Origin of the sequence: Tateyamaria sp., from assembly GCF_039940735.1 — a bacterium.
GTDB lineage: Bacteria > Pseudomonadota > Alphaproteobacteria > Rhodobacterales > Rhodobacteraceae > Tateyamaria.
Genome location: NZ_JBDVGB010000031.1, coordinates 1 through 47,357, shown reverse-complemented (window position 1 = coordinate 47,357; position 47,357 = coordinate 1). Strand labels below are relative to the sequence as shown.

Here is a 47,357-nt window from a genome sequence, read left to right as displayed (position 1 = left end):
CGGGTATACTCCCAGAATATCCAAACGATTGGTAAAAAACTTTAACTCGTCCAATGCGCGCGCAAGGGCTGGGTCGTCTGGGTGCCCTTCGACGTCAGCGTAAAACTGCGTGGCGGTGAAAACGCCGCCTACCATGTAGCTTTCCAGTTTGGTCATATTCACGCCATTGGTCGCGAATCCCCCCATCGCCTTGTACAGGGCGGCGGGAATGTTGCGCACTTCGAAAACGAAGGTTGTGATCATGGTTTCGCCGCGTCGCGTGGTGTCGGCCTGCGGTGACATCAATAAAAAACGCGTTGTGTTGTGACCTTGATCTTCGATGTCTTGGGCAAGGACGTGCAGCCCGTGAATGTCCGCAGCCACAGAAGAGGCCAGCGCGCCGACACCCATTTCACCGGCTTTGGCGATCGCTGCTGCGGCACCTGCACTGTCAACGGCAGCTTCGGCAGTGATGCCGTTGGCGTCCAGAAACGCACGGGCTTGCGGAATGAGCACCGGGTGGGCGCGGATGTGCTTGATGTCGGCTAATGTTTGGCCTGCGACGGCCATCAACGCGATGCGCACGCGTACAAATGCTTCTTCGACGATGTGCATGCCGCTGTCGGGTAGCAGCCGATGCATGTCGGCGACGCGGCCGTATGTGGTGTTTTCAACCGGCAGCATTGCCTTGTCGGCGCGGCCTGCGCGGACGGCAGAAAGCGCATCCTCAAAAGAGGTACAAGGGACAGGCACAGCATCAGGACGGGCCTTGACGCAAGCCTCGTGGCTGTAGGCGCCCAATTCGCCCTGAAACGCGATCCGTTCTGACATTTCGTTGTCCTTTTGACGGCCCAACACCCGGGTTGTGCGGGGCAGGGCGATTGGTCGCGGTTTCTATACCTTGCCAGAGCTAAGGGGAAGCCGTAGATACGCGCCGATACGACACTTTGCGGCACGAGGTACCGAATCCAAATGTTCGACACGATGACCCTTACCAAAATTGTGGGCAGCCTGTGCGCCGCCCTTCTTATTCTGTTGCTCGGCAAATGGGCTGCGGAAACACTCTACCACCCTGGTGGCCATGGCGGCGGCGAGCAGGCCTATGTGATCGACACCGGCGAAGAAGAAGTTGCCGAAGAAGTGGACGAAGTTCCGTTTGAAACGGTTCTGGCGTCTGCGGACGTCGGCGAAGGTGCCAAAGTGTTCCGCAAGTGCAGCTCATGCCACAAAGCGTCCGAGGGCGACAACGCTGTCGGACCTTACCTTTACGGCGTCGTTGGGCGTGCAACAGATTCTGCTGATGGGTTCGGTTCTTATTCCGGTGCTCTTAGTCAGGTGGTTGAAGCATGGACCCCTGAGTCCCTGAACGCCTTCTTGGAAAATCCAAAAGGATACGCACCCGGCACGTCAATGAGCTTTAACGGCCTTCCCAAGATCGAAGATCGGGCAAACGTCATCGCTTATCTCGACAGCCTCGACAACTAATCGAAAAAACACTGAACGCCGAAAAGCCGTTTGCTCCGTGCAAGCGGCTTTTTTTGTGCCAAATGTTACGATCAGCACACGAAGACGCGCACGACTTTTCCAATTCTCAAGTTGCATATTGGCGCGACAGCCTTTTAGCTTATATTTCAGATACAAACCGGCTCTGCCCACCCCGACGGAGGATCACCCATGCGCAAGACCCAAACCCGCGATCAAGCACAGGCACGCGTCAAAGCAGCGCGCGACCGATACGCAATCTGGAGCGCTTTGGGAGTTTTGGGTCTGATCATCACAATGGCGCTGTCCTCAATGGCGCGTGCCGAAGGCGGGGAAACCATAACCGCCCACGGTGTTTCGACATTTGGTGACCTGAAATATGACGCTGATTTTACCCATTGGGATTACGTGAACCCAGACGCACCCAAGGGTGGCGAATTCAGCACGTGGGCCTTTGGCACCTTTGACAGCGTGACGCCCTATATCTTGAAAGGGAATGCGGCTGCTGGCGCGACGGTCTTTTTTGACACGCTGATGACGGGCAATCTGGAAGAACCGGATGCGCAATACGGGCTGTTGGCGCAAAGCATCGAATACCCTGAAAACCGCGAATGGGTGATTTATACTTTGCGACCCGAGGCAAAGTTCAGCGACGGCACACCCGTCACGGCCGAAGACGTTGTGTTTTCATACGACATACTTGTCAGCGAAGGCCGCCCATCTTTTAAAAACACTTTCCGTGATTTTAAGAACGTCGAGGCCCTTGATGCAGGTCGGGTGAAATTCACCTTCAACCCAGAAGGGCCCCTGCGCGAATTGATCCTGACGGCTGGCGGCATCCCCGTTTTTTCCAAAGCGTACTACGATGGGCGTGACTTTGGCGAAAGTTCGTTGGAAGCGCCAATTGGTTCGGGGCCATATGTGCTTGGCGACATCGATTCGGGGCGCAGCGTGACCTACCTGCGTCGCGATGATTATTGGGGCAAAGACCTGCCCGTGAACGTTGGTCAGAACAACTTTGACGAACTGACGTTTGAATATTACTCGGATTACACCGTCGCTTTTGAAGCTTTCAAAGGCGGGGCGTATTTGTACCGCGAAGAGTTTTCGTCGAGCGTTTGGGCGACAGGATATAATTTCCCGGCCATCGATGATGGCCATGTCGCGGTGGAAACGCTGCCCGATGGGCGGCCTGCGGGTACGCAAGGGTTCTGGTTTAACCTGCGCCTTGAAAAGTTCTCTGACCCCGATGTGCGCGAGGCGATCGGGATGGCCTTCAACTTTGAATGGTCCAACGACTCGCTGTTTTACGGGCTATATGAGCGTACCGATAGTTTCTGGGAAAACTCGGCAACCCTTCAAGCCGGTGATTTGCCAAGCGAGGCAGAATTGGCCCTGTTAGAACCCCTCAGCCAGCATTTCCCAGACACTTTGTTGACGGAATCCGCCTTTTCACCGCGCGAGTCGGACGCCACCAACCTTGGTGACCGCCGCGCGTTGCGCCGCGCAAGCGGTCTGCTTGAAAACGCGGGCTGGATCGTTGGCGATGATGGTTTCCGTTACAAAGACGGCGAAAAATTCACGCTCGAGTTCTTGAACGACTCGCCGACCTTTGATCGGGTGATTTCCCCGTTCGTGGCCAATCTGGAACGGCTTGGCATTGACGCTAAAATGAACCGTGTTGACCCGGCCGAGGCGCAAGAACGAGAAAAGAACTTTGACTTTGACGTGGTCACACAACGCTTTTCCATGAGCCAGACACCCGGCAACGAGTTGGAGCAGATCTTTGGCTCTCAGTCAGCGAATGTGCCGGGGGCGTCGAACATGGCGGGCCTAAGCAACGAAGGCGTGGATTCGCTGATCCGCACCATCTCGAATGCGACGTCGCGCGAAGAACTGGATGTCGCGGTCAAAGCTTTGGATCGGGCGTTGCGTTCATTGCACATTTGGGTGCCGCAATGGTACAAAGGCTCGCATAACATTTCGTATCGGGACGTGTTTGGGCGCCCCTACTCAGAGAACCCTCCGCCTTTGTCACTGGGTGTTGAGTCGATCTGGTGGTGGGATCAAGCAAGGGCTGATGAACTCAAAGCGTCCGGCGCACTAAGGTAGAATAATGGGCCCCTATATCCTGCGAAGGTTGCTGCTGGTCATTCCGACTCTGCTTGGCATCCTTTTGGTCAACTTCACTTTGACGCAATTTGTGCCCGGTGGTCCGGTGGAACAAGCCATTGCCCGCGCTCAGGGCGGCGGAGACGTGTTTGGCGGCTTTGCCGGTGGCGGCGACGGCGAGCAAGAGGCACAAGGGGCAACCGAAGGTTATGCCGGTTCGCGCGGTTTACCACCGGAATTCATCGCCGAACTCGAAAAGGAATTCGGCTTTGATAAGCCTCCGGTTCAGCGGTTTTTGAACATGGTGTGGAACTATGCCCGCTTTGATTTCGGCGAAAGTTATTTCCGATCTATCGGGGTGATTGATCTGGTGATCGAAAAGCTGCCGGTGTCGATCACGCTGGGGCTTTGGTCGACGATCATCGCTTATGCGGTGTCGATCCCGCTGGGCATCCGCAAGGCGGTCAGGGACGGCACGCCGTTTGACACATGGACGTCCGGCGCAATCATTGCCGCATATGCGATCCCTGGATTCCTTTTTGCTATTCTGCTGCTGGTGCTGTTTGCAGGCGGCAGTTATTGGCAAATTTTCCCGCTACGCGGTCTGACCTCTGACAATTTTGACGAACTCAGCGCGCTCGGCAAAGTGGGCGATTATTTGTGGCACATCACGCTGCCGGTTCTGGCCGGGACCATCGGGGCCTTTGCCACGTTGACCCTGTTGACCAAGAATAGCTTTTTGGATGAAATCAAAAAGCTTTACGTTATGACCGCTCGGGCCAAGGGCCTGTCCGAACGCAGCGTTCTTTATGGTCACGTCTTTCGGAACGCGATGCTGATCGTGATCGCCGGTTTCCCGGCTGTGTTCATCAGCGTCTTCTTTGGCGGATCGCTGATCATTGAGACGATTTTTTCTCTCGACGGTTTGGGGCGCCTTGGCTTTGAAGCTGCGGTGGCGCGGGATTACCCAATTGTATTTGGCACGCTTTACATCTTTGGCTTGATGGGGCTGGTGGTCGGCATCATTTCAGATTTGATGTACGTGCTGGTCGACCCGCGCATTGATTTCGAGCGGAGGGAAGGCTGATGACGACGCAAGACACTGACCCCAGCATTGCCGTGGTTGTTCCCAATGCGAAACGCGCGTTCTTTTCCCTATCGCCGTTGAACCAACGCCGCTGGCGAACCTTCAGAAAAAACGGTCGCGCGTTTTGGTCAATGTGGATTTTTGGGATCCTGTTTGGGTTATCGCTTTTTGCGGAGTTTATTGCCTACGACAAGCCGATCCTCGTGCGCTATCAAAGTGAATTTTACACTCCGATCTGGAGCTTTTATGCCGAAACCGACTTTGGCGGCGACTTCCGGACCGAGGCGGCCTATCGCGATCCCGAGGTGCAATGCCTGATCGTGTCCGGTGGGCTCGAATCCTGTTTTGATGACCCCGAAGGCGTGATCGTGGACGCCGAAGACGGCATTGTCGATGGCGAGAAAATCACCAAAGGCTGGACCATCTGGCCGCTTATTCCCTATTCCTTTGACACCGCGGTTGATCGACCCGGCGCCGCCCCGTTGCCGCCTAATGGCGAAAACCTGCTGGGTACAGATGGCACCAAACGCGATGTGCTTGCGCGCGTCATCCATGGCTTCCGCTTGTCTGTGTTGTTCACGTTGATCGTGACGGGGGCCTCTGCTGTCATCGGGATTGTTGCGGGTGCCGTACAGGGCTATTTTGGCGGGCGTACCGACCTGATTTTCCAGCGTGTCATTGAAATCTGGTCTTCGACGCCCAGCCTTTATGTCATCATCATCATGTTTGCGATTTTAGGGCGTAGTTTCTGGCTGCTTGTGTTCTTACTGATCTTATTCGGTTGGACCGGCCTTGTGGGCGTCGTGCGCGCTGAGTTCCTGCGCGCCCGCAACCTTGAATATGTGCGCGCCGCCCGCGCACTTGGGGTCGGGAACCTGACCATTATGTTCCGTCACATGCTGCCCAATGCGATGGTGGCGACATTGACGATGCTGCCGTTCATCATCACGGGCACGATTTCGTCGCTTGCGGTGCTTGATTTCCTTGGCTTTGGCCTGCCGTCTTCGGCCCCGTCCTTGGGTGAACTCACACTTCAGGCCAAGCAGAACCTGCAAGCGCCATGGATCGCCTTTACCGCGTTTACGGTATTTGCGGTGATGCTAAGCCTGCTGATCTTTATCTTTGAGGGCATTCGCGATGCCTTCGATCCTAGAAAGACGTTTTCCTAATGGCCCTGCTAGAAGTGAAAGACCTGACTGTCGGTTTCCGTCAGGATGGACAGCTAAGCCAAGCGGTCAAAGGCGTGTCATTCCACGTCGAACGCGGCGAAACGGTGGCCTTGGTCGGTGAATCCGGGTCGGGTAAATCTGTGTCCGCGCTGTCGACCGTGTCCCTGTTGGGCGATAGCGCCGAAGTTGCGGGGTCGGTCACTTATGACGGCCAAGAGATGATCGGAGCGGATGACAAGCTTCTGCGCAAAGTGCGCGGCAACGACATTTCGTTTATCTTTCAAGAACCAATGACTTCGCTTAACCCGTTGCACACGATTGAAAAGCAATTGGGCGAAAGCCTCGCATTGCACCAAGGGATCATTGGCGAGGACGCGCGTGGTCGTATCCTTGAGTTGATGGACAAGGTCGGTATTCGCGACGCAGAAAGCCGTTTGGGCGCTTACCCGCACCAACTGTCAGGCGGGCAACGGCAGCGTGTTATGATCGCGATGGCGTTGGCGAATAAACCCGACATTCTGATAGCGGACGAACCGACCACTGCACTGGATGTGACCATTCAGGCGCAAATCCTTGATTTGCTGCTAGACCTAAAACAGGCCGAAGGCATGGGGCTGCTGTTTATCACGCATGACCTTGGTATCGTGCGGCGCATTGCCGACCGTGTCTGCGTTATGCAAAATGGCGAGATTGTTGAAACTGGTCCGACGGCCGAAATCTTCGATAACCCGCAACATCCCTACACGCAAAAGCTGCTAAGCGCCGAAGCCACGGGCCAACCCGCCCCGGTGCCCAAAGACGCGCCTCTGATCGCAGAGACGCAGAACCTTAAGGTTTGGTTTCCAATCACAGCGGGTTTGCTGCGGCGCACGGTGGGGCATGTGAAGGCTGTCAACGACGCGACCTTGCAAGTGCATGCGGGTGAAACCGTGGGGATTGTGGGCGAATCTGGCTCCGGCAAGACGACACTGGCGCTGGCGATCATGCGTTTGATCCCGTCCGAGGGCGGCATCGTCTATATGGGGCAAGACATTCGCAGCTGGTCGGTGCGCGAATTGCGCCGTCTGCGCAAAGACATGCAAATCGTGTTTCAGGACCCCTTTGGCTCGCTTTCGCCGCGCATGACGGCAGCGCAGATCATTGCCGAAGGCCTAAGCATCCACGGCATCGACGGTGATCGCCCCGAACGCGAAGTGGTCGCCGAGGTCATGGCCGAAGTGGGCCTAGATCCGTTGACGATGGATCGCTATCCGCACGAATTTTCTGGCGGCCAACGTCAGCGTATTGCGATTGCACGCGCCATGGTGCTGCGCCCTAAATTGGTGGTTCTGGACGAACCGACCTCGGCGCTTGATATGACGGTGCAGGTGCAGATCGTCGACTTGTTGCGCGGGTTGCAACAGAAGTACGGGCTGGCCTTTCTGTTCATCAGCCACGACCTGAAAGTGGTGCGTGCGATGTCGCACAAAGTGCTGGTGATGAAGCAAGGCGATGTCGTCGAACAAGGCACAACAGACGATCTGTTTGAACGTCCTCAAACGGAATACACCCGGTTGTTGTTGCAAGCCACGCACTAAGACCGCGCGCGACGGACGCCACCCATTTGATCGCGTCCGCTCTGGCGGGCAACTTTGAAGGCTGCATTACAATTCGGTCAGATCAATGCAACGGCTGCGCTTAAGTTGCCAACGTTTGCGTTTTGTCATGTCGATGACATGTGTGCCCTTTGGGGTGTTTCGAGTCGCCATCATGAAAGTATGAGCATAAATGTTTAGCATCGTGAACCTCTTGATTTAACCTATCTACGCCATTGAATATTGATCAATTGGTGATTTCGTGCGAGTCAAAGGAAATGCATTTATGTAAGTTTAGGTAACATATGGATTGGAGAGACCTTCCCCCACTCGCCGCATTGCGCGCTTTTGCAGCCTATGTGGAAACCGGCAGTGTTGTTGCTGCGGGTGCTGCGCTGTCCGTCAGCCACGCTGCTGTCAGCCAGCAATTGCGCAGTTTGGAAACCCACTTGGGGGTGGCGCTGTTGGATCGATCGGGGCGGGCGCTGAAGTTGAACGGCGAAGGCGAAATCCTCGCTCAGGGCTGTGCCGAGGGGTTTGCAAGCATCGCCCGCGCCGTGGCGTTGATCACTGGTGCAGAAGCGAACCGCCCGCTTCATATTTCGCCCACGCCAAGCTTTGCTGCTGCGTGGTTGATGCCGCGCCTGCCGGAATTCCGCGCCGCGCATCCCGGAATATCGATAACGCTAGACCCCACACCCGAAAAGGTCGCCCTTGCCCCCGGTGGGGTCGATTTATCGATCCGCTATGGCAAAGGGGATTGGGCCGGGGTTGAGAGCGAATTGCTGCTGGAATCGTCGATGGTTGTGGTCGCGGCCCCTTCGTTGATTGAAGGTCGGGATGTGTCGGATGCAGCGGCGTTAAGCGTGTTGCCGTGGCTTGAGGAAGCAGGGACCTCTGAAAGTACCAATTGGTTGGACGCACGCGGCGTTGCGCGCGGGATGCGTGGCAGCCTGATGCAAGCGCCGGGCAATCTGCTGTTGGATGGTGCCCGGGATGGGCAAGGGATAGCTGTCACCGTCCGCCTGTTTCTAGAGGCGGATATTCGCGCGGGACGGTTATGTGTGTTGCACGAGGATACCTCGCCCGGGACGGGATATCACCTCGTCACGCGTCCGGGGGTGCAGCGCCCGCCGCTGAAGGCTTTTCTGCGTTGGATTAGGAAGGCTGCAAAATCATAGCGGGTAAGGTGCACATATGTGCACCTTACGGTTTTGGATTTAGGGTCCGATCATAAAGCACGTCACATTGCGTGCTTGCAGGCGTCGACAGGCAAGATCGGCGCTGTCGCGCGTCATACCCATAAAGTTCGCGTCAAACCCGGTGGGGCGGCGCACAACTTTGCGCAACGACCCGTCTAACGTCGTCATCTCGGCCAGTGCGGTTTGTAGCAACACTTTTTCCGCCTTGTAACGACTGCCATAGCGCCCGATGTTCACACCCCAGTGTCGTCCACCAGATGTCGAGACACGCGTGACGACTTCGGGGGCAACAGGTGCTTTCACGCTGGCCAGAACAACATCGTTTGACCGCGCAGTTGGTGGGCGTTGGACTGCGGCATCAGGCGTGGCGGTAGTGGCCACCCCGGCTGTGACCTGCGCAGCTTGCAATGCGTTTTGAATGTCGTCGGGCAGTACTGAGGCGGCCGCGTTGGCCACCAGCACAGGCGCAGCTGCGCCGGGCCGCATTTTGGGGCGGAACGATGTTTTGACGGCTCCGGTTAGGCGGATGACCTTACCAGCCCCTTTAGGCGCGTCGTTGTTGCCAGCCACGATGATCGGTTCATCTGCAGGCACGTATCCGGGTTTGCCGGGTTTGCGCAAAGGTGCGTGACTGGGTGCACGGCGAAAGCCCATATCAAGCAGCTCAGCGATGCGCGCGTTACGGTTTGCCGTTGATGTGCCGCCAAAGACGGTGGCGATGATGCGTTCATTGCCACGTTCGGCCGAAGACACGAGGTTAAAGCCTGCGGCATTGGTAAAACCTGTCTTGATCCCGTCCGCGCCTTTATATGCGCCCAAAAAGCGGCGATTGGTGTTTGCCACTTCGCGAACGCCGGCATCGGTGGTTCTGCGCGAAAACAGATTATAATACTGCGGATAGTCATAGATCATGTGGCGCCCCATGATCGACATGTCGCGGGCGGTCGACATGTGACCCGTTTGGGTTAGCCCGTGCGCGTTTTTGAAAGTCGTCCGTGTCATCCCAAGCGAGGCCGCCGTGCGTGTCATACGCCGTGCAAAGGCCGCTTCAGATCCCGAGATTGCTTCGCCCAAAGCTGTGGCCGCATCATTGGCTGATTTCACAGCGGCGGCGCGCACCAGATAGCGCAGTTTGATCTTTTGACCTTTGCGAAGGCCCAATTTCGACGGGGGTTCAGCAGAAGCGTTGCCCGAGATGGTGATGACCGTATCCATCGTTATCTCGCCACGCTCGACCGCTTGAAAGACGACATAAAGCGTCATCATCTTTGTTAGCGATGCGGGATGCAATCGGGTGTCGGCGTTGCGTGAATGCAGCACCTCTCCGGTGCGTGCATCCATAACGAATGCCGCATAAGGGGCCGCCCAAGCGGATATGGGTGAAATCACCAACATCCAGACTGCCAAAAATACAAATAGCCCTGACCGGGCCGGCTGTGTGCGCCGAACCTTCACGATGAACCTGCCTATGTCTGCCTCATGGCCGCCGATTATTCGACTGACCTTTATTTTTGAGATCAAGCTAACACAGGTTCGATTTTCGATAAAGTGTTGATGCCGATCACGTTTTGGTTTTTCTGACAGATCAGATTGCTACATCTGGGGGACGTGGCAGATGACACCGCAACAGAAGCGATTGTGGCTGAAATGTGGCGGCGAGGTCCCGCCACTTGTGTCGTAATGCGACAGGGAAAATTAAATAACTTCCCAAAGTAAAAACCGTCTTCTAACCTCTAAGCACTTTTTTCGACGAATGATTCGAACGCCGAGTGGGCAATTTGAGACCCGCGATAACGGTGTCGGAACTTTAAACGCTATTATTTATGAGGATCCTAATATGGCTGCCAAACTAACCAAAACGTTCATCGCAAATTTCGCCTACGAGCTCGTAAAAAACGATTCTAGCATCAAGAACTACAGCGGCATAGACAGCCCCGCTGCACTTGCAAAAAAGTGGACGCCCAAAGCGGAAAAAGTCGTTTACCGGGCTGTTGGCGATTTTCTTCAAAAAGACGATTTCTTTCGTATAATCGGGGATAAGCCGATGCCCAGCGTGACACCGCAAAGTTTTAGCAGCGTGGTCAAGATGCTGGTCACTGCTAAAGGAGCGCCGGCAAAGGAAGCAGAAGTGCTCAAGCGGCTGCAAAGCAATGTATTGCTCAAGTGGGCTATGGGGAAAACCTATGGTCGCGAAATCGCAAACAGTATCAAGACTTAGGGGATCAAGCCCAAAACCACGCCGCCTGGACGCGCGCGCCGCGCGCCCGTCTTGGTGGTGTGCCTATAGGGATACGCTCGGATTTAGAGTACGCGCGTGCCAAGGCATCTGCGACGCATGCGCCTAAACGGGTTTTGCGTGCGCGCATCTGTGTTGAATTGTATCGGACATAACCCAATGGGCCTCTTTTCTAACGGCCACGTCACGCTATATACAGGCCCAAGCAACCCACTACAGGATTCTTAGGTTTGATGACGACGCAGATGCATCCATACGTGCAGATGATGGCCGAAGGGCAGGATGATGATAACGACACATCCGTCATCACTGACGTCAAACCCAAAACCAAGCGCCCGCCGCTGTATAAGGTGATGCTGCTGAATGACGACTACACCCCGATGGAATTTGTGGTGCACGTGCTTGAACGGTTCTTTGGCCTTAATAATGCGCAGGCATTCGAAATCATGTTGGTCGTGCACAAAAAAGGTCTTGCTGTTGTGGGGGTCTTTAGTCACGAAATCGCCGAGACAAAGGTGGCACAAGTGATGGACTTTGCCCGCCGTCATCAGCACCCGTTGCAGTGCACCATGGAAAAAGAAGAATAAGTGTTAGGCGCGCGTTTGCCCCTTGCGCTTCAAGCGGTCGCGCTTGAGGACGACGGCCTTGTTGCCGTATTGCACCCGGCACTTGATGCGGATTTTTCCGCCTTACCAAAGGACCGCGTTTTTGTTGTGTCACCCATGGCCACGGTCTGTGCTGGTTTTGAGGCGCGTGGCTATAAAGTTGCGGCAGAAGTTCCCAAAGACATACGATTTTCCGCCAGCGTTCTGTGTTTGACACGCGCCCGGGCTGAGGCGCACGCACTTGTCGCCGCTGCCATGGCGCAGACGGATGGGCTGATCATCGTGGATGGTCAAAAGACCGATGGCGCAGATTCCATGCTGAAGGCGTTGCGGGCGCGCACGGACGTTAGTGCGCCGATCTCAAAGGCGCATGGCAAGATATACTGGACGCAAGGGGGCGCGGATTTCGCCGATTGGGCCGCTGGGCCGCAGATGCACCCCGGTGGTTTCTGGACGGCTCCGGGTGTGTTTTCGGCTGACGGGGTCGATCCGGCATCTGAGATGTTAGCGCAGGCTTTGCCAGACGCAATGGTGGGCACTGTTGCTGATCTGGGTGCCGGATGGGGGTACTTGTCTGCTCACATCCTGACGCGTGATGTTAAGGCCGTGCATCTGGTCGAAGCGCACGACATGGCGCTGCAATGCGCGCGCCACAACGTCACGGACGCGCGCGCGCAGTTTCATTGGGCGGATGCTGTGGGCTGGAAGCCGCCGGAATTGGTAGATGCCGTTGTAATGAACCCGCCGTTTCATATGGGACGCAGTGCCGACCCGTCACTGGGGCGGGCTTTCATTGCGGCGGCTGCGCGCATCCTGAAACCACATGGGGCGTTGTGGATGGTGGCCAATCGGCACCTGCCCTATGAAGAGGCGCTGACAAACGCTTTTGTCAAAGTGGTTGATCTGGACGGCGATGCGCGGTTCAAACTGGTGCGGGCAGAACGGCCCAAACGAAAACGGGGATAGCCGATGTCATTTTCCATCAGCGGTAAGACTGCCATTGTGACAGGCGCGGCCAACGGAATCGGTCTGGCCATCGCGCGCCACTTTGCCGATCGTGGCGCCAATGTGATGTGTGCCGATATGGACGAAAAGCGTTTGGCAGATGAATTGGGCGATATGCCCGATGACGCCAATATCCGCTATTTCGCTGGCGATCTGCGCCAACGGTTGACGATTGCCAATTTGATTTCAGCGACCATCGACGCTTTTGATCAGATCGACATTTTGGTCAACGCGTCGCGGCAGGTTATGGAAACGGATGCGCTGGACCCCGAAGATACATCTGTGAACGATTTGTTTCAGCAAAACGTCATGACTCCGCTGCGCCTAAGCCAACAAGTCGCGCGCCGGATGGCAAAGCAGAACGAAGAAGCGGGCGAGGATGCAAGCAGGGGCTCTATTGTTAATTTAAGCTCGATTGCGGCGCACCAAACGCGCCCCGAATTGTTGGGCTATTCCATCGCCTCGGCAGGGTTGGAACAAATGACGCGCTCGATGGCTTTGGCATTGGCGCCTCAGGGGATTCGTGTGAACGCGGTTGCCTTTGGATCAGTGATGTCTGCGTCATTGCAGTCTTCGATTGGTTCAAATCCTGAATGGCGTGATGATATCGAAGCTCATACGCCTTTGCACCGGATCGCTAGCCCGACTGAGTTGGTCGATGCGGTGCAGTTTCTTGCCTCTGAAGGGGCGGGATTTGTCACTGGCGAAGTCATGACTGTGGATGGCGGTCGCAGTTTGCTAGACCCGGTTCACGTCCCGGCTCACTAAACTGGGCTTGCCCCACAACATCGTCAATCCGACAGGAAATTGCCCATGACTGAAGATTTTGACACTGAGAAAACCCGCGCCTCTGCTTGGTTTCGTACATTGCGCGACGATATCGTGTCTGCATTTGAGGGGCTAGAGGCCAATCATGATACAGGCCCGATGGCCGACGCCACGCCCGGCGCATTTGAGGTCAGCGAGACCAAACGCACGTCAGATGACGGATCAGATGCGGGTGGTGGTTTAATGAGCGTGATGCGCGGTGGACGCGTGTTTGAAAAGGTTGGGGTCAATATCTCGACTGTTTATGGCACTTTGGGTGAACGCGCACAGATGGCGATGGCCGCACGCAAAGGCATTCCCGGAATGAAGGACGACCCCCGCTTTTGGGCGTCGGGCATTTCGTTGGTCGCGCATATGCAGAACCCGCACGCGCCTGCGGTTCACATGAACACGCGGATGTTTTGGACACCGCATGCGTGGTGGTTTGGCGGCGGGTCAGATTTGAACCCGTGTATCGAATATGCCGAGGACACTGCGCATTTTCATGACCAACAGCGCGTGCATTTGGATCCACATGGTGAGGATCTGTATCCGAAGCTGAAGGCGTGGGCGGATGAATATTTCTATATCCCACATCGGCATCGTGCCCGCGGTGTGGGTGGCATTTTTATGGATGATCGCTGTACCGGTGATTGGGAAGCCGATTTTGCTTTGACCCAAGACATTGGCCGCGCGTTCTTGCCGGCGTATTTACCATTGGTCGAGAAGCGGCGTGTCCAAGATTGGGATGAAGCTGACAAGGATGCGCAGTTGGTGCACCGAGGGCTGTATGCGGAATACAACCTTGTTTACGACCGTGGCACCAAGTTTGGCCTAGAAACCGGCCATGATGCCAATGCGGTATTGATGAGTTTGCCACCTTTGGCAAAATGGGTGTAGCGGCGGTGGCCTGTCTGTTTTCCGCCCTGTAGGGCCGAAAAAGGCGCCCACCCACCGACCCTTTTGTCTAGCGCCAGCCTGCTTCGCTTAAAGCGGCGCGGTAGCTCGGCGCGACGTTCATTTTATCGCCAAGGCCTTGTGCAATCAGCATGGTGTGCAGCTGTGGCAAGCGCCAGCAGGGCACATGCATAACCATGTGGTGTTCGAGGTGGTAATTCACCCAGTAGGGCGCGATGAAGGTTTTCGCGATTGGCCCGGCGCGTGTGGTACGCACGTTTCTGAGCGGGTCTTGTGACATTTCCGTAGCGCCGTGTTCGGCGATATTGCGGACCCTGAGCACAAGCTGGAACCATGTGAGGTAGGGCACGATCCAAAAGGCGATGCCGTACCACCAATTTCCGATTAGACTGATTGCGAGCGCGATTCCGAAAAAGACCGGGAATGCTGTGTGGATGGTGTTGGATTTGAACGCTTGTGCTGCGTCATCTTTGGCCGCTTCGATCGCGTCTTTGTCGCCGGCAAGGGTGATGAACATGGCGATTTGGCTACGCAATTGTTTAATGCCCGTTTGCCCGGTGAGGTCGCGGATGAATTTGCGTTTGAGTGATGTCCGTGAGGTAGGGAAACCTTGGCTGAGTGCTAGGTCGGGGTCTTTATCCGTTTGCGTGTGCCGGTGATGTGTCAGGTGGTAATGGCGGTAAGCGGCGAGGTCGGCCATGATCGGCCAACCGCACATCCATGTGCCGACCCATTCGTTTGCGCGGCGCGATTTGAACAGGGCATTGTGGGCAGCGTCATGCATGAGGATCGCAAGCCCGAGTTGGCGTGATCCGATTAGAATGATTGCAAGAAGTGCTGTGAGGAGGTTGGGCCAAAGGGCGAATAGTGTAATGGCAGCCACGATCACGCCCCAGCAGTGCAGGATCAATAGCACCCCCGCGAGGTCGGAACGCGCGGCGAGTGGGCGAATGTCAGTTGTGTCCAAATACGTTTTCCCGGGTGCCATGCTCTATCCCTTCCCCCGCAATGTGTGAGGTGGTTTGCGGCGCGTCAAGCAAGACGCAACGTTCTATTGGGGCTCTGCCCCCGGCGCTGCGCGCCGCCCCCGGAGTTTATTTTGCAAGATGAAGTCTGGATCAGTGCCAGTCGAAGAAGCCGGTGCCTGCGCGTTTGATGAGCGTTTTTGCAAGGGAAGCGCCCAGTTCTGGGCCGTCTTCTATGGGGCCGGATACTGTGTCGGATAACGCGTCTGATCCATCTGGGCGCAGGACTTCGCCTGTGAGTGTCAGCGTGGTTCCGTTAAGTGTGGCCAAGCCCGCAATTGGGGTTTCGCAAGACCCGTCCAAGGTGAACAAGAATTGCCGTTCAGCGGCGAGCCGTTGTCCGGTTTCAGTATGGTGGATCGCTGACAGCATTTCTGCTGTGTTGTTGTCATCCATACGGCGTTCGATGCCGATCGCACCTTGGGCGATGGCGGGCAGCATTTCGGCTGTAGCGATGGGTGCGGCTGGCACATCTGCCATTTCCAGCCGGTTCAGCCCTGCGCAGGCAAGGAACGTTGCTGCCGCCACACCATCGCTGAGTTTTTTGAGCCGCGTTTGTACGTTGCCGCGGAATTCGATCACGTTGAGGTCGGGACGTTTGTTCAACAACTGTGCACGACGGCGCAGGGAGGACGTGCCGACCACGGCGCCTTCGGGCAGATCCGTGATTTGTGAAAAGTTGGACGAGAGGAAAGCATCACGCACGTCTTCGCGCGGCAGGTATGTGTCAAGGACCAGCCCATTCGGTTGCACCGTCGGCATGTCCTTCATGGAATGGACGGCCACATCGATTTTGCCCGCGGCAAGGTCTTCTTCGATCTCGCGGGTGAACAGTCCTTTGTTGCCGATTTCCTTGAGAGGGCGATCCGCGGCAACCATGGAACGATCGTCCCCGGTTACTTTGATCACGATGATGTCAAATGCCTCAAGCGGCAGGTCAAAGGCCGTGGCCAGACGTGTGCGCGTTTCATAGGCTTGCGCCAACGCAAGCGGTGAACCACGGGTGCCGATCTTGAGAGGGGCAGAGGAATTTGGAAGTCGTAATGTCATGGTTTATCTTTTAGGTGTATCACCTTATCCCCACAACTGGAAACGACAGGTCAAAGGCAGAGCGCAATGAATAACGGGCTTCACAGCAAAACGATTTTGAGAGCTTTGGCGGGCGAGACGTTGCCAACGCCGCCGATTTGGATGATGCGCCAAGCGGGTCGGTATTTGCCCGAGTACAAGGCGACGCGGGCGCAGGCGGGGGACTTTTTGTCTTTGTGCTACAACCCGGAATTGGCGACCGAAGTCACTTTGCAACCCATTCGTCGTTATGGCTTTGATGCCGCGATTCTTTTTGCTGACATTTTGTTGGTGCCACAGGCGTTGGGCGCGGATTTGTGGTTTGTGACAGGCGAAGGACCGCGGTTGTCCACTATCACTGCACAGTCGGATTTTGATGCTTTGAAACCTGTCGATGCGATTCACGACACGCTGAACCCAATTTACGAGACGGTGAAGCTTTTGCGCCAAGAATTGCCAGATGAGACCACGCTGATTGGTTTTGCTGGCGCGCCGTGGACAGTTGCCACCTATATGATCGCGGGGCAGGGCACACCAGATCAAGGGCCCGCGCATGCCTTGATGCAAGGCAATGTTGCCCTGTTCGAAGCCCTTTTGGCCCGTATCACGGCGGCGACCATCGAATACTTATCTGCCCAGATCGAGGCCGGTGCCGAAGCTGTTAAACTGTTCGACAGCTGGGCTGGGTCGCTGAGTGATGATGCCTTCCAGAAGTACGCTGTCGCACCCTGTGCTGAAATCACAGCGGCCATAAAGGCACGCCATCCCGGCATTCCGGTCATTGGTTTTCCGCGCGAGGCAGGGAATGGGTATGTAGGGTTCCATGGTCAAACTGGTGTGGATTGCGTGGCGCTTGATAACTCGATTTCGGCTGACTGGGCGGCAACCCATGTGCAGGTCGATGGGTGTGTGCAAGGCAACCTTGCGTCTCGTCACATGGTGACGGGCGGTCAGGCCTTGGTCGATGATGCGCGCGCGATCGTCAAAGCGTTCTCTAAGGGGCCGCATATCTTTAATCTTGGTCATGGAATCACGCCGGATGCGGACCCTGAAAACGTCAGCTTGATGATAGAAACGGTGCGCGGGGGCTAAGGGGGCGATTTCGGCCTTGACGATTCTTAGGGGCTGACATAGTTGACGCCTCCAGTGGCGCGGTAGCTCAGTTGGTTAGAGCGATCGACTCATAATCGATAGGTCGGGAGTTCAAGTCTCCCCCACGCCACCATTTCTCACCACATGCTCTTGATTGACGGGATGCGTTTATTTGATGGCCCGACTTACGCGCATCGCCTTCGGCGTTACGCTGAGTTCGGGAGTTCAAGTCTCCCCCACGCCACCATTTCTCACCACATGCTCTTGATTGACGAGATGCGTTTATTTGATGGCTCGACTTACGCGCAACGCCTTTGGCGTTACGCGGAGAATAGTAGTTCAAGCTTGTTCAAACATCTGCGAACGAGAGCTGGGCACGTCATTCCGCAGCTTTTTGCGCCATCATCAGGACCTCGATCGCCCGTTCTGAGTCTGCTTCCGGCACAAGTACGTGGTCATGGTGAAACGCGGCAACGACGTTGCACGAGATCGCAGCATCAGTAAGCGCCTGCGCCACGGCGGCAGTCAATCCGACGCCTTCTAAATCGGAAAAGACGTCCAACGTGATCCGGCGCATCCTTAGACTGCAATCGTACCGATGTGCTGCGGCGACGTCATAGGGTAGAATCAGCGTCATACCTTCGGCTTCGTGGATCATGGCAAAAGCATCGTGCACGCGGGCCTTGGCTTTGGCCGTATCCATTTCGCAGCAATAGATCCACACGCCGTCCGTCAGCCGAGGTGTCATAGCTGCAATCATCGCTTTGGTGTCTTTGACAGTCATTGGCGGATCAAAGGATCAAACAGATCGGATGTCAAACGCGTTGCGAAGGGCGGCATTTATCTGAGAGGCAATGTATTCCGGGGGTGGTGCTGCAAGAATCGCATCTACTTTGGCACTGGCCCGGTCTCATGCGGTTTGCGCGTCTAACGTCGACTCATCGGCCAAGTCGATGGCAATGCAACTGCGGGTGAGCCAGCTGACATTTAACAACGTGTCCTGAAGCCGAGTGAAATCGTGCAAGTCCGTAAGCGTCGAGGCGCGATACGCCCGCATCGCGCCGTGTAATGTCTGTACCGCAGCACCGCCGGTGACGAAATGTACGGATGTTTCGCCGACTTTGATTGTGCGAGCAGGGCCGCGCCCGTGTAATGGAAAGGTTTTGGGGGCGTGATCAATGGCCTCTTCGACCAACACGCGGTGCAGCGCGACGCGCCCGGTTGAGGTGGATGTCGCGCCAGCGGCTTCCAACTTTGCACGTAGGCGGTCCGGAATTTTGCCCATGCCCAATACAGCCAGCAATCGCAGAGAGGTGTCATAGATACTGCCATCTCAGGCTCGGTCAGGGGGCTGTACTGTCTCCCCGCTTGATCTGGGCGCGCGGGGTTCATCGGAGGACGGGCGGCGCGTGCGGTTTTGCGGACTAAACGACCAACGCGTTTGGTCTTGGGTTCCGACATGTAGGCAGGTGGGGGCTTTGTCGTGTAACCGACAAGGGGGCAGTATTTGTTTTCAGGTTTTCAAATGCATATTTTCAGAACAATGAAGCTGTGGTTGGGCGATTGACTGCGCACCCTGTTATTTCATTGTTCTGGAAAATATGCACTTTTTGAAGGTAACACATGAAAACCCAAGCGCGCGCTGTTGTTATCGGTGGTGGCATCGCTGGATGCTCGACTTTGTATCACTTGACCCAAGAGGGGTGGACAGATGTGGTTCTGGTTGAACGGGACGAGCTGACCAGCGGCACCACGTGGCATTCGGCTGCGCAAGTCACCAATTTTGGCATGACACAGACGATGGTGGGTTTGAAAAGCCACTCGATCAAGCTGTATCAGGAATTGCGGGACGATGCGGATTACCCTGTGCAATACAACCATGGTGATGGCGGCATTCGACTGGCCAACACCGAAGCCCAAATGGACGGTTACCGCCATTTTGCATCAATGGCACGCGGCATGGGGGTCGAGTTCGAAGTGCTGGATGCCGAAGAATGCGCGCGCCGCCATCCGCTGATTTCGACCGACAATCTGCTGGGTGGGCTTTGGGATGGCAATGATGGCGACATTGATCCGGCGTCTTTGTGTCAGGCATTGGCACGTCGTGCACGCAAAGCGGGCGCGGAGGTGTATCGCCAAACCAACGTGACGGGCCTGACCCAGCACAAAGACGACAGTTGGACCGTCCACACCAACAAGGGTGATATCGATTGCGAGGTTGTCATCAACGCCTGCGGTTACCGCGTGAACGAAGTCGGAGCGATGATGGGTGTGCATCACCCCGTTGCCTCGATGGAACACCAATATTTTGTCACCGATGAAATCCCCGGCATCGTCGAGGCAAGCCACCGCATGCCGCTGCTGCGCTGCCCGATTTCTGACTATTATTGCCGTCAAGAAAAGAACGGTCTGCTGCTTGGTTTCTACGAACAGGACTGCAAAACTTGGGGTATGGACGGTATTTCGCCCGATTTCTCAAATGACCTTTGCCCCGACGATTTGGACCGCGTAACAGACGTGCTTGAAGGTGCTTTTGAACGCATGCCCGCGTTGATGGACGTTGGCATCAAGAACATCGTGAACGGCCCGATCACCTATACAATCGACGGAGCGCCTTTGGTCGGTCCGATCCCTGGCAAGCGCAATGCGTTCTGCATTATCGGTCTACGTGCCGGTCTGGGCGAGGGTGGCGGCCATGGCTGGCTGCTGGCGCAACAGATCGTGCACGGTGAGGCGCAATACGACACTTGGGTCATCGATCCGCGTCGTTTCACGGGCCATGGCAACGTCGAACTGACGGCCCTCAAAGCGATTGAGGATTACCAGAACGAGTTTCGCTTTCGTTTCCCCCACGAACACCGCCCTGCAGGTCGTCCGATCAAGACGACACCTTTGACGCCGATCATGGCGGCCGAAGGAGCAGAATTCACCGTTGTGAACGGTTGGGAACGGGTGGAGTACATCAAACCCGCACCCGATTTCCAACCAACGCTGGGTTTCCACTTTGATGAAACCTTTGACGTTGTAGCGGGCGAAGTAAACGCTGTGCACAAGGCTGTGGGCCTGTGCGAAGTCAATGGTTTTAACCGTGTTGAAATCGACGGACCGGACCGGGGTGCGTTTCTTGATCACCTGATTTGCGGACGCGTGACGAAGAAGGAAGGTAAGGTCGGTCTTGGTTATCTACTTAATAACCACGGTTGCATAAAGGCGGAAGCCACGGTTGCTAATCTTCCGGGCGGTCCTGTTTGGTTCGGGTCTGCTGCGGCGGCGGAATGGCACGACATGGATTGGCTTAAACGGCATGCGGATGGCTTTGACGTTTCGATCCGGTCGTTGACCAACGACTACACGATCCTTGTGCTGGCGGGCCCCAGATCGCGCGATGTTATGAGCGCGGTTAGTCGCGCCGATTGGTCCAAAACGGCGTTCCCTTGGTTGTCAGTGCGTCACGCGTTTATTGGCATTGCACCCGCGGTTGTGATGTCGGTCAGCTTCTCGGGCGAAATGGCTTATGAAATCCACATTCCGAACAACCAGCTTTACGGCGCATACTTGGCGCTACGTGCGGCAGGCGCGGCACATGGATTGAAAATCTTTGGGGCGCGGGCGGTTGAATCGATGCGGTTGGAAAAAGGGTTCCTGCACTGGAAAGCTGACCTGTTGACCGAATTTGACCCATTTGAGACGGGCTTGGATCGTTTTGTGAAAATGGACAAAGACGATTTTATCGGCAAAGCGGCGTTGCAGAAACGCCAGGCCAATGGCCCCAGCGTGAAACTGGTCAGTTTGCAGGTCGATTCGACGACGACACCTGCCCATCCCGGTGCCTCTGTGATGCTGGATGGCAAAGTTGTGGGCACCGTCAGTTCAGGCGATTGGGGGCACAGGGTGGGCATGAACATTGCGTATGCCTTTGTGCAACCGGATCAAGCCGCGGAAGGCACAGCTTTACATATCGATATGCTCGGTGCGCTGGTTCCGGCTAAAGTGATCCCATCCGCGCCCTTTGATCCGGAAATGAGCCTGCCGCGTGGATAATTCTCTGTACGACAAGGTGTTGTGAAAGTTACAAAGCTAGGTGACAGGCGCAGCGGCGTTGCGTAACAATATCTTTGGAAAACAGGTCGCTCTTGTAACGTGTGACCTATTTAGGGAGGAAAACCATGACCATCACACGCAAATCATTTTTGAACCTTGTAGGCGCTGCGGCCCTCGCCATCGGCGCAGGGGGCGCTGCGCAGGCTCAAGAGGTCACGCTGTCGCTACACCAATTCCTGCCGGCCCAAGCCAACGTGCCAAAGCTGATTTTAGACGTTTGGGCGGACAACGTCGAAGCGGCAAGCGAAGGGCGTATCAAGGTTGATCGCTTTCCGTCGATGCAGTTGGGCGGCAGCCCGCCAGAGCTGATGGACCAAGCCATTGACGGCGTTGCGGACATCGTTTGGACAGTGGTTGGCTATACGCCGGGTCGTTTCCCAAGCACTGAAGTGTTCGAAATGCCGTTCATGATGACAAACGCCAAGGCGATGTCGTCGGCCTATTGGCAGATGTTCGAAAAGCACATGAAAGACACCGAATTCAAAGACGTCCACATCCTTGGCACGTGGGTGCATGGCCCCGGCATGATCCACACCAGCAAAGAGGTATCGACACCAGCTGACATGGATGGGCTGAAAATCCGTGGCGGGTCGCGCACCGTGAATGGGCTGCTCGACAAAATGGGCGCGACACCCGTCGGCATGCCTGTTCCTGCAATCCCCGAAGCGTTAAGCAAAAGCGTTATCGATGGGACCACGATCCCATGGGAAGTGACTGCGGCGCTAAAAATTCCTGAGCTGGTGGGCAACCACACTGAATTTGAAGGCAACGCCTTGTACACGCTGACGTTTGTTCTTGCGATGAACAAAGACCGTTACGCGGGCCTTCCTGCTGATCTGCAAAAGGTGATCGATGACAATTCCGGTCTAGAGTTTAGCATCTTTGCAGGTGGAACCATGGCGGGCGCCGATGGTCCCGCACGCGCCGCAGCGGCGGACAATGGCAACAATATCGTCACGGTTTCGGGCGCGGATCTGGATGCATGGCACGAAGTTTCCAAATCGGTTGTCGCCGATTGGGTTGCCGATATGGACAGCAAAGGCATCGACGGTCAGGCACTGATCGACGAAGCACGCGCATTGATGGATGCCTACGAAGGCTAATTGCGCTACAGGGCCGCATCGCGTGACGGTGCGGCCCATTTTTTCAAAAAAATGAGGCACTTATGCACCGTTTGGTGAAATGGCTATCGCGTGCATCTGCGATTGTCGGCGGCGTGGTTTTGTTGATCTTGGTGGCATTGACCACTTTGTCGATCCTTGGCCGCGAGATTTCGAAAATCGGGCATGGTTTGGGTGACACTTGGCTTGGAAACATGCTGGTTGCCAGTGGGCTCGACGAAATCAAAGGCAGCTACGAGTTGACCGAAGCTGGTGTCGCCTTTGCCATTTTTGCCTTTTTCCCGGTCTGCCAATTCTACGGTCAACATGCGACGGTGGACGTGTTCACCTCGGCCTTGCCGCGCCGTGCGGTGTCTTGGCTGCGCGCCTTTTGGGAAGTCGTGCTTGCGGTTGTGATCGTCTTCATTTCATTGCGTCTTTACGAGGGAATGCAACGCTACATCGGCAACGGAGAGACCACGTTGTTTTTGCAATTCCCGCTTTGGTGGGCCTATGCGGCCAGTGTTGGCGCGGCTTTTATTGCCAGTGTGACAGCCGTCTATTGCGCGTGGGCACGGATTTCCGAAGCCGCCACAGGCCGCGCAATTCTGCCTGAGGGATAGGTCATGGACTGGATCAAAGACGTTGTGCAATTCGTGGGTTTCAGCCGGTTGGAGCTTGGCTTTTGGTCATTTCCGATCCTTCTGGGGCTGATTTTTCTGCGCGCACCAATTGGTTTGGCGATGTTCATGTGCGGCGTTGTGGGCTGGATTTTTGCCATGAACGGCAACCCAATCCCCATCATGGCCAAACTCAAATCCGAGACCTACACAACGTTCTCTAACTATTCGCTCACCATCATTCCGATGTTTCTGCTGATGGGACAATTCGCGACCCTGTCGGGCATGTCGAGTGCGCTGTTCAAAGCCGCCGAAAGTTTTTTGGGCCACCGGCGCGGTGGCGTCGCCATGGCATCGGTCGGGGCCTGTGCCGGGTTCGGCGCGATTTGCGGGTCGTCCCTTGCGACAGCTGCCACGATGGGCCGCGTGGCGTTGCCAGAATTGAAAAGATACGGATATTCCGGAGGGTTCTCGACCGCGACATTGGCGGCGGGGGGGACATTGGGCATCTTGATCCCGCCTTCGGTAATCCTTGTGATCTATGCGATCATTACGGAACAAAATATTGCCAAACTGTTCTTGGCTGCTTTTATTCCCGGCCTTTTAGCCGCACTCGGGTACGTCCTTACGATTTCGATTTATGTGCGCCTGTATCCCGCGTCCGCAGGAACGCGGCCTGCTGTTCCAATGGCGGACCGCTTCAAAGCACTGGCCGAAACATGGCCGGTCTTGGCCATTTTTGCAGTTGTGGTTGGGGGGATTTACGCTGGTTGGTTCACGCCAACCGAAGGGGCTGCCATTGGGGCCGCAGGCACCGGCATCGTGGCGTTGTTGGGGGGCAACTTAACGTGGCGCGTGCTGGGCGAAGCGTTGATTGGGACGGCCAAGACCACGGCGATGATCTTTTTCATCGTGCTGGGGGCCGCGCTTTATAACAACTTCTTGGCGCTATCTGGAGCACCGCAATTCCTGGCGGATTTTGTTTTAAGCCAAGGGTTTGGGCCATTTTTCGTCCTGTCGGTGATCTTGCTGTTCTATCTTGTCTTTGGCTGTTTGATGGACAGCCTGTCGATGATCTTGCTGACCGTGCCGATTTTCTTTCCGGTGATCTCGGGGCTTGATTTCGGCATGACCGCGGAACACGTGGCCATCTGGTTTGGTATACTTGTTTTGATCGTCGTTGAAGTCGGATTGATCACACCGCCCGTCGGGATGAACTTGTTCATCATCAACGCGATGGACCGCGAAGCGCCCATGACCGAGACCTACAAAGCCGTGATGTTCTTTGTTGGGTCAGATATCGTACGGGTGATTTTGCTTGTCGCATTTCCCGCGATCACTCTGTTTTTGGTGCCAAGTTGAGGCGACGTGTAAAGGATGTGGAAACGGCTTGGGATGCAACGACATGCCTCGAAATCAATCAAATTGGGTGATTTGTCGGGGCGGCGCGCTTAACGGGCGCAAATTGTCTTGAAGTGTTTCCACACAACTCTACTTCTCGTTTAATCGAGAGTACTGGTAAGCGCACGAATGGCACCTTCCAAACAGATCCCTGACACGTCCTTGGCAATGATCAAGCGACTTTCAACGCGCGTTCGCGCGGCAAGATTGGCGTTGGGAATGCCGCGGCGGGAATTGTCTGTCCGATCAGGTGTATCCCCGCGCTATCTTGCGCAGCTTGAAGCGGGCGAGGGGAATATCTCGGTGTTGTTGTTGCACCGCGTGGCCATCGCCCTGAACGTCACGGTCGAGGATTTACTGGCAGAACGTGCGCCGTTGGACAGGGATTTGGTTGGCGTGGCGCAACTGTTCAATGCGGCACCTGCGCCGGTTCAGGGACAGGTGCGCGCACTATTGGCACCGCATAAACCGTCACCCTGACGCAGGGCGTTATTCATCTTTTTGGCGGTCTTAAGAAACCGTGGGCGGAACACTTCGAACCGGCTTTAGCCGTCATCGCATGGTCAAAACCGCCCCAACCGTGCGGCGTCACGCGTGGCGGACAAAAAAAGGGGCCACCTAAAAGGCAGCCCCGATCTTTGTCAGTATGCGTTTAGATCAGGTCCAAGCAAGCTGCTCTGGGCGGATCTCGAACGAGATGTGGTGGTCGCCGCCAACAAGACCTTCTTTGGTGTGGTTGTAGAGCGACTGCCAGAACGGCTGGATTGTGACGCCATCGTCTTGCAGCATCTTCTGGCCTTTTTCCATCAAAGCGCGGCGCGCTTCGAGGTCTGCAGTGCCAAGTGCGGCTTGCAAGTTGGCGTCAAATGCTTCGCTGGAGTAGCCAAATTCGTTCCATGCTTCGCCTGAACGGTAAGCTAAGGCCCAGATTTGAACGCCAAGAGGGCGGTGGTTCCAGTTGGTTGAACTGAACGAATATTTTGTCCAGTCGTTCCAGAAGGTCGAGCCGGGCAGGATTGTCCGTTTGACCTTGATGCCTGCGTCACGCAGCTGGGCTGCCACCGCGTCGGTGGTGTCCTTGCGCCATGCATCATCGATCGAGAACAGCTCGTGCTCGAAATCGCCCATGCCGGCTTCGTCCATCAGCGCCTTAGCACCTGCAGGATCAACCACACGTGCGGGCAGTTCGAAGTATTCAGGGTGCATTGGACCAACGTGGTGGTTTTCAGCCACGATGCCGCGACCGCTTTGGCCCAGTTCAAGCAGAACGTTGTTGTCCACAGCCATTGCCAAGGCACGGCGCACGCGGGCGTCGGCATATGGCTTTTTACCGTCGACTTCGGCCAGCTGGTTGGGGCGGATAACGATGGTCGCCGCAGTGACGATTTCGTTCTGTTCCCAGCCATCAAGTGTGTCAAAGATATCGATGAATTCACCCACGATGTCGTAGGTCATGTCGATTTCGTCCGCTTCGGCGGCTGCCACAAATGCGGATGGGTCTGTACCGTAGTCGATGAACTCAATGCGGTCCATGTAAGCGCCGTTGCCTGCGTTCCACCATGTGTGGTTCTCGTTGCGCACCAGCACACCTTTGACCCCCACTTCGAGGCTTTCTGGCAGATAAGGGCCTGTGCCGATGGGGCTGTCGATGCTGTCCACCGACGTATCGGCGTGGATGATCGCGGCGGGATAGTCGGCCATGCCGGCGATCAGCGTGATGTCAGACGCTGGCAGATTCAGTTTAACAGTGTGTGCGTCAACCACTTCGATTGCGCCATCGATGGCCTTGTCTGTGGCTGCATCGATCAAGGTCGCGAAACGACCCGCCATCGAGTTGCCTTCGACGCCTTTGTCACACCAGCCTGTAATGCTGCGTGCTACGTCTTCGGCGGTGAAATCGTCACCGTTGTTCCACTTGACGCCGTGACGGACATTCAATGTGTACACTGTCGCATCGTCATTGATTTCCCAGCTTTCCAGCAATTTGCCGGTGAATGTGCCGTCGTTTTCGTAAGCGACAAGGTACTCCTGCCAGCCGCGCGCGAAGTTGGCGATTTGCGACCAGTCATAGGTGCGGGGGTCTTTGAGGCTGCGCACTTCTTGTTGAATGCGAACCGTTCCGCCGGTTTTGTGCCCATCTGCGTGTGCGGGGGCGGCCATGCCAAGCATGCCATAAGCGACAGCAGCTGTTGCGCCGAACGTGCTTGCCATAGCGAGGAACTCGCGGCGATTGACCGGATCGGAGCCGACTTGGTTCGCCGAATCTACGACGGACTGTGGCAGCGGTTTGCCGGTGCGGGTTAAAAATGTCATGTTCTTCCTTCCTGGTGGTGTCGCGACATCTTGGCCGCGCTCTTATATGGCGGGATGCGTGCCCCGCGCTTTCGGTGTTGCAGTTGGTCTGCGTTTTTTACTGACGCCCCTGTGCTGGGGATCGGGCAGAGTTCAAACGATCACAGCCAGTCCGTCAACCCCATCATCCCTTCTTCATCGTGCTGAAGGAGTTCAAAAAAACGGCATTTTATGTTGTTTACGCGTCGTTTGGGCGCTGTTTGTGAGTTCTTAACGCGGAATTGGTTGTTTTGCGGGTCGGGGCGGTTTTTTCTGATTTATTGCCGTTCTTTACGGGGTCGGGGACTTGGGCCGCGAGTGCGCGCACGAAAGCGATCAGATTAGTGTTTGCGTTGCGGGCCGCAAAGGGGTTCGGGCCGCAACCAGATCGGCGCTGTGCTCTCCTTCGCACGTCAGCAGATCGTCAAGGCTTGCCCCGTCAACCATTCTTGGTGTGCAGCCAAGAGCGGTTGCCGCATCGGTGGTGATTGACGCCAACCAATCACCATGGGGCGGATCGAGATGCGCTGCCAAACAGGCCAAGCCAAGCGCTGCGCGAGGATCAAACGCTCCAAGCGGGCAAAACGCATCGCCCACGTTATCTGACCCGACGACCAATTTGACCCCGGCGGCGCGCAGTTCGCGCAACCGCGTGATGCCGCGTCGGTTGGGTGTGCCGTCGGTGCGCCCTTGTAGGTACAGGTTTGTGGTGGGCAGCGTGCAGATCGTGATGTTGGCCCGCGCGCATTTGTCGGCAATGCGCGCAAAGTTCTTTGCATCGCGGTCCATCAGGCTGACGGAATGACCACACAGGATTGGAGCTTGGAATTTTGTGGCCAGTGCCATGTCGGCAATGGCCTCTAATCCGTTAAGGTCTCCAAGCCCTTCGTCGACATGAAAATCAAGCATAAGACCATGGCGCGTCGCGGTTTCAAATATGTTTACCAACCCGTCTTGAAGCCCGGGCTGCCCATGAACAAAAGCGCCTGCAACGCCGTCAGAAAGGGCCAGAATCTCGCCCAGTTTGGTGGCAAAGGCGGGGTCGGCCCATTGATCAATGCCGCATAGGGCAGAAAGCTGCAGGTCTTCGGTTTCTTCTGCGACTTCGGTCAAAACAGACCAACTTAGCGGTGGGGCAGCGGTGTCAGTCCAATCCACATGGCTGCGGATCGTGCGGCAGCCGTTGTTTTTGGCCTCGTTTAATCCTTTGATGGCGCGGGCACGCAGGTCGTCTTCGTCCCAGTTGTGTTTGTCGGCACGTTGCTGCACCAATGCGTTGGTCAGATCGCCGCCGATGTGCCCAATACGCGCGACGGTATGGCATTTGTCGAGGTGGCAATGTGCTTCGGTCAGGTGTGGGATCACCAGCTTTGCAGCGTCCCCAATGGGCGGGGCAAGGGCGACCAGTTTACCATTTTTGATTGCAGGCACGCCGCGCACACAGTCGCCGCGTCGCGCGCCACCAAAGCGTTTTGGATCAGAAATAAAAACAAGCGGAACCAGAACATCTGTCATCTGCGCGGGCCAGATTGCAGATGGGCGGCATGAAATAGGCCATCACTGTGGGACATACATCGCAGTCGCTTGTCCATGTCCTTCCCCTTTCGGAAGTTGGATGTCAGCGGCCCTAGAGTTTTAAAATCCGTGCCAATAAAAATACAACTTGAAGTCTTCAAAATTTTTAACGTTTGCGCAAGGGCCTTGATGATTGGATCCGGGGGCCTGCCCCCGGACCCCCGGAGTTTATTTCGCAAGATGAAGAACAATCAGCGTTTGAACGGGTCAGTCAACGCGGGGAGAATAGTGCCGCTGCAAAGGCCAAAGCCAATTTTGTAACCCTCGCCGTGGGCGGCCCCTTGCAGTGTGAGTGTGTCGCCGTCTTCGAGGAAGGTGCGCGTTTCACCAGTGTCCAGCGTCAGGGGTTCTTTGCCGCCCCAGCTGAGTTCTAATAAGCTGCCGCGTTCGGGTTTTGTCGGCCCAGAGATGGTGCCCGAACCAAGCAGATCGCCCACATTCATCGGGCAGCCCGAAGTGGAGTGATGCGCGAGTTGTTGAGCAGCGGAATAGTACATTTCTTTGAAGTTGGTTTGCGCGATTTGCGTCGCCTCTTTGCCAGCAGGCGCCAGCGTCACCTTGAGGTCGATGTCATACAGCATCGGTCCTGTGTCTTTCAGGTGCTCGAGCAATTCAAATTCGCGATCAGGGGTTGGCGTGCGAAACGGTTCCAACGCCGCTTTTGTCACGATCCAAGGGCTGATGGACGTCGCTGTGGCTTTGGCTTGGAACGGGCCAAGCGGTTGGTATTCCCATGCCTGAATATCGCGCGCTGACCAGTCGTTCAGTAACACATATCCAAAGATCGCGGCGTCTGCTTCGTCCACGGTGATTGGGTCTTCGGACCCCATCCCGACAATAGCGCCCATTTCCAGTTCTAAATCGAAACGGCGCGATGGCAAAAAGGCTGGCGCGTCGTGGTTTGGCGACTTTAGTTGCCCCCAAGGGCGGCGAATGTCGGTGCCAGACACCACAACAGACGACGCCCGCCCGTTGTATCCGATGGGGATGTGCAACCAGTTCGGCGGCAGCGCGTTTTCCGCGCCGCGAAACATGGTGCCCACGTTGGTGGCGTGATGGCGCCCAGAATAAAAGTCAGTGTATTCAGACACAAGCAGTGGCATGTACAGAGTCGCGTTGGCCATTGGCACCAACAGTTGTTCCACCATCGTTTGTTCGCGGGCCCCTTGCGACAAAAGCTGTGTCAGGCGGTTGCGCAGTGCGGCCCAGACGGCGGGACCCTGTTCCATCACCTCGTTCCAAAATGGCACATCAAAAAGCGGCTCATCACCCAGCGCGATTATGTTGAGGTCCTCGGCCATTTGCATATCAAGGATCATATCGCCGATGGCCACGCCGCAGCGTGGATCAAGCGCGTCGGTTGAAAACACGCCGTAAGGCAAGTTGTTCAGGGGGAAATCGCTGTCGGCGCTGTTTGCGCTGGTGACCCAGCTTTTGGAAAGAGACATGGCATGGGGCTTTCTTTTATGTGGGCCGGGTCGGTGGCTTCTTTGATCATTTTACGGGGCAGAATGTAACCTTCAAGGATGTCCCTGTGTGCGTCGTGATCGTGGGGACGTGATTTGCCAATCGCAGATGTACGGGGCAGTGTCTCGCGACAATTTTCACCTGAAAAGGAAACCGTTATGCGCCTGAGTGCCGTGCCATTGATTGCCCTTTTGTCCCTGTTTGCCATTCCCGTCGCAGCACAAGAATGCGGAGACGCGGATACCCCATGCGAAGTTCCAAGCGGTACGTATCACGTAGCAATGCCGGATGCCGCGGCACCCAAGGGTATTGTGATCCATCTTCATGGGGGCGGCGGTCGTGGGCGCGGGATGTTGAATTCGGGGTTGGGAAAAGAAGCGGTCAAACGCGGTTATGTCTTTGTTGCGCCCAATGGGTATCACCCCGGCGCGCGGTTTGTGAATAACTGGTCGGTACGGGCCAAAGGTACAAATTACGAAGGCGATGACGGCGTATTTTTGCGCGATGTTTTAGCAGATGTGCGCACAAAAACGGGGTTAGTGGATGCACCCGTGATGCTTGCCGGGTTCTCGCGCGGGGCGTCGATGGCATGGGATGTGGCGTGCCACGATCCGACCTTTGCTGACGCCTATGCGCCAGTAGCCGGTGCATTCTGGGACGACCTGCCCGAGATATGTGCCGCCCCAGTGAACCTATTTCTGACCTACGGCTGGAACGACCGGACTGTCCCGCTAGAGGGACGGTCGCTACGCGGGGGCACTGTGATCCAAGGGGACGTTTGGGCGTCGCTTAAAGTCTTACGGGAAACCAATGGATGCACAGCGCGCCAACCGGAAAGCAGCAGCTTTGAAGGTGATCTTTGGCTGCGTCATTGGACAGACTGTAACGCGGGCGACATTCAATTGATGCTGCACAAAGGCGGGCACGGCGCACCAAGCGGGTGGGGCCCCCGCATGCTCGATTGGTTCGAAGAGCAGACGTCTTAAGGCCAGGTTTGCGTACTACACCGCTTCCGATGCCCTGCCGCGTGATGTGCGCTGGGGTATCGGGGCACCTGGTGTTTAAGTGTGTTGCAAAGCAGCTTAAATATCGACCTCAACGCCCGGCAATTTCAGCGTTTTCAACAACTCGCGCAATTCCTGACGGGCGGCGACGTTGGAAATGTTCAACTGCTTGACGCCGATATCCTTGAGGTCAAGCAAGGTTAGGCCACGTGGGAACAACTCGCGAAACACAACACGTTCGGAAAACCCGGCAGAGATCCGAAAACCGATGCGTTTGGACAGCATCTTGATCGCGCGTTCCATCTTTTCTTTGTTGACCATACGTTGCGCGCCCATGCGGTTGCGCACGACGATCCAGTCGATGGGTTTTAGGCCGGCTTGGGCACGCAATTGGCGCGCATTCCAGACCATTTCAGAATAAACAGAAGGCCCAAGAATTTTGTCGCCCGATGCGTCGATACGGGCCAACAGGTCAAAATCGACGAAGCTATCATTCAGCGGTGTGATCAACGTGTCAGCCAGCGAATGCGCCACTTGGCTCAGGCGGGTGTGCGACCCGGGGCAGTCGATCAGAATGAAATCGCTTTTGGGTTCCAGCTTGGCTACAGCCGCGCTTAAGCGGTGATCATAGATGTTTTCGCCAGGCTTCAGGGTTGATGCCTCGATGTCGGGCAGGTCGTGGGCATCGGGCGACGGCAGCTTTAACTCGGCCGTGGCAAGGAACGCTTTGCGGTTCTCGACGTAGCGCCCAAATGTGCGTTGACGCAGGTCAAGATCAAGCGCGCTGACCTTGTGGCCCATGCGGGCAAGAGCGGTGGCAACATGCATGGAGACGGTGGATTTCCCCGCGCCGCCCTTTTCGTTGCCTACGACGATGATATGCGCCATGTTCTTCCTCTTAACTCAATAACCGCCTAGCGCGTTTCCGCCGACTATATGTTGTGGTGCGGCCCTTGGGAAGCGGCGTTGGCCGTTTTCCTGCGGCACCGTGGCGCAGGAGGTGCGCATGTTTATGTTAGCGCTATCAATTGAGCTATGCTAAGGGACGCTCAACTTTTGTAGCTAAAGGAGCGCGTCATGGCCCTTCATCCCGTTGTCACCCGTGTCACAGATCGTGTTATCGAACGCAGTGCAGGCCCACGCCGACGCTATCTCGACCGTATGGCCAAGGCAAAATCCGACGGCCCTGCGCGCGCGCACCTGTCCTGTAGCGGTCAGGCGCATGCTTTTGCCGCCGCTGGGCCCGATCAGGATCGCTTGGCCGAAGCGGTCAACGGCAACTTGGGCATTGTGACCGCCTATAACGACATGCTGTCTGCGCATCAGCCGTTTGAACGGTATCCGACCCTGATCCGCGACGCGATTCGTGCGGGTGGTGGTACAGCGCAAGTTGCGGGCGGCGTGCCTGCCATGTGTGACGGTGTCACCCAAGGCGAGGCGGGGATGGAACTGAGCCTGTTTTCGCGTGACGTCATTGCCATGGCAGCGGGTGTCGCGCTCAGTCACAATACATTTGATGCGGCCGTGTATTTGGGCGTCTGCGACAAGATCGTGCCGGGCCTGATCATTGCGGCCCAAAGCTTTGGGCACATTCCTGCGGTATTCCTGCCGGCGGGGCCGATGACCAGCGGCTTGCCCAATGATGAGAAAGCCAAGGTGCGACAGCGCTTTGCCGAAGGCACCGCCACCCGCGAAGAGTTGCTAAAAGCCGAAATGGCCGCCTATCACGGCCCGGGCACATGCACATTCTACGGCACAGCCAACACCAATCAGATGCTGATGGAATTCATGGGGCTGCACCTGCCGGGGTCTTCTTTTGTGAACCCTAACACCGATTTGCGCGATGCATTGACGGTTGAGGGCGCAAAGCGCGCGCTGTCGCTGTCTGCGCTGGGCAATGCCTATACGCCGGTTTGCGATATTCTGGATGAAAAAGCGTTTGTGAATGGCATTGTCGGCCTGAACTCGACCGGTGGTTCGACGAACTTGCTGATCCACTTGATCGCTATGGCGCGTGCCGGTGGGATCATTCTTGATTGGGAAGACTTTGTTGACCTGTCCGAGGTCACGCCGCTGATTGCGCGCGTCTATCCGAACGGGATGGCGGACGTGAACCAGTTTCACGCGGCAGGCGGCCTAGGCTTCATGATTGGGCAGTTGTTGAATGCAGGGCTTTTGCACGACGACACAAAGACCGTCGGCGGCGATGGTCTAGAAAATTACACCCACGAACCCAAACTCGATGCGGGCGCGCTCACGTGGAAAAAGGGCACGGGCGAAAGCCTGAATACAGGTATTCTGCGCCCGACGACTGAACCATTTCAAGAAACGGGCGGCGTTGCGCGTTTGGTGGGCCGACTTGGCCAAGGTGTGATGAAAATTTCTGCCGTCGCACCCGAACACCGTGTGGTCGAAGCGCCTTGTCGCGTGTTCCACGATCAAGAAGAGGTCAAGAAGGCCTTTAAAGCCAAGGAATTTGAGGGCGATGTGATTATCGTTGTTCGCTTTCAGGGACCAAAAGCCAACGGGATGCCCGAGTTGCATAGCCTGACGCCGATGCTTGGCATCATGCAGGGGCGTGGGCAAAAAGTGGCTTTGGTCACCGACGGGCGCATGTCCGGAGCGTCCGGCAAGGTACCCTCAGCCATCCATGTCAGCCCAGAAGCGCTGGATGGCGGCCCTATCGGTCAACTGCAAGACGGTGATGTGATCCGAGTAGACGCAGAAGCGGGGGTACTTGAAATTCTGGACGAAGCGGTGTTGAAGCGTCCACATGCCACGGCGGACTTGTCCGACAACCAGTGGGGCGCGGGGCGTGACTTGTTCAACGCCTTCCGTGCCAATGTTGGATCCGCCAATACCGGCGCCTCAGTATTTGGAGACTTTTGACTATGATGACCGCTAAAGCTGCCGCAACGCGTGCCCGTGAAATCTGTGCTCTGGCCCCGATTGTGCCAGTGCTGGTGGTCGAAGACGTTGACCATGCCCGCCCTCTGGCCGAAGCGCTGGTGGCAGGCGGATTGCCCGCGCTTGAGGTGACTTTGCGCACCCCCGCAGCACTTGAGGTGATCGCCGCGATGGCATCCGTCAAAGGCGGCGTTGTCGGTGCTGGAACGTTGGTAACACCTGACGATGTACGCGCGGCCAAAGAAGCGGGCGCGCAGTTTGGCGTGTCCCCTGGTGCGACCGATGCACTGATCGCGGCCTGCGAGGCCGAAGGTTTGCCTTTGTTGCCGGGCGCGGCCACAGCATCCGAAGCGATGGCGCTGCTGGAGCGCGGCTATGACATGTTGAAGTTCTTTCCCGCCGAGGCATCCGGCGGTGCCCCTGCACTGAAAGGCATCGGCGCACCACTGCCACAGATTTCGTTCTGCCCGACAGGCGGCGTGAGCATGGCAAATGCCAACAGCTATCTCAGCCTGTCCAATGTGGTTTGCGCCGGTGGCTCTTGGGTTGCGCCAAAAGATTTGGTGCAGGCCGGTGATTGGACGGGAATCGAAGCATTGGCCGCTGAGGCAGCGACGCTTCAACGGTAAGCGGTTAGCTATTATAGTACGGCGGAACGCATGGTATCTTTGGCCGAAAGCCGGAATCCTGCGTTTCGCCAGATGCGCGACCAAATCCGGTGGCCGTTCGCAGGGTTTGTCACCGGGGATTACTTGGACTAATCCCCCTTAGCGAAACGCTGATCAGTGTTGCACAAAGCTGATTTCAGGCCCCGCGACCCCGCTAATTAGTTTTCCAGTGTTTACAGCGCTATAAATTGATCTTGGCGGGCGCGCAGTTTCGTCGACGCGGCGATGCACCCATTCTCGAACTTCCATCGACTTGAGCGACTGTGACAATGCGCGATCCGTGATCGTCCGCAAGTTACGTTTGATGTCATTGAAGCGGCTGGGCGCTTGAAGCGACGTCAGCACTGGCAAAGTCCACGATTTTCGCAACAAGTCTTGATCATCCTTTGACGCAACGCGTTGCACTTTGTCAGCAATCGCGGCGGCTTCTAGCCCACGCGGCGTCAGGCGAAATTCTGGCCGCAAGGGATGACCGTAGCCCGGATTTCTTTCAAGTAGTCCTAATTTGATAAGATGGTCCATGCTCTGAACAAAAGCAGTCCGGCTGGCACCAGTTGCTGCAAGCAACGGCGCTTGGCGCCCCGCGACACCAGAATGCAGGCTGGACAATATGGGAAGCGCCCATGCCCTTGACGTGACGTTGACAAATGACTCAATGTACATAAAGTATAGTTACATTACTTTAATTCGAAAGGAAAGATAATGGCGCTTATTTCGTTGGATGAAACGATCACAATTTCGCTTTCAGTCAAAGACCGCCATGCAAGTGCGACGTGGTATGAAAGTACACTGGGGTTCGAGACGCTGTATCATTTGGATGACGCAGGCTGGAGCGAGTTACAGACGAACACCACCGGCGTTACAATTGGTCTTGGTGAACACACCGAACCTCAACCCGGTAATTGTGTTCCAGTCTTCGGGATCGCTGATTTGGACGCTGCGCGGCAAAAGCTAGAACAAGCCAATGTAAAATTTGACGGTGAAACTGATGTGGTCGACGGCATGGTGAAAACGGCAACGTTTTACGACCCTGATGGCAATGCGTTGATGCTTGCCCAAGATTTGACCGGGGGTACGTGAAAGGTCACGGGGGGCTTCGCAAACCTTACGTGGTTAAGTCTAGTTGTCCTTCGTTACACCGAGCATGAAGGTCGCTTTCCCATCCCAATAGACACGTCTACCCAAAGCAAGAAGGCCGCCCCATCCGGAGCGGCCTTTCTTTTTTCTCGCGTCGTTCTCAAGCTTAAAGGCTGAGACCTGCGTATTTGTTCTTGAATTTGGACACGCGGCCGCCGGTGTCCATCAGGCGCGATGTGCCGCCTGTCCATGCTGGGTGCACGGATGGGTCAATATCAAGCGCCATTTGGTCGCCTTCTTTGCCCCACGTTGATTTCATTTCCACCACGGTGCCGTCGGTCATTTTGACGTTGATGGTGTGGTACTCGGGATGCGTATCGGCCTTCATGCCTTGGCTCCTTCGGACTTTGGTTTGTAGTTGGATACTTCTGCGATACGGGCAGATTTGCCGCGACGTGAGCGCAGGTAATACAGTTTGGCGCGACGCACGCGACCACGGCGAACCACGGTGATGCTGTCGATGTTGGTCGAGAACAGTGGGAACACACGTTCCACGCCCTCACCAAAGGAAATCTTGCGCACTGTGAACGAACCGGCAATGCCGTGGCCGTTGTTGCGCGCGATGCAGACGCCTTCGTAGTTTTGAACCCGGGTACGTGTACCTTCGGTCACTTTAAAGCCAACGCGGATGGTATCCCCGGCTTTGAAATCTGGGATGTCTTTGCCCAGAGCGGCGATTTGATCCGCCTCGATTTGTGCGATCACGTCCATTGACGGTCACTCCTATAAAATGCTCGTGGTTTTTCCACGAAGGTTTGTGTGCGCCATGAGAGCTCTTTGTCTTCATCGGGTCCGCCGTAGCGCCCGCAAGAGATCAGGTCATCATTTCCTTGTCGTGTCTCAAATGCGCTGCGTTGCTACACCGAAGAAAGGGCCACAGCACAAATGAACCGATCCGGGAAAGCCCGAGTCGGAATGGGCGATGTATAGGGAGGAAGGGGGCTGCGATCAAGTCTTTGATGGGGGTGCTTTGCTGTCGCGTTTGGCCCAAAGATCTGGCCGCCGTTCCCGCGTCAGCTTTTCGGACATCTCTTGACGCCATGCGTTGATTTTGGCGTGATTGCCGGACATCAAAACTTCTGGCACATCTCGTCCCTGCCATGTGGCGGGTTTGGTGTATTGAGGGTGCTCAAGCAGACCGTTTGAATGGCTTTCTTCGACGGCGCTTTCGGCATTGCCCAACACACCGGGCAGCAAGCGCACAGTCGCATCCAACATGGCTTGGGCTGCGATTTCGCCGCCTGTCATCACAAAGTCGCCTAAAGAAACTTCGGTGATGCCAAAGTGTTCCAACACGCGTTCGTCCACACCTTCAAATCGCCCACACAGCATTGTCACACCGTCGCAACGCGCCAAATCGCGGGCCATGTCTTGATCAAAGGGGCGACCACGTGGCGACATATAAAGGATCGGCCAACGTCCGCGGGCATGCCCTTGTGCGTCGGCCAAAGCAGGGGCGACCACGTCGGCGCGCAACACCATACCAGCCCCGCCACCGGTCGGCGTGTCGTCAACGTTGCGGTGTTTGCCAATGCCGTGCCTGCGCAAATCGTGGGTGTGCAACTGCCATTTACCATCCTTCAGCGCTTTGCCCGTCAAGGATGCGCCAAGGACGCCGGGGAACACCTCGGGGAATAGGGTGACAATGCGGGCCTGCCAAACGCCGACCAAGTCTGGCGCTTCGTCCATCAAAGACGTTGGTTTCAGGGTCGCGCGGATCGATTTGCGCCCAAAGGATCTGGGTGTGGTACTCATTTGGCCTGCTGTCTGACTTTGGTGGCGCCAGGCGCCGCATTCGTTGGATATGCGCGGTTTGCAGCCAAAAGTTCAAGCAGGTCATTGCGCGGGCGGTACACCTTGGCGGAATTGGGTCGAAATTCAGCGCGCATCACCATCATTTTGACCGCCGGTTCAGCGCGTTTTGTGCCGCGCGCCATTTGTTTTGCGGAATGTCAGAACGGTTCAGTGCAAGCATCTCGGCAATCGTTTCGGCACTTGGCGAGGTATTGGCCGGGGGCAACGGTGTGACGAGGATGCGTAAATTGTCGGAAAGCCCTCCGAGCGCCAGCACTGGCTCCAGCAGGTTATCGCGGTGGGCTTCAAGCGCAAAGGTGTGAACATCCGCACCAACAACCCGGTCGCGAATCCGTGCGGCGATGCCTTCGAGGTCCGCTGAACCCGCAAAAGCGTCGGCATAGGCATCGGCGTCCAAAGTCATGCGCGCAGCGCGTAAGTGTTGAACATGGCAACTTGCCAACCAAGGGTCGGCGGCACGGGTTGTATACACCCACGTGATTTCGATGTCCGGACAGGCCGCGCGCCATGTGTCAGTCATGGTGGCGGCAAGGGCGATGGCGGCGGAATAGTCTGTTAAGTCATGACGGCCGGGCATGTGGCCGGACAGATCTTCGGAAGACATCAGGACCGTATCACTGTCCCAACTTTCCGCCAGCAGCGCGGCCTCGTAAGCGACCAACCCCAGATCAAAGTCGGTGCGCGTTTTAGAATAGGCGCGCGCAGCTTCGCACAGCCCTTTCATGTCAGTGCGCAAGATGACGTGGGCGTGTGGGCGCAGCAGATCGCGGTGCGCCGCAAACGTGTTTTGGAGGGTCGTCGTGCCGGTCTTGTGAAAACCCGCATGAACAACCAACCGCTGCACCATCGCCTAAAACAGACCCTCGGCCGGGTCGGCGACAATGCGGCCTGTGGCCAGATCGACGGTGGGAACGTCGGCCTTGGTAAAAGGGATCAGCACAGTGGCGGATGCGCCCGGCAGTTGCACTTCGAGCAAGTCGCCAGCACCGTGATTGTGCACGGTTTTGACTTGCCCCAACACAACGCCGCCTGTGTCATAAACGGTTAAACCGGTCAGGTCGGAATAGTAATATTCGTCATCCGGTAAATTGGGCAGCTGGTCGCGGTGCGCAAACAATTTCACGCCCTTCAATGCATCGCCTTGTTCTTTGCTGGCTACGTCCGCGATACGCGCCACAAAACCGGCTTTCATAGGGCGGATCAGGGCAAGGGTGAACTTACGTGTGCCGTCTTCGCTAGACAGCGGGCTGTAGGTTTCGATGTCGTCGGGCTGGGCGCAAAAGGATTTTATCCGCACCTCGCCGTTTACGCCATAAGAGCCACTGATAACCCCAACACAAATTTGTTCATCACTCATGCCAGCATACTCCGTCATGCTTTTTGCCACCCGCCTCAACGCAGGCCTCGCCCGCTTGATTGCGTTCATAAAGCAGCCCGGCGACAAAGGCGATAAGCAGCAGGATAGGAGTGCGGATCAGGCCAAACATGGGCAGCTTTCTAAGCGTTACAAGGACCTTCACATTTGCGCCGCAAGATAGGACTTTGTCCAGATGGGACGGGCGTAAGTTTGCGGGTTGAAGTGCCGCCGGTACCGATTGTTTCGCCTCGGATCACATCGATGGCTGGGGGCATTGGCAGTTTTCGCAGACGGCCTGAACATTGTGTGGATATGCAGCTTGGCTTTTATGGCTGCGCGGGAAAGGGTTGCCGTTGATCGATACAATAATTCGGAGAACGCATATGGCGTGGTTTTATCTGGCCCTTGCGGCGGTGTTTGAAGTGATTTTTGCGATGAGCATGAAGTACGCGGACGGGTTCACCAACCTAAAGGCCAGCGTTGTGACAGTCATCGCGGTGATTGCAGGGATTGGGTTTCTGACGCTTGCGCTGCGGGATCTGCCCGTCAGCGTAGCCTATCCGATCTGGACGGCAGTCGGGACGCTGGGGACCGTCGCATTGGGGTTCGTGTTTCTGGGCGAAAGCTTGACGCTGATGAAAGCGCTTTCGGCGCTCGCCATTGTGGTGGGTGTTGTCGGGTTAAAAGTGTCGGCAGGATAAAAAACGCCCGCCATCGGAACAAACCGAGGCGGGCGTAATTTAAACAAAGACGCGCGCAGATTACTCTGCGGCGGCGTCTTCTGCTGGTGCTTCTTCGGCAGGCGCTGCAGCGGCTTCGGCTGCTGCGGCAACTTTGGCGGCTTTTTCTTCGGCACGCTCTTTGGCTTTTTTGCCTGGCTCGCCTTTTTTCAGGTTTGCGCGCTCTTTCTTGGGCAGCAAATCGGCAGCTTCGAGCATACGCGAGATACGGTCGGTTGGCTGTGCGCCTTGACCCAACCAGTATTGGATGCGTTCAACGTTCATTTTCACGCGCTCTTCGCTGTCTTTGGCGAGCAGTGGGTTATATGTGCCCAGCTTTTCGATGTAGCGGCCATCGCGTGGCATGCGGCTGTCGGCTGCGACGATGCGATAAAAGGGGCGCTTTTTGGAACCGCCACGGGCGAGACGAATTTTCATAGACATGGTGTAAGTCCTTTGTTTTGGTAGGAAAGGTGCATGTGTGAATGCACCTTACGACTGGTGTGTTTTGTGATGCTGAATGACTTCAGCGATGATGAAGTTCAGGAACTTCTTGGCAAATTCCGGATCGAGGTCGGCCCGGTTTGCCAAATCTTCTAGGCGTGCGATCTGCGCCGCTTCGCGACTGGGATCAGACGGAGGAAGGTCGTGTGTGGCCTTGAGTTTCCCCACAGCCTGCGTGTGCTTGAACCGCTCGCCCAGTGTATAAACGAGGATCGCATCGAGCCGGTCGATGCTTTCGCGGTGTTCAGACAGCACGTCTGCGGCTTTTGCGACGGGGTCAGTCATGCGCCCATCCTTTCGGTGTGGATTTTGGGGTGGCGAAAGACGGTCGTGTCGTCGCGCGTTTCACCTGTTGGCAAGGGCGCGGTTGCGTCTGGTTTGGCACCCAGTTTGTGGGCCAGCGTTTTGGAGCGGGTGTTGGCGGGTGTGATATAGCTGACCAACGCGTCGTTATCCTTGTTGGCCCAGTACCAGTCGCGCGCGGCTGTGGCGGCCTCTTGGGCGTAACCGTGCCCCTCAAATGGCGCGAGCAGCACCCAGCCAAGTTCGACTTCGGGGAAATGGTGCGGTTTGTTGATGCCGACTTGGCCAATGAATGCGCCATCGCTGTTGCGTTCAACACCCCAGCTGCCAAAGCCCAGCAACTGCCAGCTGCCAACTTCGGACGCGATCCAATACCACATTTCCTGTGCTGCGACGGGGCCGCCCATGAATTGCGCCCGATCAGAGGCGAACAGATCATAAAGCGGTGCAAAGTCTGCCATCACATGCGCGCGCAGCGTCAGGCGTTCGGTTGTCAGGGTGGGGGCTAAAGGCATCATTGTGCCACCTCTGCCGGGTTTTGGTGGCGATAGACTGACATCGCCCCGAATGTGGGGTGCACGTGGTCGCCATCAAGCGTTGCGCCCATCGCCTTGGCCACCCGCACCGAGGCGTCGTTGCTGTGGGAAATCAGGCTGATCGCCGTGGTCCAGCCGAGCGTGTTAAAAGCGTATGCGTGCGCAGCACGGCCTGCTTCTGAGGCATAGCCTTTGCCGTTGCCTGACCAAAGCGACCAACCAATTTCGGCTTCGGGCCAGTCCATCGGGTAGTGCAATCCAACAAGGCCAATGGCTGTGTCATCGTCGCGTGTTGTCACTGTCCACCGCCCAAAGCCGCGCATATCCCAGTGCCCGATGATTTCGCACAGGTAGCGCCATGTTTGCGCGGCGTCCATCGGCCCGCCGACGTACTGTGTGGCATCTGATCCATAGAACGCAGCAAATGGCCCGTGGTCCTTGGCCGCAGGTGCGCGCAGGATCAAACGGTCTGTGGTCAGGGTTGGGATCGCGATCACAAGCCCAGCTCCTGCACTGATGCGCCATCCAGAACGGGGCGGGTGAACGTGCGGTCATAGCTGAGGATGCAGCCCGTATCGGTCGCGTGTTTGTAGGCTTTTTGGCAGCCTGCGTCCGCTGCCATTTCGATGCGGTAGGCTTCGTATGCCGCCAGCGAGGGGAACGAGAACATCGCCCATGCTTTGTTGTTCGCCCCTTCGTGGGGCAGGAAATAGCCGTGATGTGTGCCGCCCATCGCGTTCACGAGGTGAATCCATGCCCGTGCATAGACCTCGAACGCTTCGACCTTTGTGGGGTCGATCACATATGTGATGGTTGCGGTAATCACTTCTTTTTCCCAAACCCTGACAGGCCGGGGGGCAGGGCCATGCCGCCACCTAAACCGGGCATGCCGCCGGGCATTTTGCTGCCCATCTGCTTGGCTGCGGCTTCGAGTTGGGCCTGATCCATGTTGCCCATATCGGGCATTCCGCCCTTGCCGCCCATCATACCGGCCAGCGCCTTTTTCATCATGCCGCCTTTGCCCTTGCCGAGCTTTTTCATCATGTCCGACATTTGGCGGTGCATCTTGAGCAGTTTGTTGAGGTCAGACACTTCCATGCCGGACCCGCGCGCGATGCGTTTTTTGCGGGACGCTTGCAGGATCTGTGGTGCGGCGCGTTCTTTTTTGGTCATCGATCCGATCATGGCGATCTGGCGCGCCAAAACCTTGTCGTCAAAGCCGGCGTTTTTAACCTGAGCCGCCATTTTACCCATGCCGGGCATCATGCCCATCATGCCTTCCATGCCGCCCATCTTTTGCATCTGTTCCAGCTGCATGCGCAGGTCGTTCATGTTGAACTGACCCTTGGCCATGCGCTTCATCATGCGCTCGGCCTGTTCGGCCTCGATGGTGTCTTGGGCCTTTTCGACAAGGGCCACGATGTCGCCCATGCCAAGAATGCGGCCTGCGATGCGCTCAGGTTCAAACGTTTCTAGCGCGTCCATCTTTTCGCCCAAACCGACGAACTTGATGGGTTTGCCGGTGACAGCACGCATAGACAGGGCAGCACCGCCGCGCCCGTCGCCATCCATCCGAGTGAGGACAACGCCGGAAATGCCAATACGGTCATCAAAATTCTGGGCGGTGTGCACCGCGTCTTGACCCGTCAGGCCATCGACCACCAGCAGCGTTTCGCGCGGGTTGGCGACATCGCGGACGGCTTCGACTTGGGCCATCAGTTCTTCGTCAATCGACAGGCGGCCAGCGGTGTCCAGCATATAGACGTCATAGCCGCCCATGTTGGCCTGCGTTTTGGCGCGCTTAGCGATTTGAACGGGGGTTTCACCCTTGACGATGGGCAGGGTGTCGACGCCGATTTGAGTACCAAGGATCGCCAGCTGTTCCATCGCCGCCGGGCGGTTCACGTCAAGCGAGGCCATAAGCACGCGTTTGCCGTCACGTTCGGTCAGGCGTTTGGCAAGCTTGGCGGTTGTGGTGGTTTTACCGCCACCCTGCAGGCCCACCATCAGAATGGGCGCGGGCGGGCTGTCGATTTTCAACGCGCCGGGTTCGCCTTCGCCCTTGAGCGTGTCGATCAGTGCGTCGTGCACAATTTTGACGACTTGCTGACCCGGTGTGACGGACTTGGTGACGGACTGGCCAGTGGCCTTTTCCTGCAGCACTTTGACGAAATCACGCGCAACAGGCAGCGAAACGTCAGCCTCAAGCAACGCAACCCGCACTTCGCGTAGGGCGGTTTTGACGTCATCTTGGCTCAGCGAGCCTTGTTTCGTCAGCCGGTCAAAGACACCGGAGAGGCGTTCGGATAGATTTTCAAACATAGGCCATGCTCCATTTCGACCGTTAACGTTGTGCCTGACAGGTAAGGTCAGGCGGCTCTGATCCCAAGGGCAAATACAAACGAGCAGCACCCCCGTGGGCGCAACGCGCTGACGGAGGGCGATCCCGGGCATATCCCAAGGGACCGGAAGTGTTGATGCTTCCGGGTGTTGCGCGTGGGTTAGGTGGAACCGCCGCCCGAGTCAACAGTGATAGGCGCGTCGGTCGTGTCTCAGTTTGAAATTCGGCTTTGCGGGACAAAGCCGGCCTTATGTATCAAACGCACCAAGCTTAGTCTAAGCTATTGTACGCTTTGTGTGCATCAAGCTCAGCTATGGCTTGGTCGATATCTTCGTTACCGCCTGAAATTTGCTCTTTGGCTATACCTTCGAGCTGGTACTTTATGAACCTTTGACATTTCCATGTGCAGTATTTCGCGGATAGAACCATGAGTATCGGCCATAGAAGTCCAAACATGGAATATGCAAGCTCATTGTGGATTTCTCCCGTAACATATTCGCTATGGCTTTCAGGAAACATGCCGACATTGTGAGCCACCCCTAGGAATAGATACAGCACGCTCACACCAGTCATAAGTACTGAAATTGCACGGTCTATTTGCCAATGAAAGAGTAAGAAATAGGCAGTGCCCCAAGAAGACCTATGCCAACGAAGCCTCACGGAATCAGTGGAAGTTTGGTCTGCTAGGCTTTTGATGTCTTTATACCAGTCAGTTTCAAAAACTGTAGCAGGCGCGTTAGTTAGCTTTGAGCGGGCAGCTTCTGCAAGCTGATCCCTATATCTAAACGTGGCTAAGTTTAGGTAGGCCAAATTGATAGCGAGAGAGCCGCCCAAAAGCGGCTCAAGCGCACTCAAAACTGATATAGGTTCTGGCAAGGGCACGCTGCCTTAGGCTGTGACAGACGGCGGGCTATTAAGTGGGTCTGATATTTCCCAAATGCGACGGAAAAACTCAGTGAGTTTCGTTGTGAAGTCCGTCTTGTCTCCAAAGCACGCTACAGCTACGGCCTGACTTTTATCTCTTTCAAAGCGATATGAAACGCCATCAACAACAGTGAAGTTAACATCGACAAGAACGTGGTGGCTTTTGGGAATTTCCCGAATTTCAAAGTTTTCAAAATCCCCAAGAGCAGTAACCAGCGGGTGCCCTGATTTCGCAAATGCAGGCGCGTTCTCCACAGCTATCATGAGCTTTCGGTCAGGCATTCCAAGGAATAGCTCCGCACTCTCGACCAAGTCAGAGGTGCCGTAGACCCTAGGGTCCAGATTTCTAGTCAAAATCCTTACATCACGCGTTGCATGAGTGAACATTCTTTCATTGATCACAGCCGCGTGCTCGGCGGAACCGTTTAACACAGTTGAGCCGTCCATGGCCCGCGCCATTTGATCGATATGCTGTGTGTAAGTATCAATATTCATATTTTTCATGTATATCTGCTTTGTGTCGTTGCCATGACTGATCACGCAGACGTCACATACTTCCTCCCAAAAGTATAATATTAGGTTAAGCGTGGTTTATGTTTCTGTCAAATGCTGTTGACTGCCGGATAACCCTCATAGGTTAAGATTGGCAACACCAATTGCATTGATCGACATGAGGAAAAATGCCGCAGTAAATTTCCCTCGGCTTAACTTGTTGCGAATGTTCACTTCTTTCTCATCGATCAATTCTGCAAGCTGCGCGTAGGTCACACCTTTACGCTTCAACTCGGCCTTCAAAATGTTTGCTGCCTTAGTTTCCCATTCGTTTTGGTCTGGCATGTGTCACCTACATAAATAAAAGTATCATAATCATTACATATGGTATTGCATTCGCTACGTCTACGTATTAAATTCGTTACATAGGTAATGATAGAGATACACAATGGCCCAGCACTTCCTTCTTTCAGCAGCATCACGCACCCTTAGCCTTCGCAGCATCTACAAAGCTGGCGAAGCAGCGGCGCATGATGTGTTCTGCAAGATGCGCTGGCCTGAGACGAACGGCGAAGCGGTTTGCCCACAGTGCAGCCACGGCGAAACGTACAAGATCACCACGCGCCGCAAGTTTAAGTGCAAGAACTGCCATCACCAGTTTAGCGTGACCTCTGGTACAATCTTTGCATCGCGCAAAATGGACTTTGTGGACCTGTTGGCCGCGATATTCCTGACAGTTAACGCATCCAAGGGCATGAGCATGGTTCAACTGAGCCGCGACATTGACTGCCAGTACAAGACGGCCTTTGTGCTGGCCCACAAGCTGCGTGAGGCCATCGCGCGTGAGGTCCAGACGGGTGAAGTGCTGGAAGGCCACGTCGAGATTGACGGCGCGTATTTTGGCGGTCACATCCGCCCCCACAACGAAAAGGCCAAGCGTGTTGATCGCCGCAAGAAAGAACACCAGACAGGCACCCGCCGCGTTGTAATCGCCATGCGTGAGCGTGAAGGCCGCGTACTGCCTTTCGTGGGCGAAAACGAAGGCGAAGGCGTAGCACTGGCAAACGAGAACGTGTCGCGCACAGCTACCATGTCAGCCGACGAAGCGGGCCATTGGGATGCGTTGCACATGGGCTGGAATGTTGATCGTGTGAACCACAGCGAAATCTACAGCGACCACGGCAAGCACACAAACTTGGTGGAAAGCTTCTTTTCTCGTCTGCGCAACATGATCCAAGGACAGCACCACGGTGTGTCGCCAAAGTACCTGCACCAGTATGCGAACCACTCCGCATGGTTGGAAGACAACCGCCGCACGGACAACGGCACGCTGGCGCGGATTGTGGTTAGCAATGCGATGGAAGCGCCTGTGTCGCGCAACTGGAAAGGCTACTGGCAGCGGGCGGCGTAATTGAGTCGACGAAGACGGTCGTTTGCCGTATTTCAACTCCAGCAGTAAAACAGTTGAGATCAAATGGCTTATTACAACTTTTACATTGATGAAACTGGAAACCGTAACCCCGACCAAAAACCCGATCGGCACAGAGAGCATAGAGATTGGTTCGGTATTGGCGGGATATTAGTTAAAAGCGAGGACATTCAAGACTGCAAAGACAAGCGGCAGGCCTTTGCTGACAAATGGAATGTAACTGCGCCTTTTCACATGACTGATATGCTCGGAAATCATAAGAAATTCGCTTGGCTTGGCAGAATCCCCGAAGAGAGACGACACAAATTCTGGGGTGAGTACAAGACACTGCTCGCAACTGTGCCTGCGATCGGTCTCTCTTGCATCATTGATCGTCCAGGTTATTTGGCGCGAGGTTATGTAGAGGATAACCCCGGTCGCTGGCTTTTGTGCCGCAGTGCATTCGATATTTCCGTAGAGCGAGCCGCAAAAATTGCACGAAAAGGTGGTCGAAAACTAAACGTCATTTTTGAGCAAGATGCGGGGATCAACCAGATAATCGTAGACTATTTTGCAAACCTGAAGGCTAATGGGCTTGGCTTTAACGAGGCGCGCTCAGACAAATATGGCCCGCTTACGCAAGCTGAATTTGCAGAGACGCTTTCAGGCATCGAATATAAGCCCAAGAGCAACTCTTTGTTACAGTTAGCAGACTCATATCTTTACGCTATGGCGAGGAACCCATACGATAAGAAGTTCGACGTATATTGTCGGCTAAGAGACTCTCGTAAAACAGCAAACACACTTCTGGAAACTAGTGAAATACCCAGCATGGGGATAAAACACTATTGTTTTGAACTACATAGATCGAAAAACAAATAAGCCGAGACGAATGTCTCGGCTGATAAGCGGTCCCCGTACGGTGAACCTAACAGGCTAGGCCTATCCACTGATTAACACTGAATATATTTTTCGCAAGTAAAAAATAATTCAAATTGAAATTTTATCCACAGCCTCACAGAGCGGGTTGCAAACGCCACAAACACCCATCCGGCCCAAAGTCCTGCACCACATACCCGTCTTTCTGCGCCCTTTGCAGCGCGTGACGCACCCGCTTTAGCACATCGGCGTGGGTATCATCGCCCCAGCCCTTAGCCGCGATAATTTGCGCCGCTATCGTCTCATCATCCGCAGGCGCAGACCGCAGTGCGTTGATGACTGTTAGCTTTAACTCATTGCGCCCGAATAGCTGCTTGTACTTCCCACGAGGCGCTATGCCCTTGGGG

51 protein-coding genes and 1 tRNA gene are annotated in these 47,357 nt (G+C 55.9%); 25 read left to right on the top strand and 27 right to left on the bottom strand.

Going from position 1 to position 47,357, the window contains the following annotated elements; translation table 11 throughout:
- The coding region (locus ABJF76_RS05720; protein ID WP_413822538.1) for a prephenate dehydratase at nucleotides 1–810 on the bottom strand (810 nt) is incomplete at its 3' end.
- A 141-nt stretch (nucleotides 811–951) separates the two neighbouring features.
- Here ABJF76_RS05720 and ABJF76_RS05715 point away from each other — a divergent pair.
- The 6 genes from ABJF76_RS05715 (at nucleotide 952) to ABJF76_RS05690 (ending at nucleotide 8,584) form a co-directional block, all read left to right on the top strand.
- Complete coding sequence (locus tag ABJF76_RS05715) at nucleotides 952–1,464, top strand: c-type cytochrome (RefSeq protein ID WP_413820365.1); 513 nt, start codon at nucleotides 952–954, stop codon at nucleotides 1,462–1,464.
- Nucleotides 1,465–1,653: 189 nt separating this feature from the next.
- Nucleotides 1,654–3,573: an extracellular solute-binding protein gene (locus ABJF76_RS05710; protein ID WP_413820366.1), complete on the top strand. Its 1,920-nt coding sequence runs from the start codon at nucleotides 1,654–1,656 to the stop codon at nucleotides 3,571–3,573.
- Nucleotides 3,574–3,577: 4 nt separating this feature from the next.
- A complete protein-coding gene (locus ABJF76_RS05705) occupies nucleotides 3,578–4,660 on the top strand; it encodes a microcin C ABC transporter permease YejB (RefSeq protein ID WP_413820367.1) in 1,083 nt (360 codons plus the stop codon).
- The gene (locus ABJF76_RS05700) at nucleotides 4,660–5,829 is read left to right on the top strand and encodes an ABC transporter permease (protein WP_413820368.1); all 1,170 of its coding nucleotides are present in this window, start codon (nucleotides 4,660–4,662) and stop codon (nucleotides 5,827–5,829) included. Before ABJF76_RS05705 ends, ABJF76_RS05700 begins: the two co-directional genes overlap by 1 nt.
- On the top strand, nucleotides 5,829–7,406 hold the full coding sequence (locus tag ABJF76_RS05695) for an ABC transporter ATP-binding protein (protein WP_413820369.1): 1,578 nt from the start codon (nucleotides 5,829–5,831) through the stop codon (nucleotides 7,404–7,406). The genes ABJF76_RS05700 and ABJF76_RS05695 overlap by 1 nt, the downstream gene beginning before the upstream one ends.
- 302 nt (nucleotides 7,407–7,708) lie before the next feature.
- Complete coding sequence (locus ABJF76_RS05690; RefSeq protein ID WP_413820370.1) at nucleotides 7,709–8,584, top strand: LysR family transcriptional regulator; 876 nt, start codon at nucleotides 7,709–7,711, stop codon at nucleotides 8,582–8,584.
- A gap of 39 nt (nucleotides 8,585–8,623) precedes the next feature.
- Here ABJF76_RS05690 and ABJF76_RS05685 read toward each other — a convergent pair whose 3' ends face one another.
- Complete coding sequence (locus ABJF76_RS05685) at nucleotides 8,624–10,000, bottom strand: D-alanyl-D-alanine carboxypeptidase family protein (RefSeq protein WP_413820371.1); 1,377 nt, start codon at nucleotides 9,998–10,000, stop codon at nucleotides 8,624–8,626.
- 442 nt (nucleotides 10,001–10,442) lie between these two features.
- On the opposite strand from ABJF76_RS05685, the gene ABJF76_RS05680 reads away from it, so the two are divergent.
- From ABJF76_RS05680 to hemF, 5 genes are all read left to right on the top strand, one after another.
- A complete protein-coding gene (locus tag ABJF76_RS05680) occupies nucleotides 10,443–10,823 on the top strand; it encodes a hypothetical protein (RefSeq protein ID WP_413820372.1) in 381 nt (126 codons plus the stop codon).
- 281 nt (nucleotides 10,824–11,104) lie between these two features.
- Nucleotides 11,105–11,428 (top strand): ATP-dependent Clp protease adapter ClpS, encoded by a 324-nt coding sequence (gene clpS / locus ABJF76_RS05675; protein WP_413820488.1) that lies wholly within the window; start codon nucleotides 11,105–11,107, stop codon nucleotides 11,426–11,428.
- Nucleotides 11,429–11,443: 15 nt separating this feature from the next.
- Nucleotides 11,444–12,412: a class I SAM-dependent methyltransferase gene (locus tag ABJF76_RS05670; RefSeq protein WP_413820373.1), complete on the top strand. Its 969-nt coding sequence runs from the start codon at nucleotides 11,444–11,446 to the stop codon at nucleotides 12,410–12,412.
- 3 nt (nucleotides 12,413–12,415) lie between these two features.
- A complete protein-coding gene (locus tag ABJF76_RS05665; protein ID WP_413820374.1) occupies nucleotides 12,416–13,219 on the top strand; it encodes an SDR family NAD(P)-dependent oxidoreductase in 804 nt (267 codons plus the stop codon).
- A gap of 45 nt (nucleotides 13,220–13,264) precedes the next feature.
- Nucleotides 13,265–14,158, top strand: coding sequence for an oxygen-dependent coproporphyrinogen oxidase (hemF, locus tag ABJF76_RS05660; protein WP_413820375.1), 894 nt, complete (start codon nucleotides 13,265–13,267; stop codon nucleotides 14,156–14,158).
- Between the two features lie 67 nt (nucleotides 14,159–14,225).
- Here hemF and ABJF76_RS05655 read toward each other — a convergent pair whose 3' ends face one another.
- Together ABJF76_RS05655 and hemC are read right to left on the bottom strand one after the other, a co-directional pair.
- A complete protein-coding gene (locus ABJF76_RS05655) occupies nucleotides 14,226–15,164 on the bottom strand; it encodes a fatty acid desaturase family protein (RefSeq protein WP_413820376.1) in 939 nt (312 codons plus the stop codon).
- A 130-nt stretch (nucleotides 15,165–15,294) separates the two neighbouring features.
- A complete protein-coding gene (gene hemC / locus ABJF76_RS05650; protein WP_413820377.1) occupies nucleotides 15,295–16,251 on the bottom strand; it encodes a hydroxymethylbilane synthase in 957 nt (318 codons plus the stop codon).
- A gap of 66 nt (nucleotides 16,252–16,317) precedes the next feature.
- On the opposite strand from hemC, the gene hemE reads away from it, so the two are divergent.
- Together hemE and ABJF76_RS05640 are read left to right on the top strand one after the other, a co-directional pair.
- Entirely contained in the window at nucleotides 16,318–17,361 is a 1,044-nt protein-coding gene (gene hemE / locus ABJF76_RS05645; RefSeq protein WP_413820378.1) for a uroporphyrinogen decarboxylase, read from the top strand.
- A gap of 56 nt (nucleotides 17,362–17,417) precedes the next feature.
- Nucleotides 17,418–17,494 (top strand) — tRNA-Met (locus ABJF76_RS05640).
- A 246-nt stretch (nucleotides 17,495–17,740) separates the two neighbouring features.
- On the opposite strand, the gene ABJF76_RS05635 is transcribed toward ABJF76_RS05640, so the two are convergent.
- Both ABJF76_RS05635 and ABJF76_RS05630 read right to left on the bottom strand, forming a co-directional pair.
- The gene (locus ABJF76_RS05635) at nucleotides 17,741–18,145 is read right to left on the bottom strand and encodes an ACT domain-containing protein (protein ID WP_413820379.1); all 405 of its coding nucleotides are present in this window, start codon (nucleotides 18,143–18,145) and stop codon (nucleotides 17,741–17,743) included.
- A 126-nt stretch (nucleotides 18,146–18,271) separates the two neighbouring features.
- A complete protein-coding gene (locus tag ABJF76_RS05630; RefSeq protein ID WP_413820489.1) occupies nucleotides 18,272–18,685 on the bottom strand; it encodes a trimethylamine methyltransferase family protein in 414 nt (137 codons plus the stop codon).
- A 299-nt stretch (nucleotides 18,686–18,984) separates the two neighbouring features.
- Between ABJF76_RS05630 and ABJF76_RS05625 the strand changes: the two genes are divergently transcribed.
- From ABJF76_RS05625 to ABJF76_RS05605, 5 genes are all read left to right on the top strand, one after another.
- Nucleotides 18,985–21,402, top strand: a complete 2,418-nt coding sequence (locus ABJF76_RS05625; protein ID WP_413820380.1) for a GcvT family protein — start codon at nucleotides 18,985–18,987, stop codon at nucleotides 21,400–21,402.
- Between the two features lie 125 nt (nucleotides 21,403–21,527).
- On the top strand, nucleotides 21,528–22,565 hold the full coding sequence (locus ABJF76_RS05620; RefSeq protein ID WP_413820381.1) for a TRAP transporter substrate-binding protein: 1,038 nt from the start codon (nucleotides 21,528–21,530) through the stop codon (nucleotides 22,563–22,565).
- A gap of 62 nt (nucleotides 22,566–22,627) precedes the next feature.
- A complete protein-coding gene (locus tag ABJF76_RS05615) occupies nucleotides 22,628–23,185 on the top strand; it encodes a TRAP transporter small permease (protein WP_413820382.1) in 558 nt (185 codons plus the stop codon).
- Between the two features lie 3 nt (nucleotides 23,186–23,188).
- Complete coding sequence (locus ABJF76_RS05610; protein ID WP_413820383.1) at nucleotides 23,189–24,544, top strand: TRAP transporter large permease; 1,356 nt, start codon at nucleotides 23,189–23,191, stop codon at nucleotides 24,542–24,544.
- Between the two features lie 168 nt (nucleotides 24,545–24,712).
- On the top strand, nucleotides 24,713–25,063 hold the full coding sequence (locus ABJF76_RS05605; protein ID WP_413820384.1) for a helix-turn-helix domain-containing protein: 351 nt from the start codon (nucleotides 24,713–24,715) through the stop codon (nucleotides 25,061–25,063).
- Between the two features lie 177 nt (nucleotides 25,064–25,240).
- Here the strand turns inward: ABJF76_RS05605 and ABJF76_RS05600 are convergent, their stop codons facing one another.
- The 3 genes from ABJF76_RS05600 to fahA form a co-directional block, all read right to left on the bottom strand.
- Complete coding sequence (locus tag ABJF76_RS05600) at nucleotides 25,241–26,896, bottom strand: ABC transporter substrate-binding protein (protein ID WP_413820385.1); 1,656 nt, start codon at nucleotides 26,894–26,896, stop codon at nucleotides 25,241–25,243.
- Nucleotides 26,897–27,250: 354 nt separating this feature from the next.
- Nucleotides 27,251–28,429, bottom strand: coding sequence for an amidohydrolase family protein (locus ABJF76_RS05595; RefSeq protein ID WP_413820386.1), 1,179 nt, complete (start codon nucleotides 28,427–28,429; stop codon nucleotides 27,251–27,253).
- Nucleotides 28,430–28,680: 251 nt separating this feature from the next.
- Nucleotides 28,681–29,937: a fumarylacetoacetase gene (fahA, locus tag ABJF76_RS05590; protein WP_413820387.1), complete on the bottom strand. Its 1,257-nt coding sequence runs from the start codon at nucleotides 29,935–29,937 to the stop codon at nucleotides 28,681–28,683.
- Nucleotides 29,938–30,114: 177 nt separating this feature from the next.
- Between fahA and ABJF76_RS05585 the strand changes: the two genes are divergently transcribed.
- Nucleotides 30,115–30,942, top strand: a complete 828-nt coding sequence (locus tag ABJF76_RS05585) for an alpha/beta hydrolase family esterase (RefSeq protein WP_413820388.1) — start codon at nucleotides 30,115–30,117, stop codon at nucleotides 30,940–30,942.
- A gap of 96 nt (nucleotides 30,943–31,038) precedes the next feature.
- Here the strand turns inward: ABJF76_RS05585 and ABJF76_RS05580 are convergent, their stop codons facing one another.
- Nucleotides 31,039–31,848: a division plane positioning ATPase MipZ gene (locus tag ABJF76_RS05580; RefSeq protein ID WP_348461087.1), complete on the bottom strand. Its 810-nt coding sequence runs from the start codon at nucleotides 31,846–31,848 to the stop codon at nucleotides 31,039–31,041.
- 189 nt (nucleotides 31,849–32,037) lie between these two features.
- On the opposite strand from ABJF76_RS05580, the gene edd reads away from it, so the two are divergent.
- Together edd and eda are read left to right on the top strand one after the other, a co-directional pair.
- Nucleotides 32,038–33,849: a phosphogluconate dehydratase gene (edd, locus tag ABJF76_RS05575; RefSeq protein ID WP_413820389.1), complete on the top strand. Its 1,812-nt coding sequence runs from the start codon at nucleotides 32,038–32,040 to the stop codon at nucleotides 33,847–33,849.
- Nucleotides 33,850–33,851: 2 nt separating this feature from the next.
- The gene (gene eda / locus ABJF76_RS05570; protein WP_413820390.1) at nucleotides 33,852–34,496 is read left to right on the top strand and encodes a bifunctional 4-hydroxy-2-oxoglutarate aldolase/2-dehydro-3-deoxy-phosphogluconate aldolase; all 645 of its coding nucleotides are present in this window, start codon (nucleotides 33,852–33,854) and stop codon (nucleotides 34,494–34,496) included.
- 153 nt (nucleotides 34,497–34,649) lie between these two features.
- Here eda and ABJF76_RS05565 read toward each other — a convergent pair whose 3' ends face one another.
- Nucleotides 34,650–35,000, bottom strand: coding sequence for a winged helix-turn-helix transcriptional regulator (locus tag ABJF76_RS05565; protein WP_413820391.1), 351 nt, complete (start codon nucleotides 34,998–35,000; stop codon nucleotides 34,650–34,652).
- A 237-nt stretch (nucleotides 35,001–35,237) separates the two neighbouring features.
- Between ABJF76_RS05565 and ABJF76_RS05560 the strand changes: the two genes are divergently transcribed.
- Complete coding sequence (locus ABJF76_RS05560; RefSeq protein WP_413820392.1) at nucleotides 35,238–35,615, top strand: VOC family protein; 378 nt, start codon at nucleotides 35,238–35,240, stop codon at nucleotides 35,613–35,615.
- A gap of 163 nt (nucleotides 35,616–35,778) precedes the next feature.
- Here the strand turns inward: ABJF76_RS05560 and rpmE are convergent, their stop codons facing one another.
- The 6 genes from rpmE to ABJF76_RS05530 form a co-directional block, all read right to left on the bottom strand.
- Nucleotides 35,779–36,000, bottom strand: a complete 222-nt coding sequence (rpmE, locus tag ABJF76_RS05555) for a 50S ribosomal protein L31 (RefSeq protein WP_348461082.1) — start codon at nucleotides 35,998–36,000, stop codon at nucleotides 35,779–35,781.
- Nucleotides 35,997–36,383 carry a 50S ribosomal protein L19 gene (rplS, locus tag ABJF76_RS05550; RefSeq protein WP_348461081.1) on the bottom strand — a complete coding sequence of 129 codons (387 nt, stop codon included), beginning with the start codon at nucleotides 36,381–36,383 and terminating at the stop codon, nucleotides 35,997–35,999. The genes rpmE and rplS overlap by 4 nt, the downstream gene beginning before the upstream one ends.
- A 237-nt stretch (nucleotides 36,384–36,620) precedes the next feature.
- A complete protein-coding gene (gene trmD / locus ABJF76_RS05545; protein WP_413820393.1) occupies nucleotides 36,621–37,427 on the bottom strand; it encodes a tRNA (guanosine(37)-N1)-methyltransferase TrmD in 807 nt (268 codons plus the stop codon).
- A 139-nt stretch (nucleotides 37,428–37,566) separates the two neighbouring features.
- Nucleotides 37,567–38,334, bottom strand: a complete 768-nt coding sequence (locus tag ABJF76_RS05540) for a hypothetical protein (RefSeq protein ID WP_413820394.1) — start codon at nucleotides 38,332–38,334, stop codon at nucleotides 37,567–37,569.
- A 3-nt stretch (nucleotides 38,335–38,337) separates the two neighbouring features.
- On the bottom strand, nucleotides 38,338–38,844 hold the full coding sequence (rimM, locus tag ABJF76_RS05535) for a ribosome maturation factor RimM (protein ID WP_413820395.1): 507 nt from the start codon (nucleotides 38,842–38,844) through the stop codon (nucleotides 38,338–38,340).
- Nucleotides 38,837–38,974: a hypothetical protein gene (locus ABJF76_RS05530; protein WP_348461076.1), complete on the bottom strand. Its 138-nt coding sequence runs from the start codon at nucleotides 38,972–38,974 to the stop codon at nucleotides 38,837–38,839. Before ABJF76_RS05530 ends, rimM begins: the two co-directional genes overlap by 8 nt.
- Before the next feature lie 253 nt (nucleotides 38,975–39,227).
- Here ABJF76_RS05530 and ABJF76_RS05525 point away from each other — a divergent pair, with 253 nt between their 5' ends.
- Nucleotides 39,228–39,545: a multidrug efflux SMR transporter gene (locus tag ABJF76_RS05525; RefSeq protein WP_348461075.1), complete on the top strand. Its 318-nt coding sequence runs from the start codon at nucleotides 39,228–39,230 to the stop codon at nucleotides 39,543–39,545.
- 60 nt (nucleotides 39,546–39,605) lie between these two features.
- On the opposite strand, the gene rpsP is transcribed toward ABJF76_RS05525, so the two are convergent.
- From rpsP to ABJF76_RS05480, 9 genes are all read right to left on the bottom strand, one after another.
- A complete protein-coding gene (gene rpsP / locus ABJF76_RS05520; RefSeq protein ID WP_348461073.1) occupies nucleotides 39,606–40,007 on the bottom strand; it encodes a 30S ribosomal protein S16 in 402 nt (133 codons plus the stop codon).
- Nucleotides 40,008–40,055: 48 nt separating this feature from the next.
- Nucleotides 40,056–40,352, bottom strand: a complete 297-nt coding sequence (locus tag ABJF76_RS05515; RefSeq protein ID WP_348461071.1) for a chorismate mutase — start codon at nucleotides 40,350–40,352, stop codon at nucleotides 40,056–40,058.
- Nucleotides 40,349–40,888, bottom strand: coding sequence for a GNAT family N-acetyltransferase (locus ABJF76_RS05510; RefSeq protein ID WP_413820396.1), 540 nt, complete (start codon nucleotides 40,886–40,888; stop codon nucleotides 40,349–40,351). The genes ABJF76_RS05515 and ABJF76_RS05510 overlap by 4 nt, the downstream gene beginning before the upstream one ends.
- Complete coding sequence (locus ABJF76_RS05505) at nucleotides 40,885–41,403, bottom strand: GNAT family N-acetyltransferase (protein WP_413820397.1); 519 nt, start codon at nucleotides 41,401–41,403, stop codon at nucleotides 40,885–40,887. Before ABJF76_RS05505 ends, ABJF76_RS05510 begins: the two co-directional genes overlap by 4 nt.
- Complete coding sequence (locus ABJF76_RS05500) at nucleotides 41,400–41,732, bottom strand: NIPSNAP family protein (RefSeq protein ID WP_413820398.1); 333 nt, start codon at nucleotides 41,730–41,732, stop codon at nucleotides 41,400–41,402. Before ABJF76_RS05500 ends, ABJF76_RS05505 begins: the two co-directional genes overlap by 4 nt.
- Nucleotides 41,729–43,228 carry a signal recognition particle protein gene (ffh, locus tag ABJF76_RS05495; protein WP_413820399.1) on the bottom strand — a complete coding sequence of 500 codons (1,500 nt, stop codon included), beginning with the start codon at nucleotides 43,226–43,228 and terminating at the stop codon, nucleotides 41,729–41,731. Before ffh ends, ABJF76_RS05500 begins: the two co-directional genes overlap by 4 nt.
- Before the next feature lie 289 nt (nucleotides 43,229–43,517).
- On the bottom strand, nucleotides 43,518–44,123 hold the full coding sequence (locus ABJF76_RS05490) for a hypothetical protein (RefSeq protein WP_413820400.1): 606 nt from the start codon (nucleotides 44,121–44,123) through the stop codon (nucleotides 43,518–43,520).
- 12 nt (nucleotides 44,124–44,135) lie between these two features.
- The gene (locus ABJF76_RS05485) at nucleotides 44,136–44,675 is read right to left on the bottom strand and encodes a hypothetical protein (RefSeq protein WP_413820401.1); all 540 of its coding nucleotides are present in this window, start codon (nucleotides 44,673–44,675) and stop codon (nucleotides 44,136–44,138) included.
- 126 nt (nucleotides 44,676–44,801) lie between these two features.
- Nucleotides 44,802–45,008: a DUF6471 domain-containing protein gene (locus ABJF76_RS05480; protein WP_413820402.1), complete on the bottom strand. Its 207-nt coding sequence runs from the start codon at nucleotides 45,006–45,008 to the stop codon at nucleotides 44,802–44,804.
- A gap of 103 nt (nucleotides 45,009–45,111) precedes the next feature.
- Between ABJF76_RS05480 and ABJF76_RS05475 the strand changes: the two genes are divergently transcribed.
- Together ABJF76_RS05475 and ABJF76_RS05470 are read left to right on the top strand one after the other, a co-directional pair.
- The gene (locus ABJF76_RS05475) at nucleotides 45,112–46,074 is read left to right on the top strand and encodes an IS1595 family transposase (RefSeq protein ID WP_413820403.1); all 963 of its coding nucleotides are present in this window, start codon (nucleotides 45,112–45,114) and stop codon (nucleotides 46,072–46,074) included.
- Between the two features lie 63 nt (nucleotides 46,075–46,137).
- Entirely contained in the window at nucleotides 46,138–46,953 is an 816-nt protein-coding gene (locus tag ABJF76_RS05470) for a DUF3800 domain-containing protein (protein WP_413820404.1), read from the top strand.
- Nucleotides 46,954–47,086: 133 nt separating this feature from the next.
- Here the strand turns inward: ABJF76_RS05470 and ABJF76_RS05465 are convergent.
- Nucleotides 47,087–47,357: hypothetical protein (locus ABJF76_RS05465; protein ID WP_413822537.1), on the bottom strand; the 271-nt coding region annotated here is incomplete at its 5' end.

Excerpts from the sequence above, each read along its gene's own strand:
- ABJF76_RS05715 (WP_413820365.1), top strand. The coding sequence starts at position 952 with ATGTTCGACACGATGACCCTTACCAAAATTGTGGGCAGCCTGTGCGCC.
- ABJF76_RS05710 (WP_413820366.1), top strand. The coding sequence starts at position 1,654 with ATGCGCAAGACCCAAACCCGCGATCAAGCACAGGCACGCGTCAAAGCA.
- ABJF76_RS05705 (WP_413820367.1), top strand. The coding sequence starts at position 3,578 with ATGGGCCCCTATATCCTGCGAAGGTTGCTGCTGGTCATTCCGACTCTG.
- ABJF76_RS05700 (WP_413820368.1), top strand. The coding sequence starts at position 4,660 with ATGACGACGCAAGACACTGACCCCAGCATTGCCGTGGTTGTTCCCAAT.
- ABJF76_RS05695 (WP_413820369.1), top strand. The coding sequence starts at position 5,829 with ATGGCCCTGCTAGAAGTGAAAGACCTGACTGTCGGTTTCCGTCAGGAT.
- ABJF76_RS05690 (WP_413820370.1), top strand. The coding sequence starts at position 7,709 with ATGGATTGGAGAGACCTTCCCCCACTCGCCGCATTGCGCGCTTTTGCA.
- ABJF76_RS05685 (WP_413820371.1), bottom strand. The coding sequence starts at position 10,000 with ATGTTGGTGATTTCACCCATATCCGCTTGGGCGGCCCCTTATGCGGCA.
- ABJF76_RS05680 (WP_413820372.1), top strand. The coding sequence starts at position 10,443 with ATGGCTGCCAAACTAACCAAAACGTTCATCGCAAATTTCGCCTACGAG.
- clpS (WP_413820488.1), top strand. The coding sequence starts at position 11,105 with ATGATGGCCGAAGGGCAGGATGATGATAACGACACATCCGTCATCACT.
- ABJF76_RS05665 (WP_413820374.1), top strand. The coding sequence starts at position 12,416 with ATGTCATTTTCCATCAGCGGTAAGACTGCCATTGTGACAGGCGCGGCC.
- hemF (WP_413820375.1), top strand. The coding sequence starts at position 13,265 with ATGACTGAAGATTTTGACACTGAGAAAACCCGCGCCTCTGCTTGGTTT.
- ABJF76_RS05655 (WP_413820376.1), bottom strand. The coding sequence starts at position 15,164 with ATGGCACCCGGGAAAACGTATTTGGACACAACTGACATTCGCCCACTC.
- hemC (WP_413820377.1), bottom strand. The coding sequence starts at position 16,251 with ATGACATTACGACTTCCAAATTCCTCTGCCCCTCTCAAGATCGGCACC.
- hemE (WP_413820378.1), top strand. The coding sequence starts at position 16,318 with ATGAATAACGGGCTTCACAGCAAAACGATTTTGAGAGCTTTGGCGGGC.
- ABJF76_RS05635 (WP_413820379.1), bottom strand. The coding sequence starts at position 18,145 with ATGACTGTCAAAGACACCAAAGCGATGATTGCAGCTATGACACCTCGG.
- ABJF76_RS05625 (WP_413820380.1), top strand. The coding sequence starts at position 18,985 with ATGAAAACCCAAGCGCGCGCTGTTGTTATCGGTGGTGGCATCGCTGGA.
- ABJF76_RS05620 (WP_413820381.1), top strand. The coding sequence starts at position 21,528 with ATGACCATCACACGCAAATCATTTTTGAACCTTGTAGGCGCTGCGGCC.
- ABJF76_RS05615 (WP_413820382.1), top strand. The coding sequence starts at position 22,628 with ATGCACCGTTTGGTGAAATGGCTATCGCGTGCATCTGCGATTGTCGGC.
- ABJF76_RS05610 (WP_413820383.1), top strand. The coding sequence starts at position 23,189 with ATGGACTGGATCAAAGACGTTGTGCAATTCGTGGGTTTCAGCCGGTTG.
- ABJF76_RS05605 (WP_413820384.1), top strand. The coding sequence starts at position 24,713 with ATGGCACCTTCCAAACAGATCCCTGACACGTCCTTGGCAATGATCAAG.
- ABJF76_RS05600 (WP_413820385.1), bottom strand. The coding sequence starts at position 26,896 with ATGACATTTTTAACCCGCACCGGCAAACCGCTGCCACAGTCCGTCGTA.
- ABJF76_RS05595 (WP_413820386.1), bottom strand. The coding sequence starts at position 28,429 with ATGACAGATGTTCTGGTTCCGCTTGTTTTTATTTCTGATCCAAAACGC.
- fahA (WP_413820387.1), bottom strand. The coding sequence starts at position 29,937 with ATGTCTCTTTCCAAAAGCTGGGTCACCAGCGCAAACAGCGCCGACAGC.
- ABJF76_RS05585 (WP_413820388.1), top strand. The coding sequence starts at position 30,115 with ATGCGCCTGAGTGCCGTGCCATTGATTGCCCTTTTGTCCCTGTTTGCC.
- ABJF76_RS05580 (WP_348461087.1), bottom strand. The coding sequence starts at position 31,848 with ATGGCGCATATCATCGTCGTAGGCAACGAAAAGGGCGGCGCGGGGAAA.
- edd (WP_413820389.1), top strand. The coding sequence starts at position 32,038 with ATGGCCCTTCATCCCGTTGTCACCCGTGTCACAGATCGTGTTATCGAA.
- eda (WP_413820390.1), top strand. The coding sequence starts at position 33,852 with ATGATGACCGCTAAAGCTGCCGCAACGCGTGCCCGTGAAATCTGTGCT.
- ABJF76_RS05560 (WP_413820392.1), top strand. The coding sequence starts at position 35,238 with ATGGCGCTTATTTCGTTGGATGAAACGATCACAATTTCGCTTTCAGTC.
- rpmE (WP_348461082.1), bottom strand. The coding sequence starts at position 36,000 with ATGAAGGCCGATACGCATCCCGAGTACCACACCATCAACGTCAAAATG.
- rplS (WP_348461081.1), bottom strand. The coding sequence starts at position 36,383 with ATGGACGTGATCGCACAAATCGAGGCGGATCAAATCGCCGCTCTGGGC.
- trmD (WP_413820393.1), bottom strand. The coding sequence starts at position 37,427 with ATGAGTACCACACCCAGATCCTTTGGGCGCAAATCGATCCGCGCGACC.
- ABJF76_RS05540 (WP_413820394.1), bottom strand. The coding sequence starts at position 38,334 with ATGGTGCAGCGGTTGGTTGTTCATGCGGGTTTTCACAAGACCGGCACG.
- rimM (WP_413820395.1), bottom strand. The coding sequence starts at position 38,844 with ATGAGTGATGAACAAATTTGTGTTGGGGTTATCAGTGGCTCTTATGGC.
- ABJF76_RS05530 (WP_348461076.1), bottom strand. The coding sequence starts at position 38,974 with ATGTTTGGCCTGATCCGCACTCCTATCCTGCTGCTTATCGCCTTTGTC.
- ABJF76_RS05525 (WP_348461075.1), top strand. The coding sequence starts at position 39,228 with ATGGCGTGGTTTTATCTGGCCCTTGCGGCGGTGTTTGAAGTGATTTTT.
- rpsP (WP_348461073.1), bottom strand. The coding sequence starts at position 40,007 with ATGTCTATGAAAATTCGTCTCGCCCGTGGCGGTTCCAAAAAGCGCCCC.
- ABJF76_RS05515 (WP_348461071.1), bottom strand. The coding sequence starts at position 40,352 with ATGACTGACCCCGTCGCAAAAGCCGCAGACGTGCTGTCTGAACACCGC.
- ABJF76_RS05510 (WP_413820396.1), bottom strand. The coding sequence starts at position 40,888 with ATGATGCCTTTAGCCCCCACCCTGACAACCGAACGCCTGACGCTGCGC.
- ffh (WP_413820399.1), bottom strand. The coding sequence starts at position 43,228 with ATGTTTGAAAATCTATCCGAACGCCTCTCCGGTGTCTTTGACCGGCTG.
- ABJF76_RS05485 (WP_413820401.1), bottom strand. The coding sequence starts at position 44,675 with ATGAAAAATATGAATATTGATACTTACACACAGCATATCGATCAAATG.
- ABJF76_RS05480 (WP_413820402.1), bottom strand. The coding sequence starts at position 45,008 with ATGCCAGACCAAAACGAATGGGAAACTAAGGCAGCAAACATTTTGAAG.
- ABJF76_RS05475 (WP_413820403.1), top strand. The coding sequence starts at position 45,112 with ATGGCCCAGCACTTCCTTCTTTCAGCAGCATCACGCACCCTTAGCCTT.
- ABJF76_RS05470 (WP_413820404.1), top strand. The coding sequence starts at position 46,138 with ATGGCTTATTACAACTTTTACATTGATGAAACTGGAAACCGTAACCCC.